At 58.4% G+C, this 57671-nt stretch carries 50 protein-coding genes; 21 read left to right on the top strand and 29 right to left on the bottom strand.

The window, feature by feature from the left end:
- Positions 1 to 33: 33 nt before the first annotated feature.
- Positions 34 to 1731, top strand: a complete 1698-nt coding sequence (locus PMI21_RS05085) for a glutamine--tRNA ligase/YqeY domain fusion protein (protein WP_007940915.1) — start codon at positions 34 to 36, stop codon at positions 1729 to 1731.
- Between the two features lie 20 nt (positions 1732 to 1751).
- Entirely contained in the window at positions 1752 to 3134 is a 1383-nt protein-coding gene (gene cysS, locus PMI21_RS05090; protein ID WP_007940914.1) for a cysteine--tRNA ligase, read from the top strand.
- 114 nt (positions 3135 to 3248) lie between these two features.
- Here the strand turns inward: cysS and PMI21_RS05095 are convergent, their stop codons facing one another.
- The gene (locus PMI21_RS05095) at positions 3249 to 5144 is read right to left on the bottom strand and encodes a sigma-54-dependent Fis family transcriptional regulator (protein ID WP_007940913.1); all 1896 of its coding nucleotides are present in this window, start codon (positions 5142 to 5144) and stop codon (positions 3249 to 3251) included.
- Between the two features lie 280 nt (positions 5145 to 5424).
- On the opposite strand from PMI21_RS05095, the gene PMI21_RS05100 reads away from it, so the two are divergent.
- The 12 genes from PMI21_RS05100 to PMI21_RS05155 all read left to right on the top strand — a co-directional run bounded on the left by PMI21_RS05100 (position 5425) and on the right by PMI21_RS05155 (position 20341).
- Entirely contained in the window at positions 5425 to 6519 is a 1095-nt protein-coding gene (locus tag PMI21_RS05100) for an ABC transporter ATP-binding protein (RefSeq protein WP_007940911.1), read from the top strand.
- Complete coding sequence (locus PMI21_RS05105; protein WP_007940910.1) at positions 6519 to 7634, top strand: ABC transporter ATP-binding protein; 1116 nt, start codon at positions 6519 to 6521, stop codon at positions 7632 to 7634. Before PMI21_RS05100 ends, PMI21_RS05105 begins: the two co-directional genes overlap by 1 nt.
- A complete protein-coding gene (locus PMI21_RS05110) occupies positions 7631 to 8497 on the top strand; it encodes a carbohydrate ABC transporter permease (protein ID WP_007940909.1) in 867 nt (288 codons plus the stop codon). The genes PMI21_RS05105 and PMI21_RS05110 overlap by 4 nt, the downstream gene beginning before the upstream one ends.
- Positions 8498 to 8505: 8 nt before the next feature.
- Positions 8506 to 9306: a carbohydrate ABC transporter permease gene (locus PMI21_RS05115; RefSeq protein WP_007940908.1), complete on the top strand. Its 801-nt coding sequence runs from the start codon at positions 8506 to 8508 to the stop codon at positions 9304 to 9306.
- A 10-nt stretch (positions 9307 to 9316) separates the two neighbouring features.
- The gene (locus PMI21_RS05120; protein WP_026345728.1) at positions 9317 to 9589 is read left to right on the top strand and encodes a DUF2160 domain-containing protein; all 273 of its coding nucleotides are present in this window, start codon (positions 9317 to 9319) and stop codon (positions 9587 to 9589) included.
- A 46-nt stretch (positions 9590 to 9635) separates the two neighbouring features.
- Positions 9636 to 11378, top strand: a complete 1743-nt coding sequence (locus PMI21_RS05125) for an ABC transporter substrate-binding protein (protein WP_007940906.1) — start codon at positions 9636 to 9638, stop codon at positions 11376 to 11378.
- A 514-nt stretch (positions 11379 to 11892) separates the two neighbouring features.
- Complete coding sequence (locus PMI21_RS05130; RefSeq protein ID WP_007940905.1) at positions 11893 to 13059, top strand: ATP-grasp domain-containing protein; 1167 nt, start codon at positions 11893 to 11895, stop codon at positions 13057 to 13059.
- Between the two features lie 25 nt (positions 13060 to 13084).
- Positions 13085 to 14170: an AraC family ligand binding domain-containing protein gene (locus tag PMI21_RS05135; RefSeq protein ID WP_007940904.1), complete on the top strand. Its 1086-nt coding sequence runs from the start codon at positions 13085 to 13087 to the stop codon at positions 14168 to 14170.
- Between the two features lie 5 nt (positions 14171 to 14175).
- Positions 14176 to 17556: an ATP-binding cassette domain-containing protein gene (locus PMI21_RS05140; protein ID WP_007940903.1), complete on the top strand. Its 3381-nt coding sequence runs from the start codon at positions 14176 to 14178 to the stop codon at positions 17554 to 17556.
- 48 nt (positions 17557 to 17604) lie between these two features.
- Positions 17605 to 18540 carry a hypothetical protein gene (locus tag PMI21_RS05145; protein ID WP_007940902.1) on the top strand — a complete coding sequence of 312 codons (936 nt, stop codon included), beginning with the start codon at positions 17605 to 17607 and terminating at the stop codon, positions 18538 to 18540.
- A gap of 13 nt (positions 18541 to 18553) precedes the next feature.
- Entirely contained in the window at positions 18554 to 19441 is an 888-nt protein-coding gene (locus PMI21_RS05150; RefSeq protein WP_007940900.1) for a phytanoyl-CoA dioxygenase family protein, read from the top strand.
- Between the two features lie 51 nt (positions 19442 to 19492).
- Entirely contained in the window at positions 19493 to 20341 is an 849-nt protein-coding gene (locus PMI21_RS05155) for an aminotransferase class IV (protein WP_007940899.1), read from the top strand.
- A 90-nt stretch (positions 20342 to 20431) separates the two neighbouring features.
- Here the strand turns inward: PMI21_RS05155 and PMI21_RS05160 are convergent, their stop codons facing one another.
- Positions 20432 to 21838 carry a heavy metal sensor histidine kinase gene (locus PMI21_RS05160; RefSeq protein WP_007940897.1) on the bottom strand — a complete coding sequence of 469 codons (1407 nt, stop codon included), beginning with the start codon at positions 21836 to 21838 and terminating at the stop codon, positions 20432 to 20434.
- Positions 21835 to 22509 carry a heavy metal response regulator transcription factor gene (locus tag PMI21_RS05165; protein WP_007940896.1) on the bottom strand — a complete coding sequence of 225 codons (675 nt, stop codon included), beginning with the start codon at positions 22507 to 22509 and terminating at the stop codon, positions 21835 to 21837. Before PMI21_RS05165 ends, PMI21_RS05160 begins: the two co-directional genes overlap by 4 nt.
- Positions 22510 to 22976: 467 nt before the next feature.
- Between PMI21_RS05165 and PMI21_RS05170 the strand changes: the two genes are divergently transcribed.
- The 6 genes from PMI21_RS05170 to PMI21_RS05195 all read left to right on the top strand — a co-directional run bounded on the left by PMI21_RS05170 (position 22977) and on the right by PMI21_RS05195 (position 30143).
- Positions 22977 to 24236 carry a TolC family protein gene (locus PMI21_RS05170; RefSeq protein WP_007940895.1) on the top strand — a complete coding sequence of 420 codons (1260 nt, stop codon included), beginning with the start codon at positions 22977 to 22979 and terminating at the stop codon, positions 24234 to 24236.
- Positions 24237 to 24285: 49 nt separating this feature from the next.
- Positions 24286 to 25479, top strand: coding sequence for an efflux RND transporter periplasmic adaptor subunit (locus tag PMI21_RS05175; protein WP_007940894.1), 1194 nt, complete (start codon positions 24286 to 24288; stop codon positions 25477 to 25479).
- Positions 25480 to 25519: 40 nt separating this feature from the next.
- A complete protein-coding gene (locus tag PMI21_RS05180; RefSeq protein WP_007940893.1) occupies positions 25520 to 28672 on the top strand; it encodes a CusA/CzcA family heavy metal efflux RND transporter in 3153 nt (1050 codons plus the stop codon).
- Positions 28673 to 28792: 120 nt separating this feature from the next.
- Positions 28793 to 28993: a co-regulatory protein PtrA N-terminal domain-containing protein gene (locus PMI21_RS05185; RefSeq protein ID WP_007940891.1), complete on the top strand. Its 201-nt coding sequence runs from the start codon at positions 28793 to 28795 to the stop codon at positions 28991 to 28993.
- Between the two features lie 79 nt (positions 28994 to 29072).
- Complete coding sequence (locus tag PMI21_RS05190) at positions 29073 to 29405, top strand: DUF2790 domain-containing protein (protein ID WP_033064189.1); 333 nt, start codon at positions 29073 to 29075, stop codon at positions 29403 to 29405.
- 357 nt (positions 29406 to 29762) lie between these two features.
- Positions 29763 to 30143 carry a DUF6124 family protein gene (locus PMI21_RS05195; RefSeq protein ID WP_007940889.1) on the top strand — a complete coding sequence of 127 codons (381 nt, stop codon included), beginning with the start codon at positions 29763 to 29765 and terminating at the stop codon, positions 30141 to 30143.
- A gap of 240 nt (positions 30144 to 30383) precedes the next feature.
- Here the strand turns inward: PMI21_RS05195 and PMI21_RS05200 are convergent, their stop codons facing one another.
- The 3 genes from PMI21_RS05200 to PMI21_RS05210 all read right to left on the bottom strand — a co-directional run bounded on the left by PMI21_RS05200 (position 30384) and on the right by PMI21_RS05210 (position 32539).
- Entirely contained in the window at positions 30384 to 31709 is a 1326-nt protein-coding gene (locus tag PMI21_RS05200; protein WP_007940888.1) for an OprD family porin, read from the bottom strand.
- A gap of 175 nt (positions 31710 to 31884) precedes the next feature.
- Positions 31885 to 32199, bottom strand: a complete 315-nt coding sequence (locus tag PMI21_RS05205) for a helix-turn-helix domain-containing protein (protein ID WP_007940887.1) — start codon at positions 32197 to 32199, stop codon at positions 31885 to 31887.
- Positions 32189 to 32539 carry a toxin gene (locus PMI21_RS05210; protein ID WP_007940886.1) on the bottom strand — a complete coding sequence of 117 codons (351 nt, stop codon included), beginning with the start codon at positions 32537 to 32539 and terminating at the stop codon, positions 32189 to 32191. The genes PMI21_RS05205 and PMI21_RS05210 overlap by 11 nt, the downstream gene beginning before the upstream one ends.
- Positions 32540 to 32913: 374 nt before the next feature.
- Between PMI21_RS05210 and PMI21_RS05215 the strand changes: the two genes are divergently transcribed.
- Positions 32914 to 33378: a GNAT family N-acetyltransferase gene (locus PMI21_RS05215; RefSeq protein ID WP_007940885.1), complete on the top strand. Its 465-nt coding sequence runs from the start codon at positions 32914 to 32916 to the stop codon at positions 33376 to 33378.
- A gap of 5 nt (positions 33379 to 33383) precedes the next feature.
- Here the strand turns inward: PMI21_RS05215 and PMI21_RS05220 are convergent, their stop codons facing one another.
- The 23 genes from PMI21_RS05220 to PMI21_RS30260 all read right to left on the bottom strand — a co-directional run.
- Entirely contained in the window at positions 33384 to 33671 is a 288-nt protein-coding gene (locus PMI21_RS05220) for a type II toxin-antitoxin system Phd/YefM family antitoxin (RefSeq protein ID WP_081499534.1), read from the bottom strand.
- A gap of 168 nt (positions 33672 to 33839) precedes the next feature.
- A complete protein-coding gene (gene nuoN / locus PMI21_RS05225; protein WP_007940882.1) occupies positions 33840 to 35303 on the bottom strand; it encodes an NADH-quinone oxidoreductase subunit NuoN in 1464 nt (487 codons plus the stop codon).
- Between the two features lie 7 nt (positions 35304 to 35310).
- The gene (gene nuoM / locus PMI21_RS05230; protein ID WP_007940881.1) at positions 35311 to 36843 is read right to left on the bottom strand and encodes an NADH-quinone oxidoreductase subunit M; all 1533 of its coding nucleotides are present in this window, start codon (positions 36841 to 36843) and stop codon (positions 35311 to 35313) included.
- A 40-nt stretch (positions 36844 to 36883) separates the two neighbouring features.
- Positions 36884 to 38737 carry an NADH-quinone oxidoreductase subunit L gene (gene nuoL, locus PMI21_RS05235; RefSeq protein WP_007940880.1) on the bottom strand — a complete coding sequence of 618 codons (1854 nt, stop codon included), beginning with the start codon at positions 38735 to 38737 and terminating at the stop codon, positions 36884 to 36886.
- Positions 38734 to 39042 (bottom strand): NADH-quinone oxidoreductase subunit NuoK, encoded by a 309-nt coding sequence (gene nuoK / locus PMI21_RS05240; protein ID WP_007940879.1) that lies wholly within the window; start codon positions 39040 to 39042, stop codon positions 38734 to 38736. Before nuoK ends, nuoL begins: the two co-directional genes overlap by 4 nt.
- A gap of 2 nt (positions 39043 to 39044) precedes the next feature.
- Positions 39045 to 39548 (bottom strand): NADH-quinone oxidoreductase subunit J, encoded by a 504-nt coding sequence (gene nuoJ / locus PMI21_RS05245; RefSeq protein WP_007940878.1) that lies wholly within the window; start codon positions 39546 to 39548, stop codon positions 39045 to 39047.
- 9 nt (positions 39549 to 39557) lie between these two features.
- Positions 39558 to 40103: an NADH-quinone oxidoreductase subunit NuoI gene (gene nuoI / locus PMI21_RS05250; RefSeq protein WP_007940875.1), complete on the bottom strand. Its 546-nt coding sequence runs from the start codon at positions 40101 to 40103 to the stop codon at positions 39558 to 39560.
- Between the two features lie 12 nt (positions 40104 to 40115).
- A complete protein-coding gene (nuoH, locus tag PMI21_RS05255) occupies positions 40116 to 41123 on the bottom strand; it encodes an NADH-quinone oxidoreductase subunit NuoH (protein WP_007940874.1) in 1008 nt (335 codons plus the stop codon).
- Complete coding sequence (gene nuoG / locus PMI21_RS05260) at positions 41120 to 43834, bottom strand: NADH-quinone oxidoreductase subunit NuoG (RefSeq protein WP_007940873.1); 2715 nt, start codon at positions 43832 to 43834, stop codon at positions 41120 to 41122. The genes nuoH and nuoG overlap by 4 nt, the downstream gene beginning before the upstream one ends.
- Before the next feature lie 137 nt (positions 43835 to 43971).
- On the bottom strand, positions 43972 to 45327 hold the full coding sequence (gene nuoF, locus PMI21_RS05265; RefSeq protein ID WP_007940872.1) for an NADH-quinone oxidoreductase subunit NuoF: 1356 nt from the start codon (positions 45325 to 45327) through the stop codon (positions 43972 to 43974).
- A complete protein-coding gene (nuoE, locus tag PMI21_RS05270) occupies positions 45324 to 45821 on the bottom strand; it encodes an NADH-quinone oxidoreductase subunit NuoE (protein WP_007940871.1) in 498 nt (165 codons plus the stop codon). Before nuoE ends, nuoF begins: the two co-directional genes overlap by 4 nt.
- A 2-nt stretch (positions 45822 to 45823) precedes the next feature.
- Positions 45824 to 47608 (bottom strand): NADH-quinone oxidoreductase subunit C/D, encoded by a 1785-nt coding sequence (gene nuoC, locus PMI21_RS05275; RefSeq protein WP_007940870.1) that lies wholly within the window; start codon positions 47606 to 47608, stop codon positions 45824 to 45826.
- Positions 47609 to 47680: 72 nt separating this feature from the next.
- Positions 47681 to 48355, bottom strand: coding sequence for a NuoB/complex I 20 kDa subunit family protein (locus PMI21_RS05280; protein WP_007940869.1), 675 nt, complete (start codon positions 48353 to 48355; stop codon positions 47681 to 47683).
- 10 nt (positions 48356 to 48365) lie between these two features.
- Positions 48366 to 48779, bottom strand: coding sequence for an NADH-quinone oxidoreductase subunit A (locus PMI21_RS05285; protein ID WP_007940868.1), 414 nt, complete (start codon positions 48777 to 48779; stop codon positions 48366 to 48368).
- Positions 48780 to 49318: 539 nt separating this feature from the next.
- Positions 49319 to 50644 (bottom strand): isocitrate lyase, encoded by a 1326-nt coding sequence (gene aceA, locus PMI21_RS05290; RefSeq protein WP_007940867.1) that lies wholly within the window; start codon positions 50642 to 50644, stop codon positions 49319 to 49321.
- A 496-nt stretch (positions 50645 to 51140) separates the two neighbouring features.
- Positions 51141 to 51902, bottom strand: a complete 762-nt coding sequence (locus PMI21_RS05295) for a secretin N-terminal domain-containing protein (RefSeq protein ID WP_007940864.1) — start codon at positions 51900 to 51902, stop codon at positions 51141 to 51143.
- A gap of 147 nt (positions 51903 to 52049) precedes the next feature.
- A complete protein-coding gene (locus tag PMI21_RS05300; protein WP_007940863.1) occupies positions 52050 to 52475 on the bottom strand; it encodes a GNAT family N-acetyltransferase in 426 nt (141 codons plus the stop codon).
- On the bottom strand, positions 52468 to 53637 hold the full coding sequence (locus PMI21_RS05305) for a ribosomal protein uL16 3-hydroxylase (protein WP_007940862.1): 1170 nt from the start codon (positions 53635 to 53637) through the stop codon (positions 52468 to 52470). The genes PMI21_RS05300 and PMI21_RS05305 overlap by 8 nt, the downstream gene beginning before the upstream one ends.
- A gap of 86 nt (positions 53638 to 53723) precedes the next feature.
- Positions 53724 to 55094 carry an adenylosuccinate lyase gene (gene purB, locus PMI21_RS05310; protein ID WP_007940861.1) on the bottom strand — a complete coding sequence of 457 codons (1371 nt, stop codon included), beginning with the start codon at positions 55092 to 55094 and terminating at the stop codon, positions 53724 to 53726.
- Between the two features lie 127 nt (positions 55095 to 55221).
- On the bottom strand, positions 55222 to 55845 hold the full coding sequence (gene hflD / locus PMI21_RS05315; RefSeq protein WP_007940860.1) for a high frequency lysogenization protein HflD: 624 nt from the start codon (positions 55843 to 55845) through the stop codon (positions 55222 to 55224).
- Complete coding sequence (gene mnmA, locus PMI21_RS05320) at positions 55842 to 56975, bottom strand: tRNA 2-thiouridine(34) synthase MnmA (protein ID WP_007940858.1); 1134 nt, start codon at positions 56973 to 56975, stop codon at positions 55842 to 55844. The genes hflD and mnmA overlap by 4 nt, the downstream gene beginning before the upstream one ends.
- A gap of 59 nt (positions 56976 to 57034) precedes the next feature.
- Positions 57035 to 57481 (bottom strand): NUDIX hydrolase, encoded by a 447-nt coding sequence (locus tag PMI21_RS05325; protein WP_007940857.1) that lies wholly within the window; start codon positions 57479 to 57481, stop codon positions 57035 to 57037.
- 81 nt (positions 57482 to 57562) lie between these two features.
- Positions 57563 to 57671, bottom strand: a 109-nt coding sequence (locus PMI21_RS30260) for an NADP-dependent isocitrate dehydrogenase (RefSeq protein WP_007940856.1), incomplete at its 5' end; no start/stop codon positions are given.

The raw sequence follows: 57671 nt of genomic DNA, 5'->3' as shown, positions 1-57671 counted from the left end.
AACTGGCCGCGCACTTGTACGTTCAAGGATCCTATGAGCAAGCCCACTGTCGACCCTACCTCGAATTCCAAGACCGGCCCTGCCGTGCCGGTCAATTTCCTGCGCCCGATCATCCAGGCGGACCTGGACTCGGGTAAGCACACGCAGATCGTTACTCGTTTCCCGCCTGAGCCCAATGGCTACCTGCACATCGGTCACGCCAAGTCGATCTGTGTGAACTTCGGCCTGGCCCAGGAATTCGGCGGCGTCACGCACCTGCGTTTCGACGACACCAACCCGGCCAAGGAAGACCAGGAATACATCGACGCGATCGAAAGCGACGTCAAATGGCTGGGCTTCGAATGGTCCGGTGAAGTGCGCTATGCCTCGCAGTATTTCGACCAGTTGCACGACTGGGCGGTAGAGCTGATCAAGGCCGGCAAGGCCTACGTCGACGACCTGACCCCTGAGCAGGCCAAGGAATATCGCGGCAGCCTGACCGAGCCGGGCAAGAACAGCCCGTTCCGCGACCGTTCGGTTGAAGAAAACCTCGACCTGTTTGCCCGCATGAAGGCCGGCGAGTTCAAGGACGGCGCACGCGTGCTGCGGGCCAAGATCGACATGGCTTCGCCGAACATGAACCTGCGCGACCCGATCATGTACCGCATTCGTCATGCCCATCACCACCAGACCGGTGACAAGTGGTGCATCTACCCGAACTATGACTTCACCCACGGTCAGTCGGACGCCATCGAAGGCATCACCCATTCGATCTGCACCCTGGAGTTCGAAAGCCACCGTCCGTTGTACGAGTGGTTCCTCGAAAACCTGCCAGTGCCGGCCAACCCGCGTCAGTACGAGTTCAGCCGTCTGAACCTGAACTACACCATCACCAGCAAGCGCAAGCTCAAGCAACTGGTCGATGAAAAGCACGTCAATGGCTGGGACGATCCGCGGATGTCCACGCTGTCGGGCTTCCGCCGCCGTGGCTACACGCCGAAATCGATCCGCAACTTCTGCGAAATGATCGGCACCAACCGTTCCGACGGCGTGGTGGATTTCGGCATGCTCGAATTCAGCATCCGTGACGACCTCGACCACAGCGCCCCGCGCGCCATGTGCGTGCTGCGTCCGCTGAAAGTCGTGATCACCAACTACCCGGAAGGTCAGGTCGAAAACCTCGAACTGGCGTGCCACCCGAAAGAAGACATGGGCGTGCGCGTGCTGCCGTTCGCCCGTGAGCTCTACATCGACCGTGAAGACTTCATGGAAGAGCCGCCAAAAGGCTACAAGCGCCTGGAGCCGAACGGCGAAGTGCGTCTGCGCGGCAGCTACGTGATCCGTGCCGACGAAGCGATCAAGGACGCCGATGGCAACATCGTCGAACTGCGTTGCTCGTACGACCCGGAAACCCTCGGCAAAAACCCTGAAGGCCGCAAGGTCAAAGGCGTGATCCACTGGGTGCCGGCCGCGGCCAGCGTCGAGTGCGAAGTGCGTCTGTACGATCGTCTGTTCCGTTCTCCGAACCCGGAGAAGGCCGAAGACAGCGCCAGTTTCCTGGACAACATCAACCCTGACTCACTGCAAGTCCTCACCGGTTGTCGTGCTGAACCCTCGTTGGGCAACGCACAGCCGGAAGACCGTTTCCAGTTCGAGCGCGAAGGTTACTTCGTCGCGGATATCAAGGACTCGAAACCGGGCGCTCCGGTATTCAACCGTACCGTGACCCTGCGTGATTCGTGGGGCCAGTGATCAAGTCTTAAGGAACCGTCGTGCTTACGATCTACAACACGCTCACCAAGAGCAAAGAAGTCTTCAAGCCGCTGGATGGCAACAATGTGCGCATGTACGTCTGCGGGATGACCGTATATGACTACTGCCACCTGGGCCATGGCCGCAGCATGGTCGCGTTCGACCTGGTGACCCGCTGGTTGCGGTTCAGTGGTTATGACCTGACCTACGTACGCAACATTACCGACATCGACGACAAAATCATCAATCGCGCCCGTGAAAATGGCGAGTCGTTCGAAGCGCTGACCGAGCGCATGATCGCGGCGATGCACGAAGACGAGTCGCGCCTGAACATCCTCAAGCCCGACATGGAACCGCGCGCCACCGGCCACATCGCCGGCATGCACGCGATGATCCAGACCCTGATCGACAAGGGCTACGCCTACGCACCGGGCAATGGCGACGTGTACTACCGCGTCGCCAAGTTCATGGGCTACGGCAAGCTGTCGCGCAAGAAAATCGAAGACCTGCGCATCGGCGCGCGGATCGAAGTCGACGAGTCGAAACAGGACCCGCTGGACTTCGTGCTGTGGAAAGGCGCCAAGCCGGGCGAGCCGAGCTGGCCATCGCCGTGGGGCGACGGTCGTCCGGGCTGGCACATCGAATGCTCGGTGATGTCCACCTGCTGCCTGGGCGAGACCTTCGACATTCATGGCGGCGGCAGCGACCTCGAGTTCCCGCACCACGAAAACGAAATCGCCCAGAGCGAAGCGGCCACCGGCAAGACCTACGCCAACGCGTGGATGCATTGCGGCATGATTCGCATCAATGGCGAGAAGATGTCCAAGTCGTTGAACAACTTCTTCACCATTCGCGACGTGCTCGACAAGTACCACCCGGAAGTCGTGCGTTACCTGCTGGTGTCGAGCCACTACCGCAGCGCGATCAACTATTCGGAAGACAACCTCAAGGACGCCAAGGGCGCACTTGAGCGTTTCTACCATGCGTTGAAAGGCCTGCCGAGCGTTGCACCTGCTGGCGGCGAAGCTTTTGTCGAGCGTTTCACTCAGGTGATGAACGACGACTTCGGCACGCCGGAAGCCTGTGCGGTGCTGTTCGAGATGGTCCGCGAGATTAACCGTCTGCGCGAGAGCGATCTGGATGCGGCGGCCGGTCTGGCGGCGCGTTTGAAAGAGCTGGCCAGTGTGCTGGGTGTGTTGCAGCTTGAAGCCGATGACTTCCTGCAGGCCGGCGCCGAAGGGCGGGTGGATGCGGCTGAAGTCGATGCGCTGATTCAGGCGCGGTTGACCGCTCGCGCGAACAAGGACTGGGCCGAATCCGACCGCATCCGCGACCAGCTCACCGCCATGGGCGTGGTGCTGGAAGACGGCAAGGGCGGCACGACCTGGCGTCTGGCTGACTGATGATGATCGTTCCCACGCTCTGCGTGGGAATGCCTCAACGGACGCTCCGCGTTCGGCTCTTGGGACGCAGAGCGTCCCGGGCTGCATTCCCACGCGGAGCGTGGGAACGATCAATCAGTCGCCTGTCTGGCGCAATCGCTTGTAAAGGGTATTGCGACTAACCCCCAACCGCCGCGCCAAGTGCGAAATATTCCCTCCAGCCGCCTGCAATTGCCGATTCAAAGCCTCGGCATCATTCAAATCAACGGCTATCGGCTCCGGCGTATCCACCGGCTCCATCTCCAGATCGACAAAAAAATCATCCGGCAAATGCTCAGGCTTGACGGGTTGTTCCTCGGCCATGGCCAACGCCACCTGCATCACGCTGCTGACCTGACGCAAATTCCCCGGCCACGGATGACGGCTGAACAGTTCCAGCACCTCAGGGCTCAACCCGGCCCATTGCGACGGTTCACGGTGTTGTTCCCACAAGCGCTTGAACAGCGCCTGCTTGTCACTGCGTTCCCTGAGCGGTGGCAGTTCCAGGGTCAAACCACCGATGCGGTAATACAAATCCTCACGAAACCGCCCCAACTGCACCTGCTCGCGCAACGAACGGTTGGTCGCCGAGATGATCCGGATGTCCACCGGGAACAACTCGCTGCTGCCCACTGGTTGCACGCAACGCTCCTGCAACACCCGCAGCAGCCGGGCCTGGGTCGGTAGCGGCATGTCGCCGATTTCATCGAGGAACAGGGTGCCTTTGTCAGCCTTGCGGATCAGCCCGATGCTGCCTTTCTGGTTGGCGCCGGTGAACGCGCCTTTCTCGTAGCCAAACAGCTCGGACTCCACCAGTTCGGCGGGGATCGCTGCACAGTTGACGGCAATGAACGGTTGTTTGCTGCGCGAGCTGGCGTGGTGCAGGGCTTTGACGAAGACTTCCTTGCCGACCCCGGTTTCCCCGTGGATCAACAATGGAATGTCCTTTTCCAGCAAGCGCTCGGCCTGGCGTACGGCTTTTTCCACGCGGCTGTCGCCAAAGTGCAGGGTGTTGAGGCTGATTGCGGCGGGTGCTGCCAGGGCGGGTTCAGTGCACTTTATTTCAGGGCTTTTCGTTTCAGTGCTCTTCGTTTCAGTGCTCTTTATTTCTGCAAACAACCGCGCCTGAATCGACGCCTGTTTCGGTCGTTTCAGCACGCACTGGAAACGGTTGCGTCCCGAGGCTTGCAGGGAAAATGGCAGGCCGTCCGGCTGATTCAGCAGCTCCATCAACGAGACTTTGAACAGGCTTTCGACGCTGACCCGCGACAGGCTGATGCCCAGCAGATTGTCGGCCCTGCGATTGGCCGACAACACCTGACCGCTCTCGTCGAAGATCAACAGCCCGGCCCATTGGCTGTCGAGGTTGTTCAGCCCGGTGTTGAAGGTCAGTTGGAAATGCTGGCCGTGGAACAGGTTGAGGATCAGCCGGTTCTCCACGGTCTGGCTCATCATCTTGACCATGCCCAGGGTGTGGGAGGGCGGCAAGTAGCTGTCGCTGGACACATCCAGCACCGCGATCACCTTGCGCTCGGCATCGAAAATCGGCGCGGCGGAACCGGTCATGAAGCGGTTGGCCTTGAGGAAATGTTCATCGTGCTCGATGTGCACGGCCTGCTCGCAGGCCAATGCGGTGCCGATCGCATTGGTCCCGCTGCAATGCTCCATCCAGCTGGCACCGGCGCTGAAACCGCGGGTCAGGCTCGGCTCGATGAAACGCTGGGTGCCCCACGACGTCAGCACCTGGCCGTGATTGTCGGCGAGCATGATCAGGCAATTGGAATTGCTGAGGATGTTCTCGTAATACGGCAGGACTTCCTGATGGGTGGTCTGCACCAGGGAATGCTGGCTCTCCAGCAATTGGGCGATGCCGTCTGCCGGCAGCTGATCGAACGCCGGAGCGCTCTGATGATCGAGCCCGAAGGCGCGGCAGCGGGACCAGGAGTCCTGGATGATGGCGTCGTGGGAGAGCTTTGATGCAGGTACGGCCATGGCGGTCGATCTCTGAGCAAGCTTTTATTGTTTTTATGGGTTTTGCATCACGTGAGGGCCACGCAAAAAACATCCGTAGAGTGTTGTTCACATTTGTTCATTGTCAATCGTTGAACTGTTCAATTGTTCATTCGTGGTTGTTCATTTCTGTTCAGCAACGAATGCGATTCTTGTCTTGTTTGAGGGGATTTCAAGCCAAATCAAGCGCTTGAAATTTCTGGCACGAATGTCGCTGTAGTGCTCCGGTCGCTTGACTCAAAAAATAAAAAAAGGCCGAGCCATGTCACTAATCCTGGAACACGTCAGCCGCACCATCGAAGGCCAGACCTGGATCGACGATGCGTGCCTTAATTTCGAACCCGGATCGTTCAACGTTTTGCTCGGTCGCACGCTGTCCGGCAAAACCAGCCTCATGCGCCTGATGGCCGGTCTGGACAAGCCCGACAGCGGCCGCATCCTGATGAACGGCGTCGACGTCACCCAACGCCCGGTGCGTTTGCGCAACGTGTCGATGGTCTATCAGCAGTTCATCAATTACCCGACCATGACGGTGTTCGAGAACATCGCCTCGCCGCTGCGTCAGGGCGGCGTTGCCAATGAGTTGATCCAGAGCAAAGTGCTGGAAACCGCGAAGATGCTGCGCATCGAGAAATTCCTCCAGCGCCATCCGTTGGAACTCTCCGGCGGCCAGCAACAGCGCACGGCCATGGCCCGGGCGCTGGTCAAGGACGCCGAGCTGATTCTGTTCGACGAGCCGCTGGTCAACCTCGACTACAAGCTGCGCGAAGAGCTGCGCCAGGAAATGCGCGAGCTGTTCAAGGCGCGCAATACCATCGCGATTTACGCCACCACCGAACCCAACGAAGCTCTGGCGCTGGGCGGCACCACGACGATTCTTCACGAAGGTCGGGTGGTTCAGAGCGGCAAGTCCTCCGAGGTGTATCACCAGCCGCAAACCGTGTTGGCGGCGGAGTTGTTTTCCGAGCCGCCGATCAACCTGATGCCGGGGCGCATTGCCGGCAACGAAGTCAGTTTCGCCAATTTCGTGCACTTCCCGTTGAACGTCGATCTGCGTCCGGTGGGCGAGGGCGAGTTCCGTTTCGGCGTGCGCCCCAGTCATATCTCGCTGGTGCCGAGCAACGACGACGATCTGGAACTGGCGGTGACCGTCGAGGTGGCCGAGATCAGCGGTTCGGAAACCTTCCTGCACGTGCGCAACGAGTATTTCCTGTTGGTGCTGCACTTGCCGGGGGTGCACGAATACGACGTCGATGCACCGATTCGCATCTATATCCCGACCCATAAACTGTTTGTGTTCGACATGCAGGGGCGGCTGGTCCAGGCGCCCGGTCGCCGTATTGCGAGGGTTGCCTGATGGCCGAAATCCGTTTGCAGAGCCTTGCCCACAGCTACACCCACACGCCTACCGGCCCCGAGGATTACGCGATCCGCGAGATGGACCACGTCTGGGAGCAGGGCGGCGCCTATGCGCTGCTCGGGCCTTCGGGGTGCGGCAAGTCGACCTTGCTCAACATCATTTCCGGGTTGCTCAGCCCATCCCAGGGCCAGGTGCTGTTCGACAGCAAAGTGGTCAACGAACTGACCCCGGAAAAGCGCAACATTGCCCAGGTTTTCCAGTTTCCGGTGGTCTACGACACCATGACGGTGTTCGACAACCTGGCTTTCCCGCTGCGCAATCAGGGCATGGTCGAAGCGAAAATTTACAGCAAGGTGCATGAAATCGCCGAGGTCCTCGACCTTCAGGCATTGCTGCACAAGAAGGCGCGCAACCTCACCGCCGATGAAAAACAAAAAGTCTCCATGGGCCGTGGATTGGTGCGCGATGACGTGTCGGCGATCCTCTTCGATGAACCGCTGACGGTGATCGACCCGCACCTGAAATGGAAACTGCGGCGCAAGCTCAAGCAGATCCACGAGCAGTTCAACATCACCATGGTCTACGTCACCCACGATCAGCTCGAAGCTTCGACCTTCGCCGACAAGATCGCGGTGATGTACGGCGGGCAGATCGTGCAGTTCGGTACGCCACGGGAATTGTTCGAACGGCCGAGCCACACCTTTGTGGGCTATTTCATCGGCAGTCCGGGGATGAACCTGATCGATGTCCAGCCGCAGGCAGGCGGTGTCGGTTTTGCCGGGACTCACTTGCCATTGTCCGACGCGATGCAGAAACGCATCGCCGACAGCGAATGGAAAACCCTGAAGGTCGGCATCCGTCCGGAGTTCGTCCATGTGTGGGAGGAGGCCTTTGATGACGCGTTGCGGGCGAAGGTCGTACACGTCGAGGACCTGGGCACCTACAAAATCATGACCCTGAACCTCGACGGCGTGCTGCTGAAAGTACGCCTGGCCGAGGACAAACCGGTGCCCGACGGCACGGCGTACATCAGTTTCCCGGGGCAATGGCTGATGGTCTACGCCGATGATTATTTGCTGGAAGCGAAAGCCATTAACGAGGTGCAGCCATGAACAAGGTGCAGAACAACAAGGCCTGGTGGCTGGTGTTGCCGGTGTTTCTGCTGGTGGCGTTCAGTGCGGTGATCCCGATGATGACCGTGGTCAACTACTCGGTGCAGGACATCTTCGACCAGTCCAGCCGCTACTTCGTCGGCGCCGACTGGTACAAACAGGTGCTGCTCGATCCACGGCTGCATGATTCGCTGCTGCGCCAGTTCATCTATTCCGGTTGCGTGTTGTTGATCGAAATTCCGTTGGGCATCGCCATCGCCCTGACCATGCCGATCAAGGGCCGCTGGTCGTCGCTGGTGCTGATTATCCTGGCGATTCCGCTGCTGATCCCATGGAACGTGGTCGGCACCATCTGGCAGATTTTCGGCCGGGCCGACATCGGCTTGCTCGGGTCCAGTCTCAATGCCATGGGCGTCAGCTACAACTACGCGGCTAACACCATGGACGCCTGGGTCACGGTGTTGGTGATGGACGTCTGGCACTGGACGTCGCTGGTGGCGTTGTTGTGTTTCTCCGGGCTGCGGGCAATTCCGGATGTGTATTACCAGGCGGCGCGGATCGATCGGGCGTCGGCCTGGGCGGTGTTCCGGCACATCCAGTTGCCCAAGCTTAAGAGTGTGCTGCTGATCGCGGTGATGCTGCGGTTCATGGACAGTTTCATGATCTACACCGAGCCGTTCGTGCTGACCGGTGGCGGTCCGGGCAATGCCACGACCTTCCTGAGTCAGACCTTGACCCAAATGGCCGTAGGGCAATTCGACCTCGGCCCGGCGGCGGCGTTCTCGCTGGTGTACTTCCTGATCATCCTGTTGGTGTCGTGGCTGTTCTACACCGCCATGACTCACTCTGACGCCAATCGGTGAGGCCCGCCATGAGCAAGAGAAAGCTTATCCCGCTGCTGGTCTACATCCTGTTCCTGCTGGTGCCGATCTACTGGCTGCTGAACATGTCCTTCAAGAGCAACACTGAAATCCTCGGTGGCCTGACGCTGTTTCCCCAGGATTTCACCTTCGCCAACTACAAGGTGATCTTCACCGACCCGAGCTGGTACACCGGTTACCTCAACTCGGCGTACTACGTCAGCATGAACACGATCATTTCCCTGATCGTGGCGCTGCCGGCGGCCTATGCGTTTTCGCGTTACCGCTTTCTCGGCGACAAGCACCTGTTCTTCTGGCTGCTGACCAACCGTATGGCACCGCCGGCGGTATTCCTGCTGCCGTTCTTCCAGCTGTATTCCTCGATCGGGCTGTTCGACACGCACATCGCGGTGGCGTTGGCTCACTGTCTGTTTAACGTGCCGCTGGCGGTGTGGATTCTTGAGGGCTTCATGTCCGGCGTTCCCAAGGAAATCGACGAAACCGCCTACATCGATGGCTACAGCTTTCCCAAGTTCTTCGTGAAGATTTTCGTTCCGCTGATCGGCTCCGGGATCGGCGTCACGGCGTTCTTCTGCTTCATGTTTTCCTGGGTCGAACTGTTGCTGGCGCGAACCCTGACTTCAGTGAACGCCAAACCCATCGCCGCGGTGATGACCCGCACGGTCTCGGCGTCCGGCATTGATTGGGGCGTGCTGGCAGCGGCGGGGGTGTTGACCATCCTGCCGGGCATGCTGGTGATCTGGTTTGTTCGCAACCATGTGGCCAAGGGCTTTGCCCTGGGCCGGGTATGAGGAACTGATGATGGAATGGATGAGCTGGACCAGCCCGACGGCGGCGTTCTTCGGCGTCATTGCCTTGATCCTGGTGGGCATGACGACCTGGGAGTTGCGTTCGCCAAGCATTCTTCGAAAAGGTTTTCTGCCGATTACCACCACCCGTGGCGATCGGTTGTTTATCGGTCTTCTCGGCAGCGCCTACCTGCATTTGCTGGTAATCGGCGTCACCGACTGGAGCATCTGGATAGCGTTCGCGTTGTCCCTGGTGTGGCTGTTGGCTGTGATGCGTTGGGGCTAGTCGAATCGCTCGGCAATGTTGCTCCGAAACCCATAAAGGAGGTCTTATGTTCGATAAAAACAATAAGCTGCGACATAGCATTTCACTGGCAGCCATGCTGGCACTCAGCGGATTGAGCGCATCGGCCTGGGCTGATGCCTACGAAGACGCTGCGAAAAAGTGGATCGGCGGCGAATTCAAACCGTCCACCCTGACGGCCGATCAGCAACTCGCGGAGTTGAAGTGGTTCATCAAGGCGGCCGAGCCGTTTCGCGGGATGGACATCAAGGTTGTCTCGGAAACCCTGACCACCCATGAATACGAGTCCAAGGTGCTGGCCAAGGCCTTCACCGAGATCACCGGGATCAAAGTCACCCACGACCTGCTGCAAGAAGGCGATGTGGTGGAAAAGCTGCAGACCGTGATGCAGTCGGACAAGAGCATCTATGACGGCTGGGTCAACGACTCGGACCTGATCGGTACGCACTTTCGCTACGGCAAGACCGAGGCGATCACTGACCTGATGGCCAATGAAGGTAAAAACTTCACCTCGCCAACCCTCGACATCAAGGACTTCATCGGCACCTCATTCACCACCGCGCCCGATGGCAAGCTCTATCAATTGCCCGATCAACAGTTCGCCAACCTCTACTGGTTCCGCGCCGACTGGTTCGAGCGCCCGGAGCTGAAAGCCAAGTTCAAGGAAAAGTATGGCTATGAACTGGGCGTGCCGGTGAACTGGTCTGCCTATGAAGACATCGCCAAATTCTTCAGCGAAGACGTCAAGGAAATCGACGGCAAGCGGGTCTACGGGCACATGGACTACGGCAAGAAAGACCCGTCCCTGGGCTGGCGCTTTACCGATGCCTGGTTCTCCATGGCCGGCGGCGGTGACAAGGGCTTGCCCAACGGTTTGCCGGTGGATGAGTGGGGCATTCGTGTCGAAGACTGCCATCCGGTCGGCTCCAGCGTGACCCGCGGAGGCGATACCAACGGCCCGGCAGCGGTTTTTGCCACCACCAAATACGTCGACTGGCTGAAGAAGTACGCGCCACCGGAAGCGGCGGGCATGACCTTCTCCGAATCCGGCCCGGTGCCGTCCCAGGGCAACATCGCCCAGCAAATTTTCTGGTACACCGCGTTCACCGCCGACATGACCAAACCGGGCCTGCCGGTGGTGAACGCCGACGGTACGCCGAAGTGGCGCATGGCGCCGTCGCCGAGAGGGCCGTACTGGGAAGAGGGGATGAAGCTTGGGTATCAGGACGTGGGTTCCTGGACATTCATGAAGTCCACGCCTGAGAAACAGAAGCTCGCGGCCTGGCTGTACGCGCAGTTCGTGACCTCGAAAACCGTGTCACTGAAGAAAACCATCGTCGGCCTGACGCCGATCCGCGAGTCGGACATCAACTCTCAAGCCATGACCGACCTGGCGCCGAAGCTGGGTGGCCTGGTCGAGTTCTATCGCAGCCCGGCGCGGGTGCAATGGACACCGACCGGCACCAACGTGCCGGACTATCCACGTCTGGCGCAGTTGTGGTGGAGCCACATCGCCGAAGCCGCCAGCGGCGAGAAAACTCCGCAACAGGCGCTCGATGGTCTGGCCAAGGATCAGGACGCGATCATGACCCGTCTGGAGCGCTCCAAGGCCCAGGCCACTTGCGCGCCGAAAATGAACCCGGAACGCGACGCACAATACTGGTTCGACCAACCGGGCGCACCGAAGCCGAAACTGGCCAACGAGAAGCCCAAGGGCGAAACCGTGAGCTACAACGAACTGCTGAAATCGTGGGCGGATGCGCGTAAGTAATCGTCTGTAATATGAAACGCGAACGGCACCGAAAGGTGCCGTTTTACTTTGTGCCTGTTCCTCCGCTATCGCGGGCTTGCCCGCGATATAGGCCGGACCCACCGGTAAACCTTTCCCACTGCACTGTGTGGAATGGGCAGCTCCAGCCCTGCGGATCGACGTTATCCAAAACCCGGGATCTAAAGTCCGATCACTGAGTTATAGGAAAACATATCTATGCGTACATCAATATTTCTGAGGGAAACAACTTACACACCTTTAGGAAGCATCTCTCACTAAATTAAAGCATGCCCTTCAGTCATTGTAAGAATGCTCTGTTTTTTTTATGCACCATTTCCCACTCACTTTAATCGGGCTAACATCCAGTTATAGATAGCACTTATCGCACGCCAGCAACTCAACCAATTTGTTATGTGCAACTGAATTTCCACACATCAAAACCAAGCTCATGCCGATTCTGGAAGCATGAGACAACAGCCTCGACAACGCCCCTAACCATCAACAATGGAACCCTATGAAAAACATTGTACTGATAGGCGGACATGACGAAACCTTCATGCATTTCGAAGGTTTAGGTTTTAACTTCATCGTCCTGCAACTTCCTGATTCACTGGGCAAAAACCTTGCCGCGCTTACCAACAATATTCATCTCGTCAACGATTTTTCCGAAATCACTATATTCGAAGAGCTGGATAAAATACTAAAAACTCAATCTGTCGATTACATTTTTTCCTTCACGGAGGATGGACTGCTACCCGCCGCACGTGCCAGTCGACATTACGCCATCCCAGGCATCGATTACGAAACCTGCGAAATATGCATCTGCAAACCTTTGATGCGATCCAGGCTGGAACATACTGAGTTCGCCGTAGCCAGCAAGGTCTGTAAAACCAGAAGGGACGTCGAAGCGTTTTTCAACGGCTATCCAAACGGAATGGTCTTAAAAGACCCAACGGGCTCTGGTAGCGAAAACGTCTTCATCATCAAAGACTCTGCGTCCCTGCTTGATACGCTGGAGAGACTCAATCAGGAAGATTTCGTCATGTTGGCGGAAGAGTTTTTGAGCGGACGGGAGGTTAGTGTCGAAACACTGACCATCGACTCACAACACCGAGTCCTCGCCGTCACGAATAAAAAACTATACAAAACATCGCTCGCAGAAGAGCAGCACATCATCTCGCCGGACAATCTCGATAGCGACACACTTAACGAATTGAGCTGTTATTGCGAGCGCCTGCTGACCGCAATCAATCACACACATGGCCCTTGCCATATTGAACTAACAATGGCGAATGGGGATTTCCATCTAATAGAGATCAACAACCGCGTCGGTGGCGATTACATAGGTTTGTTGGTTGAACTCACAACAGGCGTTGATCTTTTTAGAGAAACACTACGTCTTCATAGCCATGAAGCCGAATCAGACACTACCGAGACTCAATTGACACGCTACCAATTCGCGGGCTCTCATCTTTTTTATCAACCACTGAACCCGGACCTGATCAGGGGTTACATGCAAGAAGTGGACATCATCAGGCTAGTAATGGGTGAAGCCATTCCCCCGTTGGGTAGACCGCACATCAACGATGACAAAATCGGACTGGTGGTCATTGCCAGCAATGATCGCGAAAAATTCTATACCGCCATTGATCACCTGAACAGACTAAGTTCCGAAAGTTAATTGCCAGCAACAGGAGTAGGACGATATGGAAGTTATCTCTAGAAGCGACATCGCTCCCCTCAATAGCGTAATAGTGAATGACGCCTTACACGACTTGGGTATTGTAAAAATACTCTCCCAACATCCCGCGCTGGCCCAGTTCATTCCGTCCAAAAGCGAGCTGGCCCTTAGCTGGGTCAGGCTCGAAAAGGACCAGGAATTGTCGGTTCACCAACACCCCGAGGCGAGCCTGATCCTGATTTGTGACGGATCAGGAAAAACCCTTGGCGATACAGAACGAGATATCGAAGCAGGCGATATGGTGCTGGTACCGCCTCACTCGCTGCACGGTTTTAAAGGCACCAATGATGGTTTCTGGGCACTCTCCATTCAGTTCAATGGTAAGGCCTTGTACGAGGACACCCTCCAACCGAATGTTGTCTTCAAGGATCAAGAAACAGTCAATGCCAATCCTGCGGATGTGCTGTTAAAAGATAACGAAGGTTACCTGGAGAGCTTCAGGCACAGTCGGCTGCTTTCGCTGATCAATTCACCGTCGATCAATCAGCCCGAAGTACGCGAAAGGCTTCTCGATTGCCTACAGACCTGGTCAGACATGTTTCAGGACCTGCTGCATATACGTGTGGCAATGACGCTTGATCCTGCACACAAGAAAATCGCGTTTGAACACTTGGTTGAGGAACTGGGACACAACAACAATCTACGCAATCAGCGCCATACCAATCACTCGCCCATATGGGATGCGGCCTTCCTGTCCACGATGGAATGGTTCAGGAATCAGATGCTTTACAAAAACGATATGGTCAAGACGTTGTTGATGCACATTGTGCTGGAAGGCAGCGGAGAAATTTTCCATAGCGAAGCGTCCCATGTATTCGCCGGCATGCCGCACTTCCAGGAACACGGTGAAGATGATGGCAGCCACGTCAGCATGGGAATAGAACTGCTGAGCCAGGCATCGCCCAAGGAAATCGAAGTACTGCGTGAAGCCCTGAGCGAAGGTTGGGGCATGATCACGCTGCTTTGTGATCGGTTCGCCGACATCGCCTGCGCTAATCACCCGCAACGTGCAACGGGCACCTGCACCAAAACCAAACTGGCATACAACTGACCCCCATGAAGATTGCAGAATTCCTGAGCACAATTTTATGGTTTCAGACCCCTGACCCCGGACGCCATCGAGGTGCGCGCTGCGTTCACGCGTCCCGCTGGCAGCGCTGGCGTGGCGCCGCGATACAGGATGCGGGGAAAGAAGCGGGGGAGGAAAGGCTTCACTTCAGGATTTTTGCAGCCCTCAGAAAAGATATCGTATTGGCGTTAGTGGCCATCGGTGTGCATACCGCGGCGGCATTTGTTTCCGCCATAACCCTCAAGTCATTACTGGCGCAGCTCATACAGGGCGACTCGGCAATCATGTCGAACGTAGCACTCGGTGCCACCTGTATGGCGCTGACCTACTGCGCCTGGCTGGCGCTCAACCACACGTTTTTTCTGGCTGAACTGGTGGGTGTTGGCGGTCGCTCCTATGTGGAACAACGCCTTCTGCTCAAAAAGAACAATGCATTGGGTGGCTGGTCTCCACTCAACCTCACCACGCTGTTTGACCGCGAAGCGGCACGTGTCGAATCTTCATGGTCGGGGCTTATAACAATCTCGCTGGCACTCGCCACAGTCATCTTTACCTCAACATTCTTCTTCTTTGCTCTGGGCGTCAGTGCCTTGGCCGCGTTGGCGGTTATTGCCGTCAGTTCACTGGCCGTGTACTGGATGGCTCAACGACTGAGCATGACCTACGCACAACTGTCGCTGAACGCCACGCAACGTATCGAGATAGGCGCGTTCGCCACAAAAAATCGACGTCAGGCCTGGCTTAAGAACTGGAAGGCCACGCTGATAAGTGACTACACAGATAAACGAAACCTTGAAGCAGCGTCGCTGAAACAAGCAGCCCGCCTGGTGGCGGCGATCAGCTTGATCTCGACGATGACGCCCATTGTGGCGTTGCTGAGTGCGGCATCATTGCAGCTTGTCTATCTGGGTCACATCGATGCGCCAGGAGTGTTGGCGGCCATCGCATTGATTGGCGGGTTGAGATCCGTCGCCAATAACATTCCGGATATTGTGCAAAGCATCTCTCAAGGATTTGTCGGGCACAAAAACATCGAATACTTCCTTTGCGCCGGTCACGCCGACTCATTGCCCCTCGAACCGGTACCGCTGCCCACCACTCATGCCAGACATATTGCGATCGTGGGAGCCGCAGGCAGCGGCAAGACCTCCGTGCTACGAACACGGGCGCAATGTCTTGACGACGTTGACGGCCGCGCAATTTTCATTCCGGACGAGCCGTGGATATTTGCCGGTGGGCTTCGCGAGAACCTGAGTCTTTACCGCAGAGATTTTTCAGGCGACGAGGCCTGCCGCGCGCTCGCTCTCTCTCGCTTGCCCGAGCACTTTTGCGTCGATTACCTGGGTGAACTCACCCATGGCGCAGAGGCCAACTGGGATGTTTCCAGAGGTCAGGGAAAGCGCCTTGAGTTGGCCAGAGCTTTGGTCGCACAACCGCAGTGGATATTCATTGACCAACCTACTTCAGGTCTGGACGAAGACCTCGCAGCGGGCCTGCTTGTTTCACTTCTGCAAGGTCCATGGCGCGATACCAACGTCATTTTCGTAACGGACAAGCAGGAAGAGAAAGCGGCCGCGCATGAGATCTGGACAGTGGCGGACGGCAGCATTGCGCACGTGAAAACCCATCAACTTGCAGCGCATTCCGGACTCGCTGAGACCTGTACCGAAAACCTCACCCCGGACTTTCCGACAGACGAAGCAGAGCCTCACTCTGTACCCGAGCCATCACAACCTACTGCGACACGTTCAAGGTCGATCACAAGAAGCCTTCTGGATTTCGGCCTATGGAAAATCACGTTGATAGCCCTCGTGCTATTCGCCCTTAAAGAGGTGTTTACCATTGCGGGTGATTACATTATTGCCAGCGGTTACCTGACGACACATTTGCAGCTGTCCTTGATCGGGCTGGCCAGTGTTTTAGTAGTGAGTGCGGTCCTGTCGATTTTCGGGGCGCTGATTACCGTCAGGAAAAGTATTGATGTGGCCTCAACCCAATGCATTCATTACTTTTCGAATTTGATGAATCCAGGCCTGGACCATACTCTGGCTCAAGAAGTTAATCGTGACAGCCACAACAAACTGACCTGGGATCAGCGTCGCGTCGACGAGGTTCTGCCGGTATTGCTGCTGGAAACGGTTGGCGCGGCAACCTTGCTGTCGATAACAATCGGCTACGTCATGCTGAACAACCTCTATGTACTGCCGCCGTTCATTGTCATCGGTCTTTGCTACTGGTATGGAGCAAGACAATCCGGTGAGTTATTGCAGCGATCCAATACCAGGGAAATCGACGCCACTTCCACATTGTTTTCACGTGTTCAGGCACTGAATTGGGCGGGGGGGCGATTTGATAATGCACATGACAACTCGATGATTCTGGATTGGTTGTCACCCAGCCTGGCCACTCGGGCATTTGCCTCGCTGGACAATGCAGCAACACGTCGCCGGTATAGCTACAAGCTGGATTTGATGGGCGTGTTTTTCCTGTCAGCCATCGTTGCTTCAACGATTTACTTCCATGCAACGGGTACGGTCAGCATGGCGAACGTTTTGGCAGTTAGTCTCTCCTACAGCCTGATTGCGATTTTTGCACGACTCGGCAGATGCCTCGTTGAACTCCGGCAAGTCCTGGACAGTGCTGATCGCCTGGTGGGTGCTGGCCTTCAGTCGCGGACTTCGCCGGTGCAAACAAAGATCGATTTGAATGCCCCGTTGGTGTCCTTTTCCGATGTCACATTCATTAACCCGAACAGCGGCTCAACGGTGCTCGAACAGTTCAATCAATCGTTCCATGAGAATGAAGTCGTAGTGATCATGGGTGCCAGTGGCGTCGGCAAATCCACGTTTGCCGACCTCGTAGTGGGCAGTTTGGCCCCAAGCCAAGGGCAGATATCCACACTGGGTGATACCGATGGGTATCTGGCGCGTCAGCATGCGGAAGAGGTCCAGCTACTGACCTCCAATCCCGTGTTTAAACCAGGTTCATTGGCGCTGCATTTCAACAATCCGTCACTGGAAGAACTCAATCAACGCGCGGCTTATCTCGGGCTCTCGGATATTGTCGAGCAATTGCAGGATGGCTTTAATCAACACATCCCCTGGAATGGTGAAATAAGCCTGAGCAAATCAGAACTGCAACGACTGGCATTGCTTGACCTGACCCTCAACACTCCAGCGATCGTCATCCTTGATGAAGCGACTTCAGAGCTGAACAGCGCGGATGAAGTTCAATTGATGCACAAGCTCATTTCCGCTCTGCCGAATACGCTGTTCTTCATCATTACTCACAACCCCGAGCTTTGCGCACTTGGCAGCAGAAACTTCAATTTCAATCACGAAAAGCGGCTGGTTGAAAAAACGGCATAAAAGCCCCCCGAATAAATCTCCAAGAATGGTTATACAAGGATCGTAAACATGGAGTTACACGCGCAACGAGATGCGTTTTGTATCAGCTATGGTGTCTCTCGCCCACAACTACCCCTGTGTGGAATAGCCCATTGGGAAGCAACACTCAAAGGAACGGTGGTTCAACACAGCGCCCTGCATGAGGAACAGGCTTATGTAGCCCCGGGTTTTTTTTATCTACCGGTTTCCGAACGCCCCGATCCGCATCACCTGAACTCGCTTGCACAAGAGGCACACACGGCCGATTGGCTGTTAGTACCCTCCATGGAGAAATCGACAGATTCGATGCGGCTGCAATATGAACAAAAAATTATCCCGGTGCCCTTCATGCAAGTCGCCTACTTGCAGGTTGAGGGAACCCTGGATGAGTGTTTGCTCACGTCCATGGGCAGGAAACACTACAAAGAGATGATGCGCCTGACGCGCCGGGCCGAGGATATCTGTCATACGCAGGTATACCGTCTTGACGAATTGTCCGAGAACAGCGAGGTGCTGGCGGCGTTTTCACTTCTTCAATCCTTCAATGTGGATAAATACCAGCACGTCAAAAACCTCTATCCGCTGGAGGCAATGCAGGCACTGGCACGGTCGACGGAAGGTTCAAAGTACTACATCAAAATTAACTACGACAAAACGACCGATGCACCGGTCTACGGCTCGCTCAGTTACGCCGATGAACAACGTGGGGTTTTCTCACAACTGGTTCAGGGTCAAGACCGACGCCGGGTTCCGACGGGGCTGAACCTGTACGTCAGCGATTACTACCAACTGTACAAAGTAGCGGAGTCACTGGGCTTCAAGAGCAACTGCCTGGGACGGGGAGCAATCGATATGAAGATACGGATGGGCGCCAACCGGGTGTTGGAACTGGAGAACTGGCTGATTCCGATCCGAACGAGCAACCCGCATCAGATGCATGAATTTTCAAATGCGAGAGACAGCTAATAAGGAGTTTTTAATGTCATTTTTCGATATCAACAAGCAACTTTACAGTGTTCACAGGATAGAGAGCGGCGTCTCTGTACTGGATTACTCAACGTCGACCTTTGACCTAGCAGGAACACTTCAGAAAACCTTGGCCAGTCGCTACAACCTCAAAGCCGACTTTGCGCTGAACAAAATACATGAATGCCTGAGCCGGGAAGAAGTCGACAAGCATCTGGAGGACTCCGGCCATTGGCACGACCCTCTGCAAACACTCGGGACGCCGATGATCGAGGCGTATTACAAGTTTGTTCATTGGCTCAGCGACCATCTGGGGTTTGATTTCGTATTCGAACACAACCCATTGGTCCGCTATCACATCCCCGCCAAACTGGATGATCGATACAGGTTGCCGGATGGCGAACTTTTCACCCATCACTCGGACACGCTGCTGGGCGATTATTTTCAACAAATCAACATGTGGCTGCCATTTTGTGACGTGAAGAATACCGGCGCGCTCAGCGTTTGCTCGAAAACTGCCAGTATCAACACCCTTAAAGCCTTCGCCCGAGAGCAGGGTTATACCTATGACGAATACAAAGAAAGTCGGGGCGCTTTTTTTGACTATGCAAAGCAACGTCCGCAACTGATGGCCGACCTGCGCACTGACGCCATGCCAACCAACCTTCGTTACGGTCAATGCTTGATGTTTGACCCCCGGATTCTGCATGGGACCGCAGAAAACATGGAAAACATGACGCGAGTCAGCATGGACTTCAGGATCGTCCCGGTGGACGACTACGAATCCATCATCAAAGAACTCGAACGTCAAGGTAGACGCCCCAATAGCTATGAAGGTGAAGGCTTAATCAAGGGTGAGTTCTACAACGCGCTGACCGCGCGAGAAATCATAAAAAATTAACGTCCCACTTCGTCCTAAAACATCATAAGAATATCAATCAGGGAATAGATTATGACCACGGCTCTCGCTTGGCTGGACGGCGAATATCTCCAGTATGACCAGATGAACTTGTCGCCCGTCACACACTCGCTGTCCTATGCCTCCTCAGTCTACGAAGGCATGCGCAGCTATGGCGGTAAGGTATTCAAGTGTGAGGAGCATTTACAACGATTACAACAGTCAGCCCGTTTGTTCAAACATGACCTGCATTACACAAACGCATCGCTGACTGAGGCGTGCAATGAACTGCTCAAGCGCAACGAGCTGCAAGACGCGTACATTAAAATAATCGTGTTTTATGACGAAGCCGACGTCAGTTTCATGGGGCGAGGTTGCCATAGCAAAGTGGTGATATTCGTCCTGCCATTTGCTCCGAAGGCAGCGACCACACCTTATAGGCTCACGACCGCCAGTTGGAGACGCGCGCCGACCGATTGCCATCCGTATCAAGCCAAAACCTCGTCCACCTATGCGATCAGTTTTTTGAGCTTCCGTGATAAGGATGAGGCGTTTGACGACGTGCTGTTTCTCTCGACCAGCGATACGGTCTGCGAGTCCAGTGGTTCCAATATCTTTTTTGTAAAGGGCAGCCAACTCGTTACACCGACGACCGAAATGGCACTGGCGGGCATCACCCGCCATGTCATTATCGACGAGCTAGCCCCGGCGCTGGATCTGCAAGTGATACAGCGTGACATTTCAAGCTCGGAACTGGGCCAGTTTGATGGCGCCTTCTTATGTGGCACAGCAATGGAGATCACCGAAGTCAGCGGCATTGACGGTGTGCATTATGAAAGGAACCAGTGGGTCGAGTTGTTGATAACGCAATATCGAAAGAGCGTGATGCACACACGGTCCTAACCGGCGGGGGAATATGCTTCCCCGCCGGTTTACCGGCCGATCAGGTTCGTGGCGAAATCGCTGGCCAAAGATCGCAGCCTGCGGCAGCTCCTACATTGCATTTTCGTTTTTGGGGAAAATCAGTCTGAACACGGTCATCGTACCGGGCAGGCTTTCAACCTCGGCCACTCCCTGATGCAAACTCATGATCGAACGCACGATGGCCAGGCCCAGTCCGGTGCTGCCTTGTGAGCGGGAGCGGCTGCTGTCGACCCGGTAAAAGCGGTCGAACAGGTGCGGCAGATGCTGCGCTTCGATGCCTGCGCCGGGGTTGCTGACTTCCAGTGCAACCTGAGTCGGCTCTTGCTCAATGTGCAGCGAAACCGTTTGCCCGGCCGGGCAGTGGCGCAGGGCGTTGGACAGCAGGTTCGAGATCGCCCGTTGAATCATCAGGCGGTCGCCCAGTACCCGTGCGCTGCCGGTCACGCTCAGACTGATGCGCTTGTCTTGCGCCGACAAGGAAAACAGGTCGGCCACTTTCTCGGCTTCTTCTTCCAGGGCGACTGATTCGAAGGACGTGAGCGCTGCCGGGTTGCTGGCCTGCGCCAGAAACAGCATGTCCGAGACAATCCGCGCGACGCGCTCCAGCTCTTCGGTGCAGGACACCAAGACGTTTTTATACGCCTCGGCCGTGCGTTCCCGGGACAGCGTGACCTGTGCCTTGCCCATCAAATTGTTGATCGGCGTGCGCAGTTCATGGGCCAGGTCATCGGAGAACTGCGACAACTGCTGCACACCATTGTCGAGGCGATCCAGCATGAAGTTGATCCCCCGGGCCAGTTCACTGAGTTCCTGGGGCATGTCGAGCACCGACAACCGATGGCCGAGGTCTTGCGTCGAGACCATCGCCGCCACTTTGCGAAACTCGCGCAACGGCATCAGCCCCCGCTGTACGGCGGCCCAGGCACTGAGGCCGATGAAGATCAGCAGCAATGGCAAAGCAATCAGCGTCGAGCGCAGATAGGCGCTGAGCAACGCCTGATTGTGGGCATCGTCCATCGACAGCAGCACCGGGACGCGGGTGCCGTCCTTGATGCGGACCAACCGAGAGGCCGTCAGGTAGTGCTTGCCTTGATCGTCGGTACCGTCGGAGAACGCCAATGGTTCGTCGGCAGCCAGCACTGCCTTGCGTTCAAGGCGCGGGTCGGCCATGCCGGAGCCGGATTTCAACAGAGGCGTGCGCAAGTTACTGCGGTCATAAATCGTCAGGGTGAGGTTGTCATGGCCCATGACTTGATCGAGCAGAATGTGCGGCGCCGAACGAATTTCTGCGGGATCGGCATACAGCGACAGGCTGTGTTCCACCTGTTCCATCTTCTGGGCCAGGCTGTCCCTGGATAACGCGTTCAGTTCATGGGTCAGGGCGAAATAAGCCAGGATCGCCAGAAACACTACCAGCAGCGCCCCGAGAATACTCACCGTCAGGCCGAGGCGCATCGACAGGCTGGCCGGCTTCATTCCCGCGCCTCCAGCACATAGCCGACACCGCGCAGGGTATGGATCAACTTGCTGTCGAACGGGTCGTCGATCTTCGCCCGCAGGCGGCGGATCGACACTTCGACCACGTTGGTGTCGCAGTCGAAATTCATGTCCCACACCAGCGAAATGATCTGAGTGCGGGTAAGCACCTCGCCGGACTGGCGCATCAGCAGGTGCAGCAGGGCGAATTCCTTGGTGGTCAGGTCGATGCGCTGCTCGCCGCGAAAGGCACGGTGGCGCCCTGGATCAAGTTCCAGATCGGCGACTTTGAGCACCTGCGGCACCGGGATGTTTTCGCTGCGGCGCATCAGCGTGCGCACCCGCGCCAGCAATTCCGGAAACTCGAAAGGCTTGACCAGATAATCATCGGCACCCAGATCCAGGCCACGAATCTTGTCGGCCAGACGCCCGCGGGCGGTGAGCATCATCACTCGGGTGGAATGGGTGCGACGCAATTGTTCCAGCACGCCCCAGCCATCGAGTTCCGGCAGGTTCACATCCAGAATCACCAGGTCATACGCCTGCTGTTGCGCCAGATGCAGTCCATCGGCGCCGGTGGCCGCGTGGTCAACGATATAACCACTTTCCGTCAGTCCCTGATGCAAATATTCGGCAGCTTTAAGCTCGTCCTCGACGACAAGGATTCGCATGATCTATCACCACTTTTATTTAATGGATATTTAATTAAGGTGGCCGGGAAAGTTGTTGTTTTTGTAGGGGCTTCCGGACGGATTTGAATAACGACTAGAGGTTGTGAGTTGCTGGTTTCCTACAGCGGTTTCCCTGTGTGATGGCGTGCAAGGTAAAGGTTGTAGTGGCTACAGGGTCAACTGAATTGATAGGTCTTGAGCCCTTAAAATGGCGATCTGCGACAGCCTGCCGCAGCAGGCAAGCCCGAATGCCCATGCGCCGCATTCAGGCAAGTGCTGTTTGGCAGATAACTACCGCGTATTTGTTTCCATGTATTGCTATGTCGCCTTTCGCACTTCGCATCCTAAATCAAAACAACTTCTACATGCCGCGGATAACGGATTTGTAATGTTCCAGTCACCTTGCCGATAAGTTCAAAACCCTACCGTGGCGGCATCAAAGATTCTTGAATAAAGGAAGTCTTCCATTGCCCGGTTTAAAAGAACGGACGGCGCGATCACGCCTGAAAAAAACAGCGAGGACAGTGACGGCCAGCGTTGTGTTGCTGGCCGGCACGGGTCTTGTGCATGCATCGACCCTGACCCTCGATCAAGCCCTGCAAACGGCATTCGCCGGTAACCCGGATCTGGCGGCTGCGCAATGGGAAATCGGCATCGCCGAGGGTGAGCGCAAACAGGCCGGTCTGATCCCCAACCCCGAAGTGTCATGGGAGGCTGAAGACACCCGGCGCGATTCGCGAACCACCACGCTGATGCTCAGCCAACCGATCGAACTGGGCGGCAAACGTGGCGCACGGATCGACGTCGCCAGCCGCGCGCAGGACGCCGCCGGGATCGAATGGGAGCGCAAGCGCAATGCCTTACGCGCCGATGTGATTCAGGCGTTCAACAGCGCCCGGACCGCGCAACAACGCTTGCAGTTGTCCCGTCAGTCGCTGCAACTCGCCGAACACGGTTTGCGCGTCGCCCAAGGACGCATCGAGGCCGGTAAATCATCGCCAGTCGAAGGCACCAGGGCGCAAGTGCAACTTTCCGAAGTGCGCCTGGAGCTGAGCCGCGCCGAACGCGATCAGGCCAACGCCTACCAACAATTGGCGCAGGTCATGGGCGCACCGTTGCCAACCTCGACCACCGTGCAAGCGGCCACGCAAAGCATGCCCACCGTGCCACCGGCGAGCCGATTGCTGGAGCGCCTGAACGAGACCGCCGAACTGCGTCTGGCCAAATTGCAGATCGATCAGCGCGAGGCCTCATTGGGTCTGGAAAAGTCGCAACGCTTTCCCGACCTGACCGTGAGCATTGGCAGCCAATACAGCGAAACCGAGCGCGAGCGGGTCAACGTGGTCGGGCTGTCGATGCCGATTCCGCTGTTCAACCGCAATCAGGGCAACGTGCTGGCGGCAGCCCGGCGCAGCGATCAGGCGCGGGATCTGCGCAACGCCACCGAGCTGCGTCTGCGCACGGAAATCCAGACCACCCTTGAGCAATGGCAGACCGCCAACGGCGAAGTCGAAGCGTTCAACCAGACCATCCTGCCCGCCGCGCAAAGTGCGGTCGATAGCGCCACGCGCGGCTTCGAAATGGGCAAGTTCGGCTTCCTCGACGTGCTCGACGCCCAGCGCACCCTGATCAGCGCACGCAGCCAATACATCCAGGCCGTCAGCGAGGCGACGGACGCGCGAGTACGCATCGAACGGATCTTCGGCGACCTCACCGTCAGCCCTTGAATTTCATCTTTCAAATCACTGCGCGATGGCATGGCGCAGAGGAGTTTCCATGGAAAAAAAATTGATCGTGGTGGCTGCGGCGACGTTGGCGCTGGGCATTGGTATTGGCTCGCTGTGGCCGGGTAATGCGTCCATCGACGCTCACGCCGATGAAGCGGCGGAACACGCCGGTCATGCTGAAGAAGGCGCAGCAGCCGACGGTGAACATACAGAAGAGGGGCACCTGGAGCTGAGCACTGAACAGATCGCAGCGGCGGGCATTCAACTGGCCGAAGCGCGGGCGCAGAACATCAGCCTCGGCTTGCCGTTCCCTGGCGAAGTGCGCTTTGACGAAGACCGTACCGCGCACGTGGTGCCTCGGGTGCCCGGCGTGGTCGAGTCGGTGTCGGTCAATCTTGGGCAGCCGGTGAAGAAGGGCCAGTTGCTGGCGGTGATTGCCAGTCAGCAGATCTCCGATCAGCGCAGCGAACAGGCTGCCGCGCAGCGTCGCCTGACCTTGGCGCGCACCACCTACGAACGCGAGAAAAAACTGTGGCAGGACAAGATCTCCGCCGAGCAGGATTTCCTTCTGGCACGCCAAGCATTGGAAGAAGCCGAAATTGCCCTGACCAATGCGCGGCAAAAAATCAGCGTGCTCAGTGGCAGCGTGGTCGCCACCGGCGGCAATCGCTATGAACTGCGCGCGCCGTTCGACGGTGTGGTGGTGGAAAAACACCTGACGCCGGGGGAGGTGGTCGATGAAACCACGGCGGCGTTTACGCTCTCTGACCTGTCGCGGGTGTGGGTGACGTTCGGCGTTTCGCCCAAGGATCTGACCAAGGTGCAAGTGGGCAAACCGGTCACCGTCAGCGCCCCGGAACTCAATGCCGAAGTCGCCGGCACCGTAGCCTACGTCGGCAGTTTGCTCGGTGAACAGACCCGCACTGCAACGGTCCGCGTGACCTTGGAAAATCCGCAAGGCTCGTGGCGCCCCGGCCTGTTCGTCACCGCGCTGGTTGCGACCGACAGTCGTCAGGCCAGGGTCGCCGTACCTGAAAGCGCAATCCAGACCGTCGAGGACAAACCCACAGTGTTCGTGCGCACCGACGACGGCTTCAAGGCGCAAGCGGTGGAGCTGGGCAGTCGCGCGGCCGGCTTGGTGGAAGTCACCCAAGGGCTGGAGCCGGGCGTGCAAGTCGCCAGTGCCGGCAGCTTCGTCCTCAAATCGGAATTGGGCAAAGCCTCGGCCGAGCACTCTCATTGAAGGCTCCCACTGATCCGTCAACCTCGACCGGAAGGTTCTCATGTTCGAACGCCTGATCCAGTTTGCCATCGAGCAGCGCATCATCGTGCTGCTCGCCGTTCTCCTCATGGCCGGCCTCGGCATCGCCAGTTACCAAAAACTGCCGATCGACGCCGTGCCCGACATCACCAACGTCCAGGTGCAAATCAACACCGGCGCGGCCGGGTTCTCGCCGCTGGAAACCGAGCAGCGCATCACCTTCCCGATTGAAACCGCCATGGCCGGTTTGCCGGCGCTGGAGCAGACCCGTTCGCTGTCGCGTTCGGGGCTGTCGCAAGTCACGGTGATCTTCAAGGACGGCACCGATCTGTTCTTCGCCCGGCAATTGGTCAACGAGCGCTTGCAGATCGCCAGGGAGCAATTGCCCGAGGGTGCGCAAGCGCTGATGGGGCCGATTTCCACCGGGCTCGGGGAGATTTTCCTGTGGACGGTGGAGGCGCAGGACGGTGCGCTGAAGGACGATGGAACCGCCTACACGCCAACCGATTTGCGGGTGATTCAGGACTGGATCATCAAGCCGCAATTGCGCAACGTGCCCGGTGTGGCCGAGATCAACACCATCGGCGGATTCGCCAAGGAATACCAGATCGCCCCCGACCCGAAACGGCTGGCGGCTTACAAACTGACCCTCACCGATCTGGTCACGGCGCTGGAGCGCAACAACGCCAACGTCGGCGCCGGTTACATCGAGCGCAGCGGCGAGCAGTTGCTGATTCGCGCGCCCGGGCAAGTGGCGAGCACCGACGACATCGCCAATATCGTGATGGCCAATGTCGACGGGACGCCGATCCGGATCAAGAACGTCGCGACCGTAGACATCGGCCGCGAACTGCGTACCGGTGCCGCCACCGAAAACGGTCGCGAAGTGGTACTGGGCACGGTGTTCATGCTGATCGGCGAAAACAGCCGAACGGTCTCCCAGGCAGTGGCGACCAGGCTTGAACAGATCAATCGTTCCCTGCCCAAAGGCGTGATCGCGGTGCCGGTGTATGACCGCACGCACCTGGTGGACAAGGCCATCGCCACGGTGAAAAAGAACCTGGTGGAAGGGGCGATTCTGGTCATCGCGATTCTGTTCCTGTTCCTGGGCAACATCCGCGCGGCGTTGATCACCGCGATGGTCATTCCGCTGTCGATGCTGTTCACCTTCACCGGCATGTTCACCAACAAAGTCAGCGCCAACCTGATGAGCCTCGGCGCCCTCGACTTCGGCATCATCGTCGACGGCGCGGTGGTGATCGTCGAAAACACCCTGCGACGGCTGGCCCATGCGCAGCAACATCACGGGCGTTTGCTGAGCCGCTCCGAGCGTTTCCACGAAGTATTCGCGGCCGCCAAAGAAGCGCGGCGGCCGCTGATTTTCGGCCAGTTGATCATCATGGTCGTGTACCTGCCAATCTTCGCCCTGAGCGGTGTCGAAGGAAAAATGTTCCACCCGATGGCCTTTACGGTGGTCATCGCGCTGTTGGGCGCCATGCTGTTGTCGGTGACCTTTGTGCCGGCGGCCATCGCGCTGTTTGTCACCGGCAAGGTCAAGGAAGAAGAGGGCGTGGTCATGCGCGTCGCGCGTCGCGTTTATGCGCCGGCGCTGGCGTGGGTGATGTCCCATCGCGCCATGGCGGTGAGTGCGGCGCTGGCTGTGATTGTGCTCAGCGGCGTGCTCACCAGCCGCATGGGCAGCGAGTTTGTGCCAAGCCTCAGTGAGGGCGATTTTGCCTTGCAAGCGTTACGCGTGCCGGGCACCAGCCTCACGCAATCGGTGGATATGCAGCAGCGTCTGGAGACCTTGATCCTCAACAAGGTGCCGGAAGTCGAGCGCGTGTTCGCCCGTACCGGCACCGCCGAAATCGCCTCCGACCCGATGCCGCCGAACATCTCCGACAGCTACGTGATGCTCAAGCCGAAAGAGCAGTGGCCGGATCCGGGCAAGTCCCGCGAGACTCTGATGGCCGAACTGCAACAAGCCGCCGCGACGCTGCCGGGCAGCAACTATGAACTGTCGCAGCCGATCCAGTTGCGCTTCAACGAACTGATCTCCGGTGTGCGCAGCGATGTGGCGGTCAAGGTGTTCGGGGATGACATGGACGTGCTCAACGCCACGGCGGCGAAGATCGCCACCGCCATGCAGAAGGTCAACGGCGCATCCGAGGTCAAGGTCGAGCAAACCACCGGCCTGCCGGTGCTGACCATCAACATCGACCGCGACAAGGCGGCGCGTTACGGGCTCAACGTCGGCGACGTGCAAGACACCATTGCGGTGGCGGTCGGCGGGCGCCAGGCCGGGACACTGTATGAAGGCGATCGGCGTTTCGACATGGTGGTGCGTTTGTCCGATGCCATGCGCAAGGACATCGAAGGTTTGTCGGCGTTGTTGATTCCGGTGCCAGCGCCCCTGAATGGCGCGGCCGATCAGATTGGTTTCATTGCCCTCAAGGACGTCGCCAGCCTTGATCTGGTGCTCGGGCCGAATCAGGTTAGCCGCGAAAACGGCAAGCGGCTGGTGATCGTCAGCGCCAACGTGCGTGGGCGGGATATTGGCTCCTTCGTTAAAGAGGCCGGAGAGGTGATCGAGCGCGATGTTCAGGTTCCGGCGGGTTACTGGACCAATTGGGGCGGGCAGTTCGAGCAGTTGCAGTCGGCGGCCAAGCGCTTGCAGATCGTGGTGCCGGTGGCCTTGCTGTTGGTGTTCGGGCTGCTGTTCATGATGTTCAACAACCTCAAGGACGGCTTGCTGGTGTTCACCGGGATTCCGTTTGCGTTGACGGGTGGCGTCATGGCGTTGTGGCTGCGGGACATTCCGCTGTCGATCTCGGCGGGCGTCGGTTTCATTGCGCTTTCGGGGGTGGCGGTGCTCAACGGCTTGGTGATGATCGCGTTTATCCGCAATTTGCGGGAGGAGGGGCGTTCACTCAGTGATGCGATCAATGAGGGAGCGCTCACGCGTCTACGCCCGGTGTTGATGACGGCGCTGGTCGCGTCCCTGGGCTTCATTCCCATGGCTTTGGCGACCGGCACGGGTGCCGAGGTGCAACGTCCGTTGGCGACGGTGGTGATTGGCGGGATTCTGTCCTCGACCATCCTCACGCTGCTGATACTGCCCGCGCTGTATCAGTTGGCGCATCGGCGGGATGAGGAGGTGAGTCCCACCCCATAAGCCAATGTTTCAGACATATCCCCTGTGGCCACATAACGGATATGTAATTTGCGCGCCACCGTCATGAAAGGTTCGGATTGTTACCTTGACCTCGTTAGTTAATTAAACGAGGAATCAAACATGAAACTTGTACAACTGAGTGCGTTTGCTGCGGCGTTGGTGATGTCTTCTGTTGTTTTGGCTGAAGGTGGCGGCGACAGAGCTTTCGAAAAAATGATGGCGGCCAATGACCGTTCGATGGAGGCGTTTGTTGCCAAAGAACAGGCGCGCAACCCCGTCGTGTTGAATGAAAAGAAGGACGACAAGACCAAAGACTTGTAAGCGTGTCGCACCTGAACTAGCCCGTCATCGAATGCCGATGGTGGGCTTTTTTTTGAGCCTGGATTTGAAGGTATTGGATATGAAAGTTTTTAAGTTGATGGCGTTCGTCGGTGTGATGGCGATGTCGTTGAGTGCGCTGGCAGAAGGCGGCGGTGACCGGACGTTTGAGAGGGCGTTGAGTGCCAACGTCAAAGCCATGGAGCAATACGCGGCCGACCAGGGCAAACCTGCGCCGGTGGTGAAAGACTACGAATACGGGATGAAACTGGATGTGGTCAAAGTGGTCAGCGTTGTGCGGCCGCAAGTTGCTTGTGCCGTGGTGCCTACAGCCATGACCTATGAAGATTCAAAGGGCCAACTCAACACCATCAAATACACCGTGGCTGGCGATTGCCGCAATGGCGGCAGCTGACACTGCTCCTACACAGTGCGTATTTCAATTCGGAATGTTTAACGGATGTGGCGCAAGTACAGACGCTTCCCACAATGTTTTCAGGTTGTCCGTCGGACGCCCGCTCTCTAGCCTGTATTCGTCGCTGCCAATTCAGCGATCGGGATTGGAACCCCGCGGCTCAACAGAAAGCAAAAGCACCTTTCATGACGTATGCTTGCGCACCTTCATGGTGTGCACTCCGTTATGGCGGCTGTGCGCGGGAGACTTCGAGTCTGTCGGGTTTGCTCTGTTGCCCGGGTTCCAGCCTGCGTACAGCTGCCACCTTTCGATTGGAACCGAATGGGCAGCTTCACCATCTAGCAGAGTAACAACAACATGAAAAAGCCAACGCCGAACCCTCCCGAAGCAAACACAGCTACGGACACCGACCCAACATCCCCCTACACCACCATCGACTCCAAAAAACTCCACGAAGCTGCCGAACGTGCGCTCGATTACTACCTGAACCCTACCGCCCACGTCATGGCCACGCCCTACACCCCCAACCAGATGTATTTCGCCAATCCCAAAGCCGACACCGAATCCCTGCTGGCCAATGCCAGTGAGTCATTGTCCTCGGCCACAGTCATGCTCGGTGACTTCGCCGCACTGCTGGAAGGCACCCACCGCAAGACTTTGCTGGGCATTGCGCAAGTGGTGATGTTGGGGGAGTTGGCGGTGAATCAGGCGTTGGATAACGTCCAGCCGGCTGAGTAACTCTCCCGCAACGCAACCCCTGGAGCTGCCGAAGGCTCGGGCCGCGTTCGGACGATCTTTTGATCTTGATCTTGAAAAGCAAAATCAAGAGATCGTCCGAACGCGGCCCGAGCCTTCGGCAGCGCCTACAGGTACTTCATTCAGGCGCAAATAAAAAAGGCGCCCCGAAGGGCGCCAAAAGATTCACCTCTTACCAAAGGAGCAAGGAGCTTCTAAAGGTGAATTTGCAAAACAGTGAAGTCAGAGAATCGCCAGCGGATACTCGACAATCACCCGCACTTCATCCAGATCCGACTCAAACGCCGTGGCGCGGGTGGTGGCCTGGCGCAGACGCAGAGACATGTCTTTCAGCGAGCCGCTCTGCACCACGTATTTGACTTCGATGTCGCGCTCCCAGCGCTTCTGGTCAGTCAGCGGGTTGCCGTCGGCATCGCGGCGCATGTACACGGCGTTGGCGTTGGAATAGTCGGCGTCGGTGCCACGGGCGTAACGGGTCATGAACGACAAACCCGGCACGCCATAGCTGCTCATGTCGAGGTCGTAACGCACCATCCACGAACGTTCCTTGGGCGAGTTGAAGTCGCTGTACTGGATGGAGTTGTCGAGGAAGATCGAGTCGGACTGGCGCAGGTAATCGAAGTCGTCGTTACCGTTGTTGCGCTGGTGCGACAAGGCAACGGAGTGGGCGCCGAGTTTCACCCCGACGCGGCCGCTCCAGATGTTGTTGTCGAACTCGCCGAGCAGTTGTTTGCCTTCGTCGACCGCCTTGTAATAGTTCAGGCCACCGAACAGCGACAGGTCATCCGACAGCGGATAAGTCCATGCGGTGCCGGCGTAGTACTGATTCCAGGCGTCCTTGAGGCGACTGGAATACAGGCTGAAACTGAGGTTTTTGTTCAGCGTGTAGTCGCCACCGAAATAGCCGACCCACGGTGAATTGACTGGACCGGCGTAGAAGGTCGCGAAGTTTTCGCGCATGTTGCTGGACACCGGTTGGCTCATCGCATGCAGGCGACCGCCCTGTACCGACAGACCTTCGATACTGGTGTTGGTGGCCGTGACACCCCGGAAGCTTTCCGGCAACAGTCGGGAGTCACCCGCCGCAACCACCGGGTTGGCGGGGAACACATCGCCGACCTTGATCACGGTATCGAAGGCGCGCACTTTGGCGGCGCCACCGACCTTGGTGTATTCATCCCGCGCCTGACCATCGCTGTCGACCGGCAACACGTCGAAAGAACTACGGCCACCGTTGCGCCCGTCACCGGTATCGAGTTTCAAGCCGATCATCGCAAACGCATCGACCCCGACCCCGACGGTGCCTTGGGTAAAGCCGGATTCGAACTTGCTGATAACCGCGTGAGCCCAGGCCTCGGAATAACCATTGCCGGTGGGACTCGACTGGCCGTCACGGTGATCACGATTGAAGTACAAGTTGCGGTTGAGCACCGTCAGGCTGCTGCCCTCGATAAACCCCTCGGGTTTTTCTTCCGCAAACACCATGGACGGCCCGGACCCGACAACCACAGCTAAAGCGGCTATCGACATTTTTGTATTGTTAACCATCAATCACTCCTTGGGTTCGGCAGAACGGGAACGTGCTTCGGCGTGGGTTTTATTGTTCGACGGGCAAGGGCCCGCCGGCATGGTCGCCGGGTGACATCGTTGCAGGCTGCGGATAACGCCAAGGTGATGCTGGAATTACAATTTCGTCATGTGCGTGGAATGACAACCTGCACGTTCAGGTCAGCGCTGCGAGTTGTTCGATCGTCTGCGGAAAGCGTTCAACCAAGCGGATCAGTGTCGTGGCTTGGGCATTTGGTGTTGCCCGTCCCTGTTCCCAGTTCTCTAGAGTTCGGGTGTTGGTGCGTAGATACATGGCGAAGACCGACCGGGAAAGATTGAGCTGTTGACGGATGGCTACCACTTCCTCGGCAGTGATGGGTACCAGTTTCGGCAGCTTGACCTTGTGGGTCCGCAGCGTGACCTTGCCTTGGCGCTCGTCGGCCAAGGCTTCGAGGCCTTCCATCAGTTCGGAAAAAATGTCACGTTTCATAGTGGGTTCTCGTGTTGATTTCTCTATCCAGCGTTTGTCTGAAAAGTTTTTTCTGGGAAGGCGACAGGTCGTCTTGCTCATTTTTGCTATACACGGTGAACAGCCAGAATTGATCGAAACCTGACCACCAGTAATAAATCACCCTAAGCCCGCTACGCTTGCCTTTACCGCGACGTTGATCGAAAAAGCGGATTTTTCGCAGCCCGCCCGTACCTTCAATGAGATCGCCCGCTTCAGGGTTTTTCAGCAGCTCCAACTGAAAGCTGCGGAACAGATCGTCATCCAGGTAATCGTCTCGGTGTTTCTGAAACGCAGGTAATTCGATAAAAAGAGCATCCATGTTCTGTACGTCACCTGCGTATAGTGTTGTCTTGATAATCGAATAGGTCAAGGCATCGAAGCCATCCTTTTCGTCCCTCGTTTTCAAGGTAGACCCCGGTCGTAAAAACGCCTGTAGGACGAAGCGACCAGGCCGGTGAGAATTTTCGAGTAATGCTGGGGGAAGGGGACTTCGCAATTGACTCATCGGCTCACCCACAGCACTATCTGCCGATGAATGATCAACGCCGAATGAACATGATGTGTTCCTCTATGACCGCTTCCGGCGGGCCATAAGGTCATACGTGCTCGGCATTTGACGTGTTACCCAAAGCCCCGCCAGAGATGGACGGGGCTTTTTGATTCTCCGTCTGCACATTGCTGATGGAGAGTGAAATGTTCGAAATTAGAAAAGCCACCCAAAGCGACGCCCAGACTGCATTCGACATACGGCTGCTAGCCATCCGACATCAATGCATCGGTGCCTATACCGAAAAGCAAATGCTGACCTGGACATCGGGGTCAGCTGAGGACGGTTACTGCGCACTCATGGAAAAGTACTTCTATCTGGGGTGTGTTGAGAGTGAGCCCGTGGCGACAGGCATGCTGGATCTGGAGAACCGCGAAATCGGTGCAATCTTTATACATCCTGACTTTATGCAGCGAGGCTTGGGCAAGCGCGTCGTGAGCTTTCTCGAAGATCTGGCGCGGGATCTTGGCCTGGTGGAAGTCCGTCTGGATGCGACTTTGAATGCCGCCGATTTTTATCGACGCTGTGGTTACATTGGGGAGAAAACTGCGGTTTACCATTCCCCCTCCGGTCTTCAACTGGCCTGCGTTCCCATGGTGAAGAAACTGTGACGGCTTCATTTTTGAGTGCCTTGAAAAGCATCGAGCATGTCGTCCGGCAGTGAGGCGTCAAAGTCTTCGGGAAGCACCAGTTTGCCTTTCATCGCACCGAACCGTTGACTGCGGGTTTTGCCTACCGGAACCAGACGCGCAAGAGCCCGACCATGTTTGGCAATTGTGATGATCTGCCCGGCGGCCGCGTCATCGACGAGTTTGGACAGATTGTTTTTTGCTTCTGCCAACGGAACGACGATGTCACGGTTCATTGTTATTTCTCGCGTTGATTTATCGATCCAGTCAGTCATTCAAGATAGAGCCAAGTGCGCAGTGCTGGATGTAGGACGAAACGGACATTCCCGCGCGAGGTTTCGGGGATTGCAGAAGGAGGGGAGGGCTGCAGTAACAAATCCTACAAACGCAAAAACGGCACCCGAAGGTGCCGTTTCTGTTTTCTACCGAGTGTCGCTATGCGATCAACCCGCCAACCCCGACTGTTGAACCAGGTTTAGCAGCGGTTGTGGGTACAGGCCGAGGAAGAACGCCAGTACGGCGATCGCCAGCAGCATCACGCCACCTGCACGTTGTTCCCAGTGCAGTTGCGCATCGTGGCGACGCAGGTTCGGTTCCATCAGGTACAGGGTGACCATCACACGCAGGTAGTAGAAGACGCCGATGGCGCTGCCCAGTACCAGGGAGCCGACCAGCCACCATTGGTGCGACTCGACGCCGGTGGCGATGATGTAGAACTTGCCGATGAAGCCCGCGGTCAGCGGAATACCGGCCAGGGACAGCATCATCACGGTCAGGACGGCGGTCAGGTACGGACGGCGCCAGAACAGGCCACGGTATTCGTACAGGGCATCCGCGTCACGGCCGCTGTACGGCGAGGACATCAGGGTAATCACACCGAACGCGCCGAGGCTGGTGATCACGTAGGTGACCAGGTACACGCCGATGGCTTCCACGGCCAGGCCCTTGCTCGCCACCAGGGCGATCAGCAGGTAACCGAAGTGCGCGATGGACGAGTAACCCAGCAGACGCTTGAGGTTGCTCTGGGTCAGTGCCAGCAGGTTACCGAACAGGATCGACGCGATGGCGATGATGGTCAGCACGTTGCTCAGTACGCCACTGCTCGCCGCTGGCGAGATCTGGAACAGACGCACCATCACCGCGAACACAGCCACTTTGGAGGCCGTGGCCAGGAACGCTGCAACGGGTGCCGGAGCCCCTTCGTAAACGTCCGGGGTCCAGAGGTGGAACGGTACCAGCGACAGTTTGAACGCCAGGCCGATCAGCATCATGCCCAGGCCCAGTTGCGCGATCGGGCTAGGCAGGCCGGTGGCCGCCAGAGCCTGACCGATGCCGTTGAAGCTCAGGCTGCCGGCTTCGGCGTAGAGCAGGGCCATGCCGAACAACAGAAACGCGGAACCGGCGGCCGACAGCACCATGTACTTGATGCCGGCTTCCAGCGAACGTTTGTTGAAGAAGGCGTAAGCCACCAGACCGTAGACCGGTACCGAGAGCAGCTCCAGGCCGACGAACAAGCCGGCCAGGTGCTGCGCGCTGACCAACACCAGGCCGCCGGCGGCGGACATCAGGATCAGCAGGTAAAGTTCTTCACGGTTGCCTGGGTAGCCCGTACCGCCATCGCCCAGGTAGGCGTGGGCGAGGGTCACACAGGCGAGGGTGGCGACCAGGATCAGCGCCATGTACAGGCAGGCGAAGGTGTCGATCTGCAGCAACGGAGTCACGGCCAGTGGCGCGACTTTCAGGGCTGGCAGGATCGACAGCAAGGCCAGGTTAAGACCTGCCACCGACAGCAGGAAGGTCTGTGAGTGGTTGCGGCGCCAGGCGATAGCCAGCATCACCACGATGATCGTGGCGCTGGTGATCAACAACGGCGCAAGCGCGATAAAGTGTTGAGTCGTGAATTCCATAGCGCTCTTACCGGGCCGAAGCGAGTTGAGTGAAGGCGGTGCCGAGCCACTGCTGCACGCCATGCATCGTCGCGGCAGAGGTATCGAGGAACGGTTGCGGGTACACGCCGATGTAAAGCAGCAGTGCCGCAAGCCCAACCACCATGATCAGTTCGCGACCGTCCATGCCGTGCAGCACCGCGTCGGATTTCGACGGGCCGAAGAAGGCACGGTGGACCATGATCAGCGAGTAGACCGAACCGAACACCAGGCCGGACGTGGCGATCACGGTGACCCATGGCGCGCTGGCGAAGGTGCCGATCAGGATCAGGAACTCACCGACAAAGTTACCGGTCGCCGGCAAGCCCAACGACGCCGCTGCAAAGAACAGGCTGAGGGCCGGCAGGTAGGCGATCTTCGACCACAGGCCACCCATCTCGCGCATATCACGGGTGTGGGTGCGCTCGTACAGCTGACCGGAGAGGATAAAGAGTGCCGCGGCCGACAGACCGTGCGCCAGCATTTGCATTACCGCGCCCTGCAGCGCCAGTTGGCTGCCGGAGTAGATGCCGATCAGTACGAAGCCCATGTGGGAAACGGACGAGAAGGCAATCAGACGCTTGATGTCGGTTTGCGCGAAAGCCAGGAACGCACCGTAGAAGATCCCGATCAGACCCAGGGTCATGGCGAACGGCGCGAACTCGGCCGAGGCATTCGGGAACAGCGGCAGGGCGAAACGCAGCAGGCCATACGCCGCGGTCTTCAGCAAGATACCGGCCAGGTCCACGGAACCCGCGGTCGGTGCCTGGGCGTGCGCATCAGGCAACCATGAGTGGAACGGTACGACGGGCAGCTTGACCGCGAAGGCGATGAAGAAGCCGAGCATCAGGATGTACTCGGTGGTCTGCGACATCTTGGTTTTCAACAGATCGGCGTAGTTGAAGGTAATCACGCCGGTGTCGTTGAAGTTGACCAGTACCAGGCCCAGGATCGCCACCAACATGATCAGGCCGGAAGCCTGAGTGAAGATGAAGAACTTGGTCGCCGCGTAGATCCGGGTTTTCTTGCCGTCCGAAGAACTGTGACCCCAGAGCGCGATGAGGAAGTACATCGGCACCAGCATCATTTCCCAGAAGAAGAAGAACATGAACAGGTCGAGGGCGAGGAACACGCCGACGACACCGCCCAGGATCCACATCAGGTTCAGGTGGAAGAAGCCCACGTGACGCTGAATTTCTTTCCAGGAACAGAGTACCGAGAGGACACCCAGCAGGCCGGTCAGCAGGATCATCAACAGCGACAGGCCGTCGAGGGCCAGGTGCACGTTGATGCCGAAGCGCTGGATCCAGACGTGTTTGAACTCAATCACCCAGGTCGGATCGGCACCCGGTGCCGGAGCAAATGAATAGTCACCGTTGGCCCACAGCCAGAGGCCGAGGGAGAGCAGCAGGGACATGGTGATCAGCGCAATCCAGCGGGGGAGGGTGGCGCCGAAGCGCTCACCCATCCAGCACAGCAGGCCGCCGATGAAGGGGATCAGGATTAGCCATGGCAGAATCATGACGGGCTCGTTTCCTTTCGCAAGTTCGCAAGGTTCATAGTCAGACCGCTACCAGCACGACGGCGCCGATTACCAGCACGGCACCAGCAGCCATCGAGGCGGCATACCAACGCAGTTGACCGGTCTCGGTGCGGCTCAGGGCGGTGTGACCGCCTTTGGCCATACGCGGGATCAGACCGATGGTCTGGTCGAGCGGGTCTTTGCGCAGAATGTGGCTGATCGCAAGGTATGGCTTGACGAACAGTTTGTCGTAGATCCAGTCGAAGCCCCAGGCAGCGAACCACCAGGCCGAAAGGAAGCGGCCGACGCCGCTGTTGGCGATGGCCGTGACGAAGCGACGCTTGCCGAGGAACAGCAGCGCGGCCAGCAGGATACCGGACAGGGCGATGGCACCCGAAGCGATTTCCAGGCTGTGCTTGGCTTCGCCGCCGGCATGGCCGACGCTTTCCGGCAACACACCGTGCAGCGGTGGAACGATCATCGCGCCGACGAACGTCGACAGGACGATCAGCACCGACAGCGGCAGCCAGTGAGCAATGCCGTGACCGGCATGGGCTTCGGTCTTCGCTTCACCGTGGAACGTGATGAAGATCAGGCGGAAGGTGTACAGCGACGTCATGAAGGCACCGACCAGACCGGCATAAAGCAGGCCTTCGTTACCGCTGGCGAACGCTTCCCAGAGGATTTCATCCTTGGAGTAGAAGCCCGCGGTCACCAGAGGCAAGGCCGCCAGGGCCGCGCCGCCGACGATGAAGCTGGCGTAGGCCAGTGGCAGTTTCTTCCACAGGCCGCCCATCTTGAAGATGTTCTGCTCGTGGTGGCAGGCAACGATCACCGAGCCGGATGCAAGGAACAGCAGCGCCTTGAAGAAGGCGTGGGTCATCAGGTGGAAGATCGCGCCATCCCATGCACCCACGCCCAGGGCCAGGAACATGTAGCCGATCTGGCTCATGGTCGAGTAGGCGAGGATACGTTTGATGTCGGTCTGAACCAGTGCGGCAAAACCTGCCAGCACCAGCGTCACGCCACCCACGACACCTACCAGGTGCAGGATGTCCGGCGCCAGTGCGAACAGACCGTGGGTACGGGCGATCAGGTAGACACCGGCGGTTACCATGGTCGCGGCGTGGATCAGTGCCGAAACCGGAGTAGGGCCGGCCATTGCATCCGCCAGCCAGGTTTGCAGCGGCAGTTGCGCAGATTTACCGACAGCGCCGCCCAGCAGCATCAGGGTCGCCAGAACGATCCAGAAGTCGCCGGCCTTGAAGTGCTCAGGCGCCTTGACCAGCAGTTCCTGGATGTTCAGCGTGCCCAACTGTTGGAACAGGATGAACAGGCCGATGGCCATGAACACGTCGCCGACCCGGGTCACGATGAAGGCTTTGAGTGCCGCGTTACCGTTGTTGCGGTTGCTGTAGTAGAAACCGATCAACAGGTACGAGCACAGGCCCACGCCTTCCCAGCCGAAGTACACGAACAACAGGTTATCGGCCAGGACCAGGAACAGCATGCTGGCGATAAACAGGTTGGTGTAGGCGAAGAAGCGCGAGTAACCGGCTTCACCGCGCATATACCAGGACGCGAACAGGTGGATCAGGAAGCCCACGCCCACCACCACGCCGAGCATGGTCACGGACAGGCCGTCCAGGTAGAGGGTGAAGGTCGGCGTAAAGCCTTCCACCGCCATCCATTGCCACAGCATCAGGCTGTAGTGACCACCTTGCGGTGGCGCAACGTTGAACTGCCAGATCACATAGGCCGCGACGATCGCCGACAGGCCGATGGAGCCGACGCCGATCAGCGCCGAGAGGTTTTCCGAGAGGCGTCCCCGGGAGAACGCCAGCAGCACAAAACCGATCAGGGGGAACAGGAAAGTCAGATAGAGAAGGTTCATCCGCGCATCTCGCTGGCAGCGTCGATATCGAGAGTGTGGAAGCGGCGATACAGCTGCAACAGAATCGCCAGGCCGATACTGGCCTCGGCGGCTGCCAGGCTGATCACCAGAATGAACATGATCTGTCCATCCGGCTGCGCCCAGCGGCTACCGGCAACGATGAACGCCAACGCGGAGGCATTCATCATGACCTCCAGGCTCATCAGCACGAAGAGAATGTTGCGCCGGACCATCAGGCCGACCAGACCGAGGCAGAACAGGATGCCGGCGACCGCCAGACCATGCTCCAAAGGGATAGCAGGCATCGTCATTGCTCCTTGGCTTCGTTGCGGCCCAAGTGGAACGCCGTGACGGCTGCGGCGAGCAGCAGCATCGAGGCGAGTTCGACCACCAGCAGATAAGGACCGAACAGGCTGATGCCCACGGCCTTGGCGTCTACGGTGGTGTGGCCGAGGGCCTGGCCGCTGGAGTGGCTGAACAGCACATACAGCAGTTCAGCCAGCAGCAGGGCGCCGAGTACGACCGGGCCCAGCCAGATACCGGGCTTGAGCCAGACGCGCTCTTGCTGAACCGAGGCCGGGCCCAGGTTCAGCATCATCACCACGAACACGAACAGCACCATGATGGCGCCGGCGTAGGCGATCACTTCCAGTACACCGGCAAACGGTGCGCCAAGGGCGAAGAACGTCATGGCCACGGCGATCAGCGAAATGATCAGGTAGAGCAGGGCGTGCACGGGGTTGGTGTTGGTGATCACGCGAAGCGTGGACACAACAGCGACACCCGATGCGAAATAGAAAGCGAATTCCATCGTTCTTCCTTAAGGCAGCAAGCTCTTCACGTTGATCGGCTCGGCTTCATTCTGCGCGGCACCTTTTGGCTTACCGGCAATCGCCATACCTGCAACACGATAGAAGTTGTAGTCAGGGTTTTTACCGGGACCGGAGATCAGCAGATCTTCTTTCTCGTAAACCAGGTCCTGCCGCTTGAACTCGGCCATTTCGAAATCCGGTGTCAGCTGGATCGCGGTGGTCGGGCAGGCTTCCTCGCAGAGGCCGCAGAAAATGCAGCGCGAGAAGTTGATGCGGAAGAAGTCCGGGTACCAGCGACCGTCTTCGGTTTCAGCTTTCTGCAGCGAGATGCAACCCACCGGGCACGCCACGGCGCACAGGTTGCAGGCTACACAACGCTCTTCGCCGTCGGGGTCGCGGGTCAGGACGATACGGCCACGGAAACGCGGCGGCAGGTACACGGGTTCTTCCGGGTACTGCAGTGTGTCGCGCTTGCGGAAGGCGTGGCCGAAGATCATCACCAGGCTGCGAAGCTGGGTGAAGAAGCCATGCACGATGTCAAAAATGTACTTCATGATTCTCTATCCTCACTGAGCCGCGACGGCGGGCGTGTTGAGCAACACGATCGCAGCGGTCACCAGCATGTTGATGAGGGTCAGCGGCAGGCAGAACTTCCAGCTGAAGTCCATCACTTGGTCATACCGTGGGCGCGGGATCGAGGCGCGCAGCAGGATGAAGAACATGATGAAGAACGCGGTTTTCAGTGCGAACCAGATGAACGGGATCTGCGGCAGCAGGCCGAACGGGCCGTGCCAGCCACCGAAGAACAGCGTGACCAACAGCGCCGAAATCAACACGATGCCGATGTACTCACCCACGAAGAACATGCCCCATTTCATGCCGGCGTATTCAATGTGGTAACCGTCGGCCAGTTCCTGTTCCGCTTCCGGCTGGTCGAACGGGTGACGGTGAGTCACGGCGACGCCAGCGATGAAGAAGGTCAGGAAACCGAAGATCTGCGGAATGATGAACCACATGTTCTGCGCCTGGTATTCAACGATGTCGCGCATGTTGAACGAGCCAACCTGGATCACGATGCCCATCAGCGACAGGCCCATGAACACTTCGTACGACACGGTTTGTGCCGAGGCCCGCAAGCTGCCCAACAGGGCGAACTTGTTGTTGCTCGACCAGCCGGCGAACAGCACCGCGTAGACCGACAGACCCGCCATGGCGAAGAAGAACAGGATGCCGATGTTGATATCCGCCACGCCCCAGGTCGGGGTGATCGGGATGATCGCGAAGGCAATCAGCAAGGCGCTCATGGCCACGACCGGTGCCAAGGTGAAGATCACCTTGTCGGCGAACGGCGGGGTCCAGTCTTCCTTGAAGAACATCTTGATCATGTCGGCCGCAATCTGGAACGCGCCGAACGGGCCGACGCGGTTAGGACCGTAACGGTCCTGCCAGAGGGCGAGCAAACGACGCTCGACCCAGCTCAGCAGCGCGCCGCAAACCACTACGGCGAGCAGAATCACGATGGCCTTGAGGACCGCGATGATTACGTCGATCACTTCAGGAGTGAACAAGGTCATAGCGCTGCCTCCTGCAGACCGTCAACGGATTTGCCAAAGATGGCTGGTGGAATGCCGGCGATACCTGCAGGCAATGCAACCAGGCCGGCACCCAGCTCTTCGTTGATGCGCAGCGGCAGACGCAAAGTCTGGCCAGCAACGTTCAAGCTCAGCAGGGCACCGTCATTGACACCCAGGCGATCGGCTTCGGACTTGGCCAGCGACACGTAGGCGGCCGGGATGCGTTCCTGCACCGGTGCGGCTTTGGAAGAGTTCTCTTCGCTGCCGAACAGATGGAAGAACGGCACGACCTGCCAGGTGCCTGGCGCCGGGTTGAACGCACGCGGAACACTGGCGAACCAGTTCAGCGAATCACCGGTGCTTTCGATCAGGCGAGTGCCCGGGTCGCCAGCGCGCAGGTGACCACCGACTTCGTCCTGGAACTTGTTCCAGGCTTGCGGCGAGTTCCAGCCCGGAGACCAGGCGAAAGGTACTTGCTGACGCGGTTCGACGGAGCCCGAGTAACCTTCCATCGAGAACGAGAACGCGGTGTCGTTATCCTGGGAAGTACGCGGTTCGTGCACGCTGATGTCGGCGCGCATGGCGGTACGACCGGAGTAACGCAGCGGTTCGCGCGCCAGTTTCAGGCCTTTGATCCGGAACGCAGCAGACGGTGCAGCATCGACGATACGCGCCAGTTGCGGCGTGCTTGCAGCAACGGCAGCGGTGACGTGGTCCAGTTGGGTCCAGTCGATCGGCTGGTTCAGCAGGGTCGAACGCAGGGCATGCAGCCAGCGCCAGCCTTCGTGAACCAGAATGCTCGCGTCGAGGTAAGTCGGGTCGAAGACCTGGAAGAAGCGCTGGGCGCGGCCTTCCTGGCTGACCAGCGTACCGTCGCCTTCAGCGAAGCTGGCCGCTGGTAGCACCAGGTGCGCGCGATCGCTGGTGGCGGTCTTCTGATGGTCCGCCACGATCACCACTTTCGCAGCGTTCAGGGCAGCATCGACCTTGGATTTGTCGGTACGGGTGTACAGATCGTTTTCCAGCACGACGATGGCGTCGGCACCGCCAGAGATCACCGCTTGCAGCGCCTCGTCGACCGAGTTGCCGCCGAGCATGGCCAGGCCGAGGCTGTTGGCCTCCGGCACGATCAGGCTGATGGAACCGTTCTTCTCGCGCAGCTTCAGGGCTTTGGCGATGTTCGCCGCCGCTTCGATCAGCGCCTTGGAACCCAGCGAGGTACCGGCGATGATCAGCGGACGCTTGGCTGCGAGCAGGGCGTCGGCGATACGCTTGGCCAGCTCCAGCGCTTCGGCATCCAGGCCTTCTACGGCTGGAGCGCTGGCGTCGAGGGCGTGAGCCACGGCGAAACCGATGCGGGCCAGGTCGTCTGGCGCTGCGTGAACGCATTCCTCAGCGATGTCGTCGAGCTTGGTTTCAGCCAGGCTGGCGATGAACAGCGGGTTCAGTTCGTGCTGGCCGATGTTCTTCACCGCGGCGTCGAGCCATGGCTGAACGCGCATCGCGTCGGCCATGTCTTCGGCCTTGCCCTTGACCGATTGACGCAGGGCCAGGGCCATGCGCGCAGCGGTCTGGGTCAGGTCTTCGCCGAGGACGAAAATCGCATCGTGGTCTTCGATGTCGCGCATGTTCGGGATCGGCAGCGGGCTGTCTTTGAGCACCTGCATGACCAGACGAATGCGCTCCAGCTCCGAGGCTTCGATACCGGAGTAGAAGTGCTCGGCGCCGACCAGCTCGCGCAACGCGTAGTTGCTTTCGAGGCTGGCGCGCGGCGAACCGATACCGACGATGTTGCGACCGCGCAGCAGGTCGGCGGCTTTATCCAGTGCTTCGTCCAGGCTCAGTTTCGCGCCGTCGGCCAGCAGTGGCTGACGTGGGCGATCCTTGCGGTTGACATAGCCATAGCCGAAACGGCCACGGTCGCACAGGAAGTACTGGTTCACCGAACCGTTGAAACGGTTTTCGATGCGGCGCAGTTCACCGTAACGCTCGCCCGGGGAGATGTTGCAACCGCTGGAGCAGCCATGGCAGATGCTCGGCGAGAACTGCATGTCCCACTTGCGGTTGTAGCGCTCGGAGTGAGTCTTGTCGGTGAACACACCGGTCGGGCAGACCTCGGTGAGGTTGCCGGAGAACTCGCTTTCCAGGGTGCCGTCTTCAACGCGACCGAAGTACACGTTGTCGTGGGCGCCAAACACACCGAGATCGGTGCCGCCGGCGTAGTCCTTATAGAAGCGCACGCAGCGATAGCAGGCGATGCAGCGGTTCATTTCGTGGGAAATGAACGGGCCCAGTTGCTGGTTCTGGTGAGTACGCTTGGTGAAGCGATAACGGCGCTCGTTGTGGCCGGTCATCACGGTCATGTCTTGCAGGTGGCAGTGACCGCCTTCCTCACAGACCGGGCAGTCGTGAGGGTGGTTGGTCATCAGCCATTCAACAACGCTTGCGCGGAATACTTTCGCTTCTTCGTCGTCGATGGAGATCCAGCTGCCGTCGGTGGCGGGGGTCATGCAGGACATGACGATCCGACCACGCTTGTCGTTCTCGTCGGTGTACTGCTTGACCGCGCACTGGCGGCAAGCGCCAACGCTGCCAAGGGCTGGGTGCCAGCAGAAATAAGGGATATCGAGGCCTAGCGACAGACATGCCTGTAACAGGTTGTCTGCCCCATCGACTTCGAGCTCTTTGCCGTCTACGTGGATAGTGGCCATGGTTCAAAGTTCTTCGTTGGCCCGGTGTCAGCGGGCGTGGCTAATGGAATCTTGTTATCCGTCCAAATCCAAACAGCCTCGAAAGGCGTCATCGGACGAAAGGCGAACGGCACGGACCGTTCGCCTTTTTTAAAGCGTTAAGCGCCGACTACGATCGGCTTTGCCAGAGGCGGGACGACGGCGCGGGTAGGCGCGATGCCGGCTTCGAACTCTGGACGGAAGTATTTGATGGCACTGCCCAACGGCTCCACGGCACCCGGTGCGTGAGCACAGAAGGTCTTGCCTGGGCCGAGGAAACCGACCAGACCCAGCAGGGTCTCGATATCGCCGGCTTGCCCTTCACCGTTCTCGATCGCACGCAGCAGCTTGACGCTCCACGGCAGACCGTCACGGCACGGGGTGCAGAAACCGCACGATTCACGGGCGAAGAACTCTTCCATGTTGCGCAGCAGGGACACCATGTTGACGCTGTCGTCCACCGCCATGGCCAGGCCGGTACCCATACGGGTGCCCACTTTGGCGATGCCGCCGGCGTACATTTGTGCGTCCAGGTGTTCCGGCAACAGGAAGCCGGTACCGGCGCCACCTGGCTGCCAGCACTTGAGCTTGTACCCGTCGCGCATGCCACCGGCGTAGTCTTCGAACAGCTCGCGACCGGTGACGCCGAACGGCAATTCCCACAGGCCCGGGTTCTTGACCTTGCCGGAGAAGCCCATGAGCTTGGTGCCCATGTCTTCGCTGCCTTCGCGGGCCAACGATTTGTACCAGTCCACGCCGTCGGCAATGATCGCCGGCACGTTGCACAGGGTTTCGACGTTGTTCACGCAAGTCGGCTTGCCCCACACGCCCACGGCGGCAGGGAAGGGCGGCTTGGAGCGCGGGTTGGCGCGGCGGCCTTCGAGGGAGTTGATCAGCGCGGTTTCTTCACCGCAGATGTAACGCCCGGCACCGGTGTGGACGAACAGCTCGAAATCGAAGCCGCTGCCCAGGATGTTCTTGCCCAGCAGGCCTGCTGCCTTGGCTTCTTCCACGGCACGGTTCAGGTGCCTGGCGGCGGTGGTGTATTCGCCACGCAGGAAGATGTAGCCACGGTAGGTTTTCAGCGCGCGAGCACTGATCAGCATGCCTTCGATCAGCAGATGGGGCAGTTGCTCCATCAGCATGCGGTCTTTCCAGGTGTTCGGCTCCATTTCATCCGCGTTGCACAGCAGGTAGCGGATGTTGATGGATTCGTCCTTGGGCATCAGGCCCCACTTCACGCCCGTGGGGAAGCCTGCACCGCCGCGACCCTTGAGGCCGGAGTCTTTCACGGTCTGGACGATGTCGTCCTGGGCCATGTCGGCGAAGGCCTTGCGCGCAGCGGCGTAACCGTTCTTGGCCTGGTACTCGTCGAGCCATACGGCTTCGCCGTCGTCACGCAGGCGCCAGGTGAGCGGGTGAGTCTCGGCCGAACGCTTGATGCGGTTGGCAGGACCAAAGGAAGTCAGGGTCATACGTAGCCCTCGAGCAATTTGGCAACGCCGGCAGGCTGTACATCACCGAACGTGTCGTCATCGATCATCAGCGCCGGCGCCTTGTCGCAATTGCCGAGGCAGCAAACCGGCAGCAGGGTGAAACGACCGTCGGCGGTGGTCTGGCCCAGGCCGATGCCCAGCTTGCTCTGGATTTCGCTGACCACCGATTCATGGCCGCCGATGTAGCAGACCATGCTGTCGCAGACGCGAATGATGTGACGGCCGACGGGCTGACGGAAGATCTGGCTATAGAACGTCGCCACCCCTTCAACGTCGCTGGCCGGGATGCCGAGGATTTCGCCGATGGCGTAGAGCGCGCCATCAGGCACCCAACCACGTTCCTTCTGGACGATCTTCAGGGCTTCGATCGACGCCGCGCGCGGGTCTTCGTAGTGATGCAGCTCGTGCTCGATGGCCGAGCGCTCGGTTTCGCTCAGGGCGAAACGGTCTGTCTGGATAAGCGGGCTGTTCATGCTTAGCGGTCCACGTCGGCCATAACGAAATCGATACTACCCAGGTACGCGATCAAGTCCGCGACCATGCTGCCTTTGATCACCGAAGGGATCTGCTGCAGGTGCGGGAAGCTTGGGGTACGAATCCGGGTGCGGTAGCTCATGGTGCCGCCATCGCTCGTCAGGTAATAACTGTTGATGCCCTTGGTCGCTTCGATCATCTGGAAGGATTCGTTGGCCGGCATGACCGGGCCCCACGAAACTTGCAGGAAGTGCGTGATCAGGGTCTCGATGTGCTGCAGCGTGCGCTCTTTGGGCGGCGGCGTGGTCAGCGGGTGATCCGCCTTGTACGGGCCTTCCGGCATGTTGCGCAAGCACTGGTCGATGATCTTGATGCTCTGGCGCATTTCTTCGACGCGAACGATGCAACGGTCGTAGGCATCGCCATTGGCCGCCAGCGGGACTTCGAATTCGAAGTTTTCGTAGCCGGAGTAGGGGCGAGCTTTACGCAGGTCGAAATTGCAACCGGTCGAACGCAGGCCGGCACCGGTGACGCCCCATTCCAGGGCTTCCTTGGTGTTGTAGGCGGCGACGCCGATGGTCCGGCCACGCAGGATGCTGTTGTCCAGTGCGGCTTTCTGGTATTCGTCCAGACGCTTTGGCATCCACTCGACGAAATCCTTGACCAGTTTTTCCCAGCCGCGCGGCAGGTCGTGGGCGACACCACCGATGCGGTACCAGGCCGGGTGCAGGCGGAAACCGGTAATGGCTTCGATCACCGTGTACGCCTTCTGGCGGTCGGTGAAGGTGAAGAACACCGGAGTCATGGCGCCGACGTCCTGGATGTAAGTCCCCAGGAACAGCAGGTGGCTGGTGATCCGGAAGAACTCGGCCATCATGATGCGGATGACGTCGACCTTCTCGGGCACCTTGATGCCGGCCAGCTTCTCGACCGAGAGCACGTACGGCAGGTTGTTCATCACGCCGCCGAGGTAATCGATACGGTCGGTGTACGGAATGAAGCTGTGCCAGGACTGACGCTCGGCCATCTTTTCGGCACCACGGTGGTGGTAGCCGACGTCTGGCACGCAGTCGACGATCTCTTCACCGTCCAGCTGCAGGATGATACGGAACGCACCGTGGGCCGAAGGGTGGTTCGGACCCAGGTTGAGGAACATGTAGTCCTCGTTCGGGCCGGAACGCTTCATGCCCCAGTCTTCAGGCTTGAAGCGCGCGGCTTCTTCCTCGAGCTGTTGCTTGGCCAGGGTCAGGCTGAACGGGTCGAACTCGGTGGCACGGGCCGGGAAGTCCTTGCGCAGCGGGTGACCTTCCCAGGTTGGCGGCATCATGATGCGGCTCAGGTGCGGGTGGCCGGCAAAGTGGATGCCGTACATGTCCCACACTTCACGCTCGTACCAGTTGGCATTCGGCCAGATGCTGGTGACGCTCGGCAGGTTGAGGTCGCTCTCGGACAAGGCGACCTTGATCATTACGTCACTATTACGTTCGATCGACATCAAGTGATAGAACACAGTGAAGTCGACGCCGTTTGGCAGCCCTTGACGCTTGGTGCGCAGACGCTCGTCCACGCCGTGCAGGTCATAGAGCATGACGTACGGCTTGGGCAGGTTGCGCAGGAAAGTCAGGACTTCGACGAGTTTGGCACGGGCAACCCAAAGCACCGGCATGCCGGTGCGGGTAGGCTGGGCGGTGAACGCCTCTGGGCCAAAACGGTTGTTCAGTTCGACGACCACATCCTGGTCGTCTGCCTTATAAGGCGGGATGTACAGAGCACTGCCTGCAGTCATGGTTATTTATCGCTTTCGGTCAACGTAAAGAATGAAGCCAGTTTCTCGTTCTATAAAAGAAGCAGATCTGGATCAGACTTCGTCGGGGCTGCGCAGGTTGGTTACCTGAATACGCTGTTCGCGGCGCTGTTCCTTTTGCGAAGGCATCTCGGCGCGGTAAACGCCTTGATCACCAACGACCCAGGAAAGTGGGCGACGCTCCTGGCCAATCGACTCCTGCAACAGCATCAAGCCTTGCAGAAAAGCTTCAGGGCGGGGTGGGCAGCCAGGCACGTAGACGTCCACGGGCAGGAACTTGTCCACCCCTTGAACGACGGAGTAGATGTCGTACATGCCACCGGAGTTGGCGCACGAACCCATGGAAATGACCCATTTAGGTTCGAGCATCTGCTCGTAGAGACGCTGAATGATCGGCGCCATCTTGATGAAGCAGGTACCGGCGATAACCATGAAATCCGCCTGACGCGGTGATGCCCGGATTACCTCGGCGCCAAAGCGCGCGATGTCGTGGGGCGCCGTGAAGGCGGTGGTCATTTCCACGTAGCAGCACGAAAGACCGAAGTTATACGGCCACAGGGAGTTCTTGCGCCCCCAGTTGATCGTGCCGTTGAGCACGTCTTCGAGCTTGCCCATGAAAATGTTTTTGTGGACTTGATCTTCTAACGGATCGGAAACGGTTTCCCGTTGGCCAATCGGATACTGCTCGTTAGGAGCATCGGGGTCGATCCTGGTGAGATTGTATTGCATTGCCAAAGCCTCATTGTTTCAGCTTCGCTTGCCGCTTCAGACGAGCTGCCGGAGCCCAGTCAAGGGCGCCCACTCGAAATAGGTAGACAAGACCTGCCAACAGAATTGCTATGAAAACGAGAGCTTCGACGAATCCGGTCCAGCCGCTTTCGCGGACGGACACAGACCAGGCAAAGAGAAAGAGGGCTTCGATATCGAAGATCACGAAGAGCATCGCGACCAGATAGAATTTGGCTGAGAGCCGCAAGCGGGCGCCACCTGTAGGTAGCATGCCGGACTCGAACGGTTCGTTTTTGCTGCGGCCCCAGGCTTTTGACCCGAGGAGGCTGGAGACGCCGAGCATGAAGGCGCAAAGGCCGCCGACACCCAGAAGGAAAATGGCAAAGCCCCAGTTGTGGGCCATGAGTCCGGTCGCTTCGGGCATGCTGGTAATCCTTAACAGAGAGCAAAGGTCTCTGAGCTTGATAAAGAAATAAGGCAGTGACGATATGTCGCAGCAATCAATCCCGCTGATTTTATGGCTAAACACCCTGCAAGTAAAATTCCTATAGCGAAATTATTTATTGGAATAAGGACATGGCGCACCTCAAAAGCCCTGTAGCCCATGCGGTTCGGGCATTAGCGGGGGTTTTGTCAAATATGTTTTGTAGGGAATGTAACGAACATAGTTGTCGCTAAATGATAATCAATATTATTTGCTGTGGTTTTCAAACTGTTTAGCGGGTAGCGGTTCGGGAAGTTGTCTTATATGCGTGTTACTGCAAGTAGCGCGCGGGGTGGTTTTACCTTGTTTTCCTGATCGCGAAACTGCTCTGGATCAAGGTTTTTCCCTGCACCCGCTCCTGCTGAGGGGTGAAATCGCAGGCAAAAAAAACGCCCCGAACCAGTCGGGGCGTCAGATGAGCGGCTTTGCGGTTAGCTTTTTATTCGGTCCGCAAGGGCCGTTTGTTTAAGCGAAGCAGATCAGTGGAACTGTTCTTCTTCGGTCGAACCGGTCAGCGCGGTTACCGAAGACGTACCACCCTGGATCACGGTGGTCATGTCGTCGAAGTAGCCGGTGCCCACTTCCTGCTGGTGAGCCACGAAGGTGTAACCCTTGGCAGCGTCAGCGAACTCTTGCTCTTGCAGCTTCACGTAGGCAGTCATGTCGTTGCGGGCGTAGTCGTGCGCCAGGTTGAACATGCTGTGCCACATGTTGTGAATGCCGGCCAGGGTGATGAACTGGTGCTTGTAACCCATGGCGGACAGTTCGCGCTGGAACTTGGCGATGGTCGCGTCGTCCAGGTTTTTCTTCCAGTTGAAGGAAGGCGAGCAGTTGTACGACAGCAGTTGGTCCGGGTATTCCTTTTTGATCGCTTCGGCGAAACGACGAGCTTCGTCCAGGTCCGGCTTGGCGGTTTCGCACCAGATCAGGTCGGCGTACGGTGCGTAGGCCAGGCCACGAGCGATGGCCTGGTCGAGACCGGCGCGCACTTTGTAGAAGCCTTCCTGGGTACGTTCGCCAGTCACGAACGGTTTGTCGTACGGGTCGCAATCGGACGTCAGCAAATCAGCTGCGTTAGCGTCGGTACGGGCCAGGATGATGGTCGGTGTACCGGCAACGTCAGCCGCCAGACGGGCAGCGGTCAGCTTCTGTACAGCTTCCTGGGTAGGAACCAGTACCTTGCCGCCCATGTGGCCGCATTTTTTCACGGAAGCCAGTTGGTCTTCGAAGTGAACGCCGGCGGCGCCTGCTTCGATCATGCTCTTCATCAGCTCGTAGGCGTTCAGTACGCCACCGAAACCGGCTTCAGCGTCAGCCACGATCGGTGCGAAGTAGTCGATGTAGCCTTCGTCGCCCGGGTTCTTGCCGGCTTTCCACTGGATCTGGTCAGCACGACGGAACGAGTTGTTGATGCGCTTGACCACGGTTGGAACCGAATCCACCGGGTACAGCGACTGGTCCGGGTACATCGATTCGGCGGAGTTGTTGTCCGCGGCCACTTGCCAGCCCGACAGGTAGATCGCCTGGATGCCGGCCTTGACTTGTTGCACAGCCTGGCCACCGGTCAGGGCGCCCATGCAGTTGACGAAATCTTTCTCAGGGCGGAAGGATGGCTTGGCACCCTGGGTAACCAGATTCCAGAGCTTCTCGGCGCCCATTTTTGCAAAGGTGTGCTCAGGTTGAACCGAGCCACGCAGGCGGACGACGTCAGCAGCGGAGTAAGCGCGTGTCACGCCTTTCCAGCGTGGGTTTTCAGCCCAATCTTTTTCGAGGGCTGCAATTTGCTGTTCGCGTGTCAGTGCCATGGAGATAAACCTCGTCGCATAGGTCTGGGGTGGAAAATTCCTGCTCCTGCCCACTACGCAAATCAGGCGTAAGAGGCTGCTCGCTGACCAGAAGCTTAGGCGGTCAAGTCGGGTTCGGCGGGGATGGCGACGGGATGAACGATGGGCTCGAGGGGAAGTGAGCAGGTAAGGGCGAACTGGCGGGCGCATTCGGGCGTCGTGGGCCTTGGTGCGAACTTCAGTGTGGAGCCGGGTTACCTAATTACGCTTCCGTCCCTCGGGACAACTTCGTTCCAGTCGGCAACCTCGTCAAACACACCTTGTGGGCGGTACAGACACGAATCGGCTCGCGGGGTAGGGTGCGAACAGCGACTCGAAAGCCCTTGCCAGGGCCTCTGATTAGCGGGAGCGAGGCCATCATGCCTTTGCTTTTTTGGCTCGTCAAACGTTTTGTAGTGCTTTTTTTCAAGCACTACATCTTTGGTCTAATACGACTAATCAGTCAGTTTTTGGTGCTTTAGTCCAAGGTGTCGACTTTCACCCGCAAAGTCATGTCATCCCGGCCCTGAGTCGAGTAGCTGCGGGTCAGGCCCTGTTTGTCGGCCTGAGTCTGACGATTCACGCCGGCCAGGGTGATCCACTCGCCCAGTCGACCGCTGACAGTTGTGTCGGTACTTTGCACGTTCACTACATCGGGACGTTCCTGGCTCATTCGGTCACGGTTGGTACTGATGGCCAGATGAACGATGTCGCCGGTGACGCTGGCGGTGACGTAGAAACCCTGGGTGACGTTGCGGTATTCGGTCTGGCTGCGCAGGTCGCCATAGCCGTCGGTCTGGGTGCTGGTGAGCGGCACGCTCTGGCCGACCTGGATCAGTGCCGGCGCGCCTTCGCTGGCCTGAACCTGCTGGATGCCGCCGTCACGGCTGTCGGTGCTGCGACTGATGATGCGGGTCTGATTCGGTGCGGCACCGTTGACCGAGTAGCCCTGATCGCCCTGAAAGTTGTTTTCGTTGGTGTCGACGGTGATCAGCAGGCGTTTGCGGGCGGTGTCCAGTTGCGCGAGGAAAGCCTTGAGTTCGTCGATCTTGCCGGGGTCAGCATTGACGATCAGTTGGTTGCCATAGGCGCTGACCTTGCCGTCCTTGCCGATGAAGTCCTGCGCCACTGGCAGCAAGTCGGCGCTGGTGCGGTAATTCAGGGGCACGATCTCGGTGGCGGCCATGACCGAAAAACTGCAGGTCAGTAGCAGCGTGGTGAGCAGGGTGCGTAGGGACATGTCCGTTATCTCCGCTTTCAAAGTCTTGATGATATTGCCAGTTTGTCGGCCTGGCGTGGTGCGAGTTGAATCACAGACAGCAAAACGCCCCGGCATCCGAGAATGGCGGGGCGTTTTGTGGTGTTCCTGAAGGCTTTTGTCAGGGTATCAAGCCGAGTGACGCACCATGTCTACATGCGGAATCCCGGCTTCCAGGAATTCCTCACTGACCATGCTGAAGCCCAGGCGCTCATAGAACGCCGTGGCCTGCACTTGCGCGCTCAGCATCTGCTGCTTCAGCCCGCGCTTCTCGGCTTCACCGATCACCGCTTGCATCAGCGCATCGCCAACCTTCAGGCCGCGCCAGTCTTTCAGTACCGACACCCGGCCGATGTGACCATCGGGCAGCAGGCGGGCGGTGCCGATCGGAAAGTCGCCTTCGGAGGCCAGGAAATGCACTGCCGTGGCGTCATCGGCATCCCATTCCAGTTCAGGTGGAACGGATTGCTCGGCGACGAATACCGCTTCACGAATGCGCCGGATCTCGGCGTTGTCCTTTTGCCAGTCTGCGACACGTACGTGAATCTTATTCATCGGCAAACCCCAGGCTGCCCTGCTTGACCAGTTCACACAGCAGGCCACGGCCGTCTTCGTCGCTCAGCCATGGGCCGAGGTTGTCGACATGCAGGGCATCGGCGGCGCAGATCATTTTCAGCAGTTCGCGCAGCTTGCCCGGCAGGTAACGGCTCTGGCCGCTGGCGAACAGCAGCAGGTCGTCGTCGACTTCCGACCAGGCCAGGCGCGCGCTCGGGTTGCGGATCAGCACGGCGCCTTCTTCAAGGGCGCTGAGGAAGTCCTCTTCTTCGACCTCTTCCGGACCGACCACCAGTTCCGGGTAGCGCGGCTCGGTCATGAACTGGCCGAACCAGGTCAGCAGCAGGCGCTCGTCGCTCATGTGCTCGGCCAGCAGGCTTTTGAGGCGATCGAGGGCATCGTGCTGGATCTGATGAGGATCGACCGCCGGCAGGGCGTCGGCGTCGGTGTAACGCTCTTCGTCCGTCAGGAACTGGCTGAGGAAGTCGGTGAAGTGGGTCAACACTTCAGCGGCACTCGGGGCGCGGAAACCGACCGAGTAGGTCATGCAATCATCGACGGCCACACCACAGTGAGCCAGGCGCGGCGGCAGGTAGAGCATGTCGCCCGGTTCCAGCACCCACTCATCGGTGGCTTCGAAGTCGGCGAGGATCCGCAGGTCGGCGTGTTGCAGCAGCGGGCTCTCGGAGTTGCACATCTGGCCGATTTTCCAGTTGCGCTTGCCGTGGCCTTGCAGCAGGAACACGTCGTAGTTATCGAAGTGCGGACCGACGCTGCCACCGGGGGCGGCGAAGCTGATCATCACGTCGTCGACGCGCCAGCTCGGCAGAAAACGGAAGTTTTCCAGCAGCTCGGCAACTTCCGGCACGAATTGGTCGACGGCTTGCACCAGCAAGGTCCATTCGCGTTCCGGCAGTTTGCTGAATTCGTCTTCGGCGAAGGGGCCGCGGCGCAATTCCCAAGGGCGCTCGCCGTGCTCGATCACCAGGCGCGATTCGACTTCTTCTTCCAGCGCCAGTCCGGCCAGTTCGTCGGCGTCGATCGGGCTTTCGAAGTCAGGAATCGCCTGACGGATCAGCAGCGGCTTTTTCTGCCAGTAGTCGCGCAGGAATTCCCGTGCCGTGATGCCGCCCAGAAGTTGAAGAGGAGTGTCAGGATTCATGTGTAACCTATTGAAAAAAAGCACTTTTCAGACGGGAATAAAAACGCCCGGCGCTGCCGGGCGTCTCAAACGGGTAGAACGGTCGATCAGATGCGTTTGGCTTGTGCTACAGCGTTGCCGATGTAGTTGGCCGGGGTGAGCAGTTTCAGCTCAGCCTTGGCGGCGGCTGGCATGTCCAGGCCGTCAATGAAGGTTTGCAGCGCTTCAGGGCTGATGCCCTTGCCGCGCGTCAGCTCTTTGAGCTTCTCGTACGGATTTTCGATGTTGTAGCGACGCATCACGGTCTGGATCGGCTCGGCCAATACTTCCCAGCAAGCGTCCAGGTCAGCGGCAATCTTTTGCTCGTTGAGCTCCAGTTTGCTGATGCCTTTGAGGCTGGCTTCGTACGCGATCACGCTGTGGGCGAAGCCGACACCGAGGTTGCGCAGGACGGTGGAGTCGGTCAGGTCGCGCTGCCAGCGAGAGATTGGCAGCTTGCTCGCCAGGTGCTGGAACAGTGCGTTGGCGATGCCCAGGTTGCCTTCGGAGTTTTCGAAGTCGATCGGGTTAACCTTGTGCGGCATGGTCGACGAACCGATTTCGCCAGCGATGGTGCGCTGTTTGAAGTAACCCAGGGAGATGTAGCCCCAGATATCGCGGTCGAAGTCGATCAGGATGGTGTTGAAGCGCGCGATCGCGTCGAACAGCTCGGCGATGTAATCGTGCGGTTCGATCTGCGTGGTGTACGGGTTGAAGCCCAGGCCCAGCTCATCTTCGATAAAGGCGCGGGCGTTGGCTTCCCAGTCGATCTCAGGGTAGGCCGACAGGTGAGCGTTGTAGTTGCCGACAGCGCCGTTGATCTTGCCCAGCAGCGGAACAGCGGCGACTTGAGCGATTTGGCGCTCCAGGCGGTAAACCACGTTTGCCAGCTCTTTGCCCAGGGTGGTCGGCGATGCCGGTTGACCGTGGGTGCGCGACAGCATCGGCACGTCTGCGAAACGGATGGCCAGTTCGCGGATGGCGTTGGCGGTCTGGCGCATCAGCGGCAGCATCACATCATCACGGCCTTCGCGCAGCATCAGGGCGTGGGACAGGTTGTTGATGTCCTCGCTGGTGCAGGCAAAGTGGATGAACTCGCTGACCTTGGCCAGTTCCGGCAGCTTGGCCGCCTGCTCTTTGAGCAGGTATTCGATGGCTTTGACGTCGTGGTTGGTGGTGCGCTCGATCTCTTTGACACGCTCGGCGTGCTCCAGAGAGAAGTTTTCTGCCAGGGTGTTCAACACCGCGTTGGCTTCGGCGGAGAACGCCGGCACTTCGCTGATGGCAGGGTGAGCGGCCAGGCGCTGGAGCCAGCGCACTTCAACCAGAACGCGAGCACGGATCAGGCCGTATTCGCTGAAAATTGGGCGCAGGGCCTGGGTTTTGCCGGCGTAGCGGCCGTCAACAGGGGAAACCGCAGTGAGCGAAGAGAGCTGCATGGGGTGTTCTCGGACAGTCGGGCAACGAAATGGGGCGCGTATCATACATGAAAAAATCCGCCGGTCCGTTGCCAACTGACCGGCGTATTACGCGTTACTGACTACAAAACGGTATTGCGGGCGCGGTTCAGCTGCTGCGCATCAGCGGGTAAAGCTCTTTAAGCAATTTGCGCCGGCTGATCACCAGCTGCCAGCGATGGCCGCCCAACTGCCGCCACAAGCGTGCCGAACGAATCCCGGCCAGCAACAGTGCGCGGATTTTCGAGGCATTGCTCGGCTGCTGCAGGTTGCGCATGTCGCCATGCACCTGAATCCGTTGGCGCAGGGTGCTCAGGGTGTCCTGGTACAGCGCACCGCAAGCGGCGATCACGTTTTCGTGAGCCGGGCCGAAGTGTTCGACCTGGGACTGAATCTGCGGCAGGCGCTTGCCGATCACGTCCAGCATGTCATTGCGCTTGGCCAATTGGCGCTCCAGCCCCAGCATCGCCAGGGCGTAGCGCAGCGGTTCACGCTGAAGGGTGCTGGGGTCGCGCTCCAGGGCGCCGATCAATGCGCGATAGCCTTCGCGCAAATTGATGTCGTCGCCGCCGTACACTTCCAGGGTGTCCTTGGGGTCGCGAATCAACAGGCTGCCAAGCATGCAAGTCAGGCCGGCTTCGTTGGTCTGGCCGGTCTTGGCGATCTTGTCGACCAGTACGGCGGCGAGAAACACGCCGCCCAAGGCTGTCAGTTGCTCCTGAGTCGGGCTCATGAACGCTGACCCTTGCTGGTCCAGGGCTCGGCCACTTCGATCACGCCGCCGCCGAGGCAGATTTCACCGTCGTAGAACACCACGGATTGACCCGGAGTGACCGCGCGTTGCGGGTCATCAAAAGTGGCGCGGTAGCCGGTGGCGGTCTTTTCCAGCGTGCAAGGCTGGTCGCTCTGGCGATAACGCACCTTGGCGGTCAGCCTGCGCGGCTCGATCAGATCAATCGGGTTGACCCAATAGATGTCCGAGGCGAGCAGGGCGCGGGAGAACAGCCACGGGTGGTCATTGCCCTGGCCAACGATCAACTCGTTGTGTTCCAGGTCCTTGATCAGCACGTACCACGGCTCTTCACCGGCGTCTTTCAGGCCGCCGATGCCCAGTCCCTGGCGCTGGCCGATGGTGTGGTACATCAAGCCATGGTGACGGCCGATGACTTCACCTTCGGTGGTCTTGATCTCACCGGGCTGGGCCGGCAGGTATTGCTTGAGGAAGTCGCTGAAGCGGCGTTCGCCGATAAAGCAGATTCCGGTGGAATCCTTTTTCTTCGCGGTGGCCAGGTCGTGTTTCTCGGCAATCGCGCGCACTTCGGGTTTTTCCAGCTCGCCGACCGGGAACAGCGTCTTGGCGATCTGTTCGCCGCCGACGGCGTGCAGGAAGTAGCTCTGGTCCTTGTTCGGATCCAGGCCCTTGAGCAATTCGGTGCGACCATCGATGTCACGACGGCGCACGTAGTGGCCAGTGGCGATCAGGTCGGCGCCGAGCATCATGGCGTAATCGAGGAACGCCTTGAACTTGATCTCGCGGTTGCACAGGATGTCCGGGTTCGGCGTGCGGCCGGCCTTGTATTCGGCCAGGAAGTGCTCGAACACGTTGTCCCAGTACTCGGCGGCGAAGTTGGCGGTGTGCAGCTTGATGCCAATCTTGTCGCACACGGCCTGAGCGTCCGCCAGGTCATCCATGGCGGTGCAGTATTCCGTTCCATCGTCTTCTTCCCAGTTCTTCATGAACAGGCCTTCCACCTCATAACCCTGCTCGATCAGCAGGAGAGCGGAAACGGAAGAGTCCACGCCGCCGGACATACCGACAATGACGCGCTTCTTTTGTGTGGCAGAAGGGGCTGGATCACGCATAGGGATTTAATGAGTGTCTTGAAAAAGGACGCGATTCTAGCAGGCTCAAGCCTGCAAGGCTAAAGAGAAGGGCGGATCAGCTCGAGGCTGAAGTGTTTACCGTCCAGATAATCATCGATGCAGCGGATGATCAGCTCACTGCGCCAGTTTGCGCGCTGTTGCAGCAGTTCGTCACGCGTCAGCCATTTCGCGCCGACAATACCGTCGTCCAATTGATAATCCGGGTGGTACTGGACGGGTTTTGCGCTGAAGCAGACCCGCTGATAGGTCACGCCATTGCTCGGCGCAGTGTAGAGGTAAATGCCTATTACAGCGGTCGGCTCGACGTCCCAGCCGGTTTCCTCGAGGGTTTCGCGCACGGCGGCTTCGATCAGGGTTTCGTCCGGATCCAGATGACCGGCGGGTTGATTGAGTACCGTTCGTCCGTGCTTGGATTCTTCGACCATCAGGAAGCGGCCGTTGTCTTCGACGATGGTGGCGACGGTGATGTGGGGTAGCCAGGTCATCAATGGGGTCCGTAGGGGGGGAGGTGGTCAGAAACACAAACCCCGGCACATGGCCGGGGTTTGTGATGTTCCCTTACAACCTTAAACCAACGCAGCAATCGCGGCGTTGAAGGTTGCGCTCGGGCGCATGGCCTTGCTGATCAGTTCGGCATTGGCGTGGTAGTAACCGCCGATGTCCACTGGCTTTTCC

Origin of the sequence: Pseudomonas sp. GM18, from assembly GCF_000282195.1 — a bacterium.
GTDB lineage: Bacteria > Pseudomonadota > Gammaproteobacteria > Pseudomonadales > Pseudomonadaceae > Aquipseudomonas.
The sequence above is the reverse complement of the archived record's forward strand: the minus strand, read 5'-3'. Positions and strand labels throughout refer to the sequence as shown.

Bases quoted from the DNA above. Each gene is read 5' to 3' on its own strand.
- PMI21_RS05140 (WP_007940903.1), top strand. From the start codon at position 14,176: ATGAAGATTGCAGAATTCCTGAGCACAATTTTATGGTTTCAGACCCCT.
- PMI21_RS05160 (WP_007940897.1), bottom strand. From the start codon at position 21,838: ATGAAGCCGGCCAGCCTGTCGATGCGCCTCGGCCTGACGGTGAGTATT.
- PMI21_RS05220 (WP_081499534.1), bottom strand. From the start codon at position 33,671: ATGACTGACTGGATCGATAAATCAACGCGAGAAATAACAATGAACCGT.
- PMI21_RS05200 (WP_007940888.1), bottom strand. From the start codon at position 31,709: ATGGTTAACAATACAAAAATGTCGATAGCCGCTTTAGCTGTGGTTGTC.
- nuoE (WP_007940871.1), bottom strand. From the start codon at position 45,821: ATGAACAGCCCGCTTATCCAGACAGACCGTTTCGCCCTGAGCGAAACC.
- nuoH (WP_007940874.1), bottom strand. From the start codon at position 41,123: ATGACCTTGTTCACTCCTGAAGTGATCGACGTAATCATCGCGGTCCTC.
- PMI21_RS05120 (WP_026345728.1), top strand. From the start codon at position 9,317: ATGGAATGGATGAGCTGGACCAGCCCGACGGCGGCGTTCTTCGGCGTC.
- PMI21_RS05145 (WP_007940902.1), top strand. From the start codon at position 17,605: ATGGAGTTACACGCGCAACGAGATGCGTTTTGTATCAGCTATGGTGTC.
- PMI21_RS05215 (WP_007940885.1), top strand. From the start codon at position 32,914: ATGTTCGAAATTAGAAAAGCCACCCAAAGCGACGCCCAGACTGCATTC.
- PMI21_RS05185 (WP_007940891.1), top strand. From the start codon at position 28,793: ATGAAACTTGTACAACTGAGTGCGTTTGCTGCGGCGTTGGTGATGTCT.
- nuoL (WP_007940880.1), bottom strand. From the start codon at position 38,737: ATGAACCTTCTCTATCTGACTTTCCTGTTCCCCCTGATCGGTTTTGTG.
- PMI21_RS05305 (WP_007940862.1), bottom strand. From the start codon at position 53,637: ATGAATCCTGACACTCCTCTTCAACTTCTGGGCGGCATCACGGCACGG.
- nuoF (WP_007940872.1), bottom strand. From the start codon at position 45,327: ATGACCCTGACTTCCTTTGGTCCTGCCAACCGCATCAAGCGTTCGGCC.
- mnmA (WP_007940858.1), bottom strand. From the start codon at position 56,975: ATGCGTGATCCAGCCCCTTCTGCCACACAAAAGAAGCGCGTCATTGTC.
- PMI21_RS05125 (WP_007940906.1), top strand. From the start codon at position 9,636: ATGTTCGATAAAAACAATAAGCTGCGACATAGCATTTCACTGGCAGCC.
- PMI21_RS05150 (WP_007940900.1), top strand. From the start codon at position 18,554: ATGTCATTTTTCGATATCAACAAGCAACTTTACAGTGTTCACAGGATA.
- nuoI (WP_007940875.1), bottom strand. From the start codon at position 40,103: ATGAAGTACATTTTTGACATCGTGCATGGCTTCTTCACCCAGCTTCGC.
- PMI21_RS05285 (WP_007940868.1), bottom strand. From the start codon at position 48,779: ATGCCCGAAGCGACCGGACTCATGGCCCACAACTGGGGCTTTGCCATT.
- PMI21_RS05205 (WP_007940887.1), bottom strand. From the start codon at position 32,199: ATGAAACGTGACATTTTTTCCGAACTGATGGAAGGCCTCGAAGCCTTG.
- hflD (WP_007940860.1), bottom strand. From the start codon at position 55,845: ATGAGCCCGACTCAGGAGCAACTGACAGCCTTGGGCGGCGTGTTTCTC.
- PMI21_RS05115 (WP_007940908.1), top strand. From the start codon at position 8,506: ATGAGCAAGAGAAAGCTTATCCCGCTGCTGGTCTACATCCTGTTCCTG.
- PMI21_RS05135 (WP_007940904.1), top strand. From the start codon at position 13,085: ATGGAAGTTATCTCTAGAAGCGACATCGCTCCCCTCAATAGCGTAATA.
- aceA (WP_007940867.1), bottom strand. From the start codon at position 50,644: ATGGCACTGACACGCGAACAGCAAATTGCAGCCCTCGAAAAAGATTGG.
- PMI21_RS05165 (WP_007940896.1), bottom strand. From the start codon at position 22,509: ATGCGAATCCTTGTCGTCGAGGACGAGCTTAAAGCTGCCGAATATTTG.
- PMI21_RS05295 (WP_007940864.1), bottom strand. From the start codon at position 51,902: ATGTCCCTACGCACCCTGCTCACCACGCTGCTACTGACCTGCAGTTTT.
- nuoJ (WP_007940878.1), bottom strand. From the start codon at position 39,548: ATGGAATTCGCTTTCTATTTCGCATCGGGTGTCGCTGTTGTGTCCACG.
- PMI21_RS05175 (WP_007940894.1), top strand. From the start codon at position 24,286: ATGGAAAAAAAATTGATCGTGGTGGCTGCGGCGACGTTGGCGCTGGGC.
- purB (WP_007940861.1), bottom strand. From the start codon at position 55,094: ATGCAGCTCTCTTCGCTCACTGCGGTTTCCCCTGTTGACGGCCGCTAC.
- PMI21_RS05190 (WP_033064189.1), top strand. From the start codon at position 29,073: ATGAAAGTTTTTAAGTTGATGGCGTTCGTCGGTGTGATGGCGATGTCG.
- nuoG (WP_007940873.1), bottom strand. From the start codon at position 43,834: ATGGCCACTATCCACGTAGACGGCAAAGAGCTCGAAGTCGATGGGGCA.
- PMI21_RS05210 (WP_007940886.1), bottom strand. From the start codon at position 32,539: ATGGATGCTCTTTTTATCGAATTACCTGCGTTTCAGAAACACCGAGAC.
- PMI21_RS05325 (WP_007940857.1), bottom strand. From the start codon at position 57,481: ATGACCTGGCTACCCCACATCACCGTCGCCACCATCGTCGAAGACAAC.
- PMI21_RS05300 (WP_007940863.1), bottom strand. From the start codon at position 52,475: ATGAATAAGATTCACGTACGTGTCGCAGACTGGCAAAAGGACAACGCC.
- PMI21_RS05095 (WP_007940913.1), bottom strand. From the start codon at position 5,144: ATGGCCGTACCTGCATCAAAGCTCTCCCACGACGCCATCATCCAGGAC.
- nuoN (WP_007940882.1), bottom strand. From the start codon at position 35,303: ATGGAATTCACGACTCAACACTTTATCGCGCTTGCGCCGTTGTTGATC.
- PMI21_RS05180 (WP_007940893.1), top strand. From the start codon at position 25,520: ATGTTCGAACGCCTGATCCAGTTTGCCATCGAGCAGCGCATCATCGTG.
- PMI21_RS05195 (WP_007940889.1), top strand. From the start codon at position 29,763: ATGAAAAAGCCAACGCCGAACCCTCCCGAAGCAAACACAGCTACGGAC.
- PMI21_RS05100 (WP_007940911.1), top strand. From the start codon at position 5,425: ATGTCACTAATCCTGGAACACGTCAGCCGCACCATCGAAGGCCAGACC.
- nuoC (WP_007940870.1), bottom strand. From the start codon at position 47,608: ATGACTGCAGGCAGTGCTCTGTACATCCCGCCTTATAAGGCAGACGAC.
- PMI21_RS05130 (WP_007940905.1), top strand. From the start codon at position 11,893: ATGAAAAACATTGTACTGATAGGCGGACATGACGAAACCTTCATGCAT.
- PMI21_RS05280 (WP_007940869.1), bottom strand. From the start codon at position 48,355: ATGCAATACAATCTCACCAGGATCGACCCCGATGCTCCTAACGAGCAG.
- nuoM (WP_007940881.1), bottom strand. From the start codon at position 36,843: ATGATTCTGCCATGGCTAATCCTGATCCCCTTCATCGGCGGCCTGCTG.
- PMI21_RS05110 (WP_007940909.1), top strand. From the start codon at position 7,631: ATGAACAAGGTGCAGAACAACAAGGCCTGGTGGCTGGTGTTGCCGGTG.
- nuoK (WP_007940879.1), bottom strand. From the start codon at position 39,042: ATGCCTGCTATCCCTTTGGAGCATGGTCTGGCGGTCGCCGGCATCCTG.
- PMI21_RS05105 (WP_007940910.1), top strand. From the start codon at position 6,519: ATGGCCGAAATCCGTTTGCAGAGCCTTGCCCACAGCTACACCCACACG.
- PMI21_RS05085 (WP_007940915.1), top strand. From the start codon at position 34: ATGAGCAAGCCCACTGTCGACCCTACCTCGAATTCCAAGACCGGCCCT.
- PMI21_RS05155 (WP_007940899.1), top strand. From the start codon at position 19,493: ATGACCACGGCTCTCGCTTGGCTGGACGGCGAATATCTCCAGTATGAC.